This window comes from Sphingobacterium endophyticum, from assembly GCF_009733535.1.
In the GTDB taxonomy this organism is placed as follows: Bacteria; Bacteroidota; Bacteroidia; order Sphingobacteriales; family Sphingobacteriaceae; genus Sphingobacterium; species Sphingobacterium endophyticum.
In genome coordinates this window covers 115,344-173,014 of sequence record NZ_SMMI01000009.1, presented here as the reverse complement: position 1 = coordinate 173,014, position 57,671 = coordinate 115,344, and the positions used below count along the sequence as shown (strand labels likewise).

The 57,671-nt window shown below is 33.5% G+C and carries 42 protein-coding genes (2 of these 42 cut by a window edge); 13 read left to right on the top strand and 29 right to left on the bottom strand.

The window, feature by feature from the left end:
• The 19 genes from E0Y80_RS12880 to E0Y80_RS12795 all read right to left on the bottom strand — a co-directional run.
• Positions 1 to 103: the 5' portion of an ATP-binding protein gene (locus E0Y80_RS12880; RefSeq protein WP_156308084.1), read on the bottom strand. Its footprint begins 1,286 nt before the window's first position; 103 of the gene's 1,389 nt are visible here — the first part of the coding sequence; it begins with the start codon at positions 101 to 103; the stop codon falls past the left edge of the window.
• Positions 93 to 1,442 carry a vanadium-dependent haloperoxidase gene (locus E0Y80_RS12875; protein WP_156308083.1) on the bottom strand — a complete coding sequence of 450 codons (1,350 nt, stop codon included), beginning with the start codon at positions 1,440 to 1,442 and terminating at the stop codon, positions 93 to 95. The genes E0Y80_RS12880 and E0Y80_RS12875 overlap by 11 nt, the downstream gene beginning before the upstream one ends.
• Positions 1,443 to 1,466: 24 nt before the next feature.
• Positions 1,467 to 4,781, bottom strand: a complete 3,315-nt coding sequence (locus tag E0Y80_RS20635) for an eCIS core domain-containing protein (RefSeq protein WP_197091592.1) — start codon at positions 4,779 to 4,781, stop codon at positions 1,467 to 1,469.
• Positions 4,782 to 4,813: 32 nt separating this feature from the next.
• Complete coding sequence (locus E0Y80_RS12865) at positions 4,814 to 6,133, bottom strand: contractile injection system tape measure protein (RefSeq protein ID WP_156308082.1); 1,320 nt, start codon at positions 6,131 to 6,133, stop codon at positions 4,814 to 4,816.
• 1 nt (position 6,134) lies between these two features.
• Positions 6,135 to 12,527, bottom strand: coding sequence for a hypothetical protein (locus tag E0Y80_RS12860; protein ID WP_156308081.1), 6,393 nt, complete (start codon positions 12,525 to 12,527; stop codon positions 6,135 to 6,137).
• A 15-nt stretch (positions 12,528 to 12,542) separates the two neighbouring features.
• On the bottom strand, positions 12,543 to 17,015 hold the full coding sequence (locus tag E0Y80_RS12855) for a baseplate J/gp47 family protein (protein ID WP_156308080.1): 4,473 nt from the start codon (positions 17,013 to 17,015) through the stop codon (positions 12,543 to 12,545).
• 27 nt (positions 17,016 to 17,042) lie between these two features.
• Entirely contained in the window at positions 17,043 to 17,468 is a 426-nt protein-coding gene (locus E0Y80_RS12850; RefSeq protein ID WP_156308079.1) for a GPW/gp25 family protein, read from the bottom strand.
• A 15-nt stretch (positions 17,469 to 17,483) separates the two neighbouring features.
• Positions 17,484 to 17,777, bottom strand: coding sequence for a PAAR domain-containing protein (locus E0Y80_RS12845; protein WP_156308078.1), 294 nt, complete (start codon positions 17,775 to 17,777; stop codon positions 17,484 to 17,486).
• A gap of 17 nt (positions 17,778 to 17,794) precedes the next feature.
• Positions 17,795 to 19,570, bottom strand: a complete 1,776-nt coding sequence (vgrG, locus tag E0Y80_RS12840; RefSeq protein ID WP_156308077.1) for a type VI secretion system tip protein VgrG — start codon at positions 19,568 to 19,570, stop codon at positions 17,795 to 17,797.
• Positions 19,570 to 20,292 (bottom strand): CIS tube protein, encoded by a 723-nt coding sequence (locus E0Y80_RS12835; RefSeq protein WP_156308076.1) that lies wholly within the window; start codon positions 20,290 to 20,292, stop codon positions 19,570 to 19,572. Before E0Y80_RS12835 ends, vgrG begins: the two co-directional genes overlap by 1 nt.
• The gene (locus E0Y80_RS20630) at positions 20,282 to 20,455 is read right to left on the bottom strand and encodes a DUF5908 family protein (RefSeq protein ID WP_197091591.1); all 174 of its coding nucleotides are present in this window, start codon (positions 20,453 to 20,455) and stop codon (positions 20,282 to 20,284) included. Before E0Y80_RS20630 ends, E0Y80_RS12835 begins: the two co-directional genes overlap by 11 nt.
• Positions 20,456 to 20,457: 2 nt before the next feature.
• Complete coding sequence (locus E0Y80_RS12830; protein WP_156308075.1) at positions 20,458 to 20,916, bottom strand: phage tail protein; 459 nt, start codon at positions 20,914 to 20,916, stop codon at positions 20,458 to 20,460.
• A gap of 9 nt (positions 20,917 to 20,925) precedes the next feature.
• Entirely contained in the window at positions 20,926 to 21,390 is a 465-nt protein-coding gene (locus E0Y80_RS12825) for a phage tail protein (RefSeq protein WP_093096915.1), read from the bottom strand.
• A 20-nt stretch (positions 21,391 to 21,410) separates the two neighbouring features.
• Complete coding sequence (locus E0Y80_RS12820) at positions 21,411 to 22,337, bottom strand: hypothetical protein (protein WP_156308074.1); 927 nt, start codon at positions 22,335 to 22,337, stop codon at positions 21,411 to 21,413.
• 41 nt (positions 22,338 to 22,378) lie between these two features.
• Complete coding sequence (locus E0Y80_RS12815; protein ID WP_156308073.1) at positions 22,379 to 23,407, bottom strand: hypothetical protein; 1,029 nt, start codon at positions 23,405 to 23,407, stop codon at positions 22,379 to 22,381.
• A gap of 34 nt (positions 23,408 to 23,441) precedes the next feature.
• A complete protein-coding gene (locus E0Y80_RS12810) occupies positions 23,442 to 24,860 on the bottom strand; it encodes a phage tail sheath family protein (protein ID WP_156308072.1) in 1,419 nt (472 codons plus the stop codon).
• Positions 24,861 to 24,895: 35 nt separating this feature from the next.
• Entirely contained in the window at positions 24,896 to 26,218 is a 1,323-nt protein-coding gene (locus E0Y80_RS12805) for a hypothetical protein (protein WP_156308071.1), read from the bottom strand.
• Positions 26,215 to 26,814 (bottom strand): Pvc16 family protein, encoded by a 600-nt coding sequence (locus tag E0Y80_RS12800; RefSeq protein ID WP_156308070.1) that lies wholly within the window; start codon positions 26,812 to 26,814, stop codon positions 26,215 to 26,217. The genes E0Y80_RS12805 and E0Y80_RS12800 overlap by 4 nt, the downstream gene beginning before the upstream one ends.
• 151 nt (positions 26,815 to 26,965) lie before the next feature.
• Positions 26,966 to 27,679, bottom strand: a complete 714-nt coding sequence (locus E0Y80_RS12795; RefSeq protein WP_156308069.1) for a response regulator transcription factor — start codon at positions 27,677 to 27,679, stop codon at positions 26,966 to 26,968.
• A gap of 434 nt (positions 27,680 to 28,113) precedes the next feature.
• On the opposite strand from E0Y80_RS12795, the gene E0Y80_RS12790 reads away from it, so the two are divergent.
• The gene (locus tag E0Y80_RS12790) at positions 28,114 to 28,662 is read left to right on the top strand and encodes a hypothetical protein (RefSeq protein ID WP_156308068.1); all 549 of its coding nucleotides are present in this window, start codon (positions 28,114 to 28,116) and stop codon (positions 28,660 to 28,662) included.
• A 71-nt stretch (positions 28,663 to 28,733) separates the two neighbouring features.
• Here the strand turns inward: E0Y80_RS12790 and E0Y80_RS12785 are convergent, their stop codons facing one another.
• The gene (locus E0Y80_RS12785) at positions 28,734 to 30,245 is read right to left on the bottom strand and encodes a RagB/SusD family nutrient uptake outer membrane protein (RefSeq protein WP_156308067.1); all 1,512 of its coding nucleotides are present in this window, start codon (positions 30,243 to 30,245) and stop codon (positions 28,734 to 28,736) included.
• 15 nt (positions 30,246 to 30,260) lie between these two features.
• Positions 30,261 to 33,335 (bottom strand): SusC/RagA family TonB-linked outer membrane protein, encoded by a 3,075-nt coding sequence (locus tag E0Y80_RS12780; RefSeq protein WP_156308066.1) that lies wholly within the window; start codon positions 33,333 to 33,335, stop codon positions 30,261 to 30,263.
• Between the two features lie 373 nt (positions 33,336 to 33,708).
• Here E0Y80_RS12780 and E0Y80_RS12775 point away from each other — a divergent pair, with 373 nt between their 5' ends.
• Positions 33,709 to 35,883, top strand: a complete 2,175-nt coding sequence (locus E0Y80_RS12775) for a S9 family peptidase (RefSeq protein WP_156308065.1) — start codon at positions 33,709 to 33,711, stop codon at positions 35,881 to 35,883.
• A 149-nt stretch (positions 35,884 to 36,032) separates the two neighbouring features.
• Positions 36,033 to 38,477, top strand: a complete 2,445-nt coding sequence (locus E0Y80_RS12770; RefSeq protein ID WP_156308064.1) for a TonB-dependent receptor — start codon at positions 36,033 to 36,035, stop codon at positions 38,475 to 38,477.
• Here E0Y80_RS12770 and E0Y80_RS12765 read toward each other — a convergent pair.
• Positions 38,446 to 39,291, bottom strand: a complete 846-nt coding sequence (locus E0Y80_RS12765) for an AraC family transcriptional regulator (RefSeq protein WP_156308063.1) — start codon at positions 39,289 to 39,291, stop codon at positions 38,446 to 38,448. The two genes, E0Y80_RS12770 and E0Y80_RS12765, sit on opposite strands and share 32 nt — an antisense overlap.
• A gap of 216 nt (positions 39,292 to 39,507) precedes the next feature.
• Between E0Y80_RS12765 and E0Y80_RS12760 the strand changes: the two genes are divergently transcribed.
• Complete coding sequence (locus E0Y80_RS12760; protein WP_156308062.1) at positions 39,508 to 41,337, top strand: alpha-L-fucosidase; 1,830 nt, start codon at positions 39,508 to 39,510, stop codon at positions 41,335 to 41,337.
• Between the two features lie 16 nt (positions 41,338 to 41,353).
• Here E0Y80_RS12760 and E0Y80_RS12755 read toward each other — a convergent pair whose 3' ends face one another.
• The 5 genes from E0Y80_RS12755 to E0Y80_RS12735 form a co-directional block, all read right to left on the bottom strand.
• Complete coding sequence (locus tag E0Y80_RS12755; protein WP_156308061.1) at positions 41,354 to 42,028, bottom strand: ankyrin repeat domain-containing protein; 675 nt, start codon at positions 42,026 to 42,028, stop codon at positions 41,354 to 41,356.
• Between the two features lie 2 nt (positions 42,029 to 42,030).
• Positions 42,031 to 43,368 (bottom strand): amidohydrolase, encoded by a 1,338-nt coding sequence (locus tag E0Y80_RS12750; protein WP_156308060.1) that lies wholly within the window; start codon positions 43,366 to 43,368, stop codon positions 42,031 to 42,033.
• Positions 43,369 to 43,473: 105 nt separating this feature from the next.
• Positions 43,474 to 44,337 (bottom strand): AraC family transcriptional regulator, encoded by an 864-nt coding sequence (locus E0Y80_RS12745; RefSeq protein WP_156308059.1) that lies wholly within the window; start codon positions 44,335 to 44,337, stop codon positions 43,474 to 43,476.
• A 93-nt stretch (positions 44,338 to 44,430) separates the two neighbouring features.
• Positions 44,431 to 45,546, bottom strand: coding sequence for an acyltransferase family protein (locus E0Y80_RS12740; RefSeq protein ID WP_156308058.1), 1,116 nt, complete (start codon positions 45,544 to 45,546; stop codon positions 44,431 to 44,433).
• A gap of 18 nt (positions 45,547 to 45,564) precedes the next feature.
• A complete protein-coding gene (locus E0Y80_RS12735) occupies positions 45,565 to 47,589 on the bottom strand; it encodes a beta-L-arabinofuranosidase domain-containing protein (protein ID WP_156308057.1) in 2,025 nt (674 codons plus the stop codon).
• A gap of 163 nt (positions 47,590 to 47,752) precedes the next feature.
• Here E0Y80_RS12735 and E0Y80_RS12730 point away from each other — a divergent pair, with 163 nt between their 5' ends.
• From E0Y80_RS12730 to E0Y80_RS12700, 7 genes are all read left to right on the top strand, one after another.
• Entirely contained in the window at positions 47,753 to 48,454 is a 702-nt protein-coding gene (locus tag E0Y80_RS12730) for an ABC transporter ATP-binding protein (protein ID WP_156308056.1), read from the top strand.
• Positions 48,435 to 49,388: an HlyD family secretion protein gene (locus tag E0Y80_RS12725; protein ID WP_197091589.1), complete on the top strand. Its 954-nt coding sequence runs from the start codon at positions 48,435 to 48,437 to the stop codon at positions 49,386 to 49,388. The genes E0Y80_RS12730 and E0Y80_RS12725 overlap by 20 nt, the downstream gene beginning before the upstream one ends.
• Before the next feature lie 121 nt (positions 49,389 to 49,509).
• Positions 49,510 to 50,523, top strand: a complete 1,014-nt coding sequence (locus E0Y80_RS12720) for an ABC transporter permease (RefSeq protein WP_231596044.1) — start codon at positions 49,510 to 49,512, stop codon at positions 50,521 to 50,523.
• Between the two features lies 1 nt (position 50,524).
• Entirely contained in the window at positions 50,525 to 51,799 is a 1,275-nt protein-coding gene (locus E0Y80_RS12715) for a TolC family protein (protein WP_156308053.1), read from the top strand.
• Between the two features lie 114 nt (positions 51,800 to 51,913).
• Positions 51,914 to 52,543, top strand: coding sequence for a hypothetical protein (locus E0Y80_RS12710; protein WP_156308052.1), 630 nt, complete (start codon positions 51,914 to 51,916; stop codon positions 52,541 to 52,543).
• Positions 52,544 to 52,948: 405 nt separating this feature from the next.
• On the top strand, positions 52,949 to 53,515 hold the full coding sequence (locus E0Y80_RS12705; RefSeq protein WP_197091587.1) for a hypothetical protein: 567 nt from the start codon (positions 52,949 to 52,951) through the stop codon (positions 53,513 to 53,515).
• 161 nt (positions 53,516 to 53,676) lie between these two features.
• Positions 53,677 to 54,375: a hypothetical protein gene (locus E0Y80_RS12700; RefSeq protein ID WP_197091586.1), complete on the top strand. Its 699-nt coding sequence runs from the start codon at positions 53,677 to 53,679 to the stop codon at positions 54,373 to 54,375.
• On the opposite strand, the gene E0Y80_RS12695 is transcribed toward E0Y80_RS12700, so the two are convergent.
• On the bottom strand, positions 54,372 to 54,908 hold the full coding sequence (locus E0Y80_RS12695; RefSeq protein ID WP_156308049.1) for a hypothetical protein: 537 nt from the start codon (positions 54,906 to 54,908) through the stop codon (positions 54,372 to 54,374). The genes E0Y80_RS12700 and E0Y80_RS12695 overlap by 4 nt on opposite strands.
• A gap of 417 nt (positions 54,909 to 55,325) precedes the next feature.
• A complete protein-coding gene (locus tag E0Y80_RS12690; RefSeq protein WP_156308048.1) occupies positions 55,326 to 56,204 on the bottom strand; it encodes a ChbG/HpnK family deacetylase in 879 nt (292 codons plus the stop codon).
• Between the two features lie 227 nt (positions 56,205 to 56,431).
• Between E0Y80_RS12690 and E0Y80_RS12685 the strand changes: the two genes are divergently transcribed.
• Entirely contained in the window at positions 56,432 to 57,277 is an 846-nt protein-coding gene (locus E0Y80_RS12685) for an alpha/beta fold hydrolase (protein WP_156308047.1), read from the top strand.
• Positions 57,277 to 57,671 carry the 5' portion of an RNA polymerase sigma factor gene (locus tag E0Y80_RS12680; protein ID WP_156308046.1) on the top strand. Its footprint extends 76 nt past the window's final position, so the window shows 395 of its 471 coding nt (coding positions 1-395); the start codon lies at positions 57,277 to 57,279; the stop codon falls past the right edge of the window. Before E0Y80_RS12685 ends, E0Y80_RS12680 begins: the two co-directional genes overlap by 1 nt.

Here is a 57,671-nt window from a genome sequence, read left to right as displayed (position 1 = left end):
CGAGTCTATGCAAGATCAAACGTTCCAAATATTTATATTCTTCTGGAGCATTTCTATCAACGAAGCTGATATGAGATTCTTTTATTTCCTTTTTACTTTTCATTGAAATAGAACTTAGCTTTTTCCCATGCAGTCACTGCTATTTTGACCCCTACATGGTGCCCTTCCTGGGTTGCTTTGGAAAAATGGATTCCAGCAAATAAACAGGATTGTCCGGCTTGTTCTGCGGCAAAGGAATAAGTTGGCCAATCCAATACGATATCCATGCAGGGAGTATTTCCCGATTCAATTTTTGAAGTACCCATTTTTATTACTGTTCTGCCCCCGAACACATCATTACCGGTAAAAGTTTTAAGTATAACCGCGGCTGTACGGCTTATACAGCTATGGAATGAAATATATTCGGGAGAAGCAGGAGTTTTCAGGTATGGGGTCCAATTTTCACCATTCATCGTTTCGGTCCCTTTACAAGGACCAGCCCATGCCTGTATTGTTGTTGCATTAAAGAGAGCTCGGATTGCTGTAATAGGTCGAACAGAATCGTAATAGTGTTTACATTCCCAAACAGCAATTGAAGAATCCAACATTGCATTGGTTAAAACAAAGAACAGTTTAATGCATTGAGAATTTCTATAATATTCTTTTTGAGCTACAAATTGGGCAATTTCGCACCAGTGTCCAGCCGTTGTAAAAGTTCCCCTAGCATCTTCCCAATAACTTGCGATGACCTTTTGTTCATCAGTAAGACCGGCATTGATATCTAATATTTCCCTAGCCTGCATTTTAAATTCAGCTTGTTCCTTAGTATATGGAGGGTTGGGTCTAAACTGCCAATTGTAGGTAAGGGCAAAAGGCTTAATCAAACCCCAGTGCGGCAATAAGAATTTTTGAGATTTTTTATTTTCGATGGACTTATATTGCGGTTGCCAATGACTCATGTCATATATTATCTCAGGCGTATTTTTAGGTTTATAGCCAGTATAATCCGAGAGTTGAGGCATATGTACTGTTCCCAAGGAATTGGCGCCATCAGCATGCCGCAATTCCAGGTTTAATTTAGCCATGATATTTCCAATACCTTCAGGTTTGCAGATATCTAATGTTTTAATTGCAGGATCAAATCCCTCTTGGCACATTAAATCAATAAATATTCCTTTAGATTCTGCCGGTAACTTTAGCCAAAACAGGTCCATTAATACTTGGAAAGCAGCATAAGAGAATGATTTCCGAATATTTTCTTTGGCACATTGCTGTTTAGGAATTTTAATATACTTGGCGGTAGTTGTACTTATCGCACAAGTTTCATAAACAGACCAAGCGTCATACATTGCCGTATGTAAGATGGCTAATGCCCTAGCAGCAAATGGACCGGACGATTTGGTCAACTTAATGGCTTCAAGACATAGCTGATTCCATTTTATAACAAGTGGTTTATCTGACATGACAATCTTTATTAATTTTCAATTTTAAAATACGGGGATAATATCCGTAATAATATAAAATCTATCATCCATCCAATATCTGCCTCTAGCTGTTTGTATTGTCATTAATACGACAGCACAAGGGCTTTCCCTCCGCGGTCTAAACGTAATACGTTGATGTTGATTTTGCACTCTTCCAGCTTCTCTATTAAACACTCTTTCCAAAGGCCAAAGGTTTTCAAAACGATCCGGACCGGACCACATAACATCCTGAACATGGTCAGGAGAAAATGCTTGTCCATTAAAATCATCCCAATCAAATCCATGCCTTTCCAATACTGCTCTAAATGCGGCTTCATTACCTCGGTCCTCTTCAAAACGTAATTGCATAATTTTTCCAACAAAAGGAAAGAAACTACGACTTACTCCGATTGGTTCACCAAAAGGCAATCTTGATCTTTCTCCCATAAAATAGGTGTTCTCACCTACGACAATTGGATCTGGATAGCTAGAAATAGGTTTATACCAGGTAATAGGAATTGGATCCCTTCTAGAAAAACCAGTTGGTGCTGAGGGCATAAGAACTTCATCGTCTGGACAGTCCGGTTCATCAGTATCAGGATCTGGTACAGGCACTGGAATTGGAACTGGAACCGGTATAGGATCGGGATCAGGGTCTGGATCAGGTTCTGGGTCCGGCACAGGTTCGGGAACAGGAATTGGCAATGGTGCAGGAATTGGCAATGGGGATGGTTTCAATAATTCCTTAAGCAATAGATATAAGAAATAAGCAATCAGGGCAATTATTATTAAAATCACAATGACCAAAACTACAATAAGGACAATCTCCCAAGCTGCCAGCCCTGCCCCAACCGCTGCTTCAGAAACTACTGCAGTTTCAGCAACTATAGCTGTTGCGGTCACAATCTCTATCTCCACTATAACAATTTCAATAACAATCGGAGTTACTTCAACAAGTACTGGAGCAAGTGCAGGAGCAAGTGCTGGTCCCGCAAAATTTATAACAGGTGGTGTTGAACCAAAAGAAACAAAGTTTGAAATTGCTGAACGAATAGACTGTCCAACACTGCTTGCAATATCAGAAAATATATTGATTACTACACGTTGGATATTTGCTATTAACGAAACGATCTTCGTAATTATACTTACAATATGTCGAACTATAGAAACAATCAATCTTACGAAAGCCATAATTGCATCCATAATAAAACCTACAACTGCGGTAATGATGCTGTTTATTAAATTGCTAATGGAAGTAATAAATTCCTGAACTGCTCTTTGAATAGCTTCATGTATTCGTTCAATAATAAGTTGAAGCCTTGCAATTAAAAGATTGAAAATTGAATTTGTTTCTAAAAAGAAGTTCATTACAATTTCCCTATTCCTATAGATTAATAGCTCTGTAGCTTCTTTAATAAATAGTGCATTTCTCAATAAGCCGATTGACCTCGATCGCCTATTCCTTCTATTTCTCTGATTAGGAATAACTACCCTTCCAAGCAAACCTAGATATTGTAATCTATTTGCTTTAATTTCTTGAATTCTTCTTCGTTTAAGAGTAAGAATTTGACTGATCAATAGGGCTTCCCCTCTAGCCAATGTTGGGAATATATAATTATTCAGCAAACCATTGATTTTACGGATGATCTTATTACCAATCGTCAAGACAATCCTTATAAATTTAGTTTGTATTCTAAAAAGGAATTGAAAGACTTTATTTAGAATAGCATTTACGGCATTATTGATTCCATTTATAATTCGGATTATGAAAGTTTGCGCCACTACAATAACTTGTTGAATTACTCCCGTAATTACAGACAATCCTCCTTGAACGGTATTTGAAACCCTGGTTACTCCAGAATGAATCAGATTACGTAAATATTCTACGCCAGTAATATCGGGAAGAGGGATTGAATTGATCAGGTTTAAGATTTGATTTTTGATTCCATTCAACAAATTCGAGATGAAAGAACTTGCAGCTAGAACCAGTGAATTTATTCTAGCAAAAAATGCAGCAGTCATTGCAATTCCCTGCTGGGTAATCATGTTGGCATGTTGGGTTATTAAATTAGCGTATGTGTTTGTCAATAAAATAAGCTGCATCTGTTTTTCAAGGATCTTCCTCATGATTGCGTTAATCCTTAGCAGGAAGAAATTTCTAACATTTGTTCTTATGTTTTTAAAATATTGATGAACTTGAAGCAATCTCAATGCTGCGATCTGTTCTATCATCATTTTTGATTTATCGACACTGGAATCAAATTTGTTCAATTCCTGCAGAGCAATTCTTTTCAAATATCCTTCACGAGCAGTTCTAATTTTTTGGTCAAGGGTTTGGGGGTTTGTTTGATTTTTTGCTATTCCTCCTACCGGAGAAGCATTTTTTGTATTTGATTCAGGAGTTTCTTGCTCTAGATTATTTTTATTTTCTGTATGATCATTGTTTTGATTAGAGCCGTTTGAATCTTCAATTGTTGCAATTGCGCCTTGATTTTGATTCTTTGCAGGAGCGTCTGTTTCTTTACCGGCATTCGATGTTTCCAGATTTGATCTGTTTTCTGCATTTTCTAGTTTAGAAGGATTTTGATTTCCGTCAGTTTCAGGATTCAATCGATTATTTGCGTTAGAAATAGGATTGTTATCCGTCTTTTGGTTGGAAGCAGCAGGTTTATCTTTCTCTGTATTATTAGTTAGTGCATTGGGTTCTTGTTTTACGGCCCCTTGCTGGATTACATGCGTTAGTTCGTGGGCTAGTAAATGTTTTCCTTGTCTACTCTCAGGATCAAATTTGCCCTGATTAAAATAGATATCATTTTTGTGCGTAAATGCCTGGGCATTTATAGAATTATTCATTTGTACGGCATCAGAATGGTCATGAATTCGGACATTTGAAAAATCTGCATTAAAAGAGCGGGACATTTCCATTTGTGTTTGCGCCGGTAAGGTTTTACCCTGTCCTTTTGTACGCATGAGGGTACTTTGAATTGAATTTACATTTACTTTAGCACCAGAAAATGATATTTTCCTTTGTATTTTCTTTTCATCCTCTTCACAGCATTTACATTTCCGTTGAACCATTGGTACAACAGGATTAATATGAGCAGCACTTTGTTTCTGCAGCACCCGGTCAGCCATAAAATCAGCTTCCTGTTCAAAGGCATCATTCGACCTACCTAAATTTAATTTAGTTTGAATGAAAAATGAATTGCCATCCCCTTTATTAAAAAAATTTGATGCCGATTGATGATCTTTTTGCAAAACAGCATCTTGCCCCTTATTGAAAAAAGGAGCGGCAGTTTTGGCATTTTGTGCCACTGGTTTAATTTCAGCAGCTTTCATTTTATTTATCTTAAGGGTTTACAATTCCATTATTATCTCCAATCAACTTGGATTAACTGTTTAAGCCAAGGAAGTTTAATTATATTCAATGACCAAGGAAGATAGTCCAATAACATATCAATAGGCCCTTTTTCGACTAGGATTTTTATCTTATCATCTACCCAATCTATCTTTCCACGTCTAATAAGAAAACCTTCACGTAGCCCATCTATGGAGGTGTTTTTCAAAATATCCCAGTTAGCAATTACAGCCTCCAACATTGTGTCAGCCTCAGCCCTATCCGCTACTGACAACATGATGTCAGTAGAGATAGCGGCTTTAATAGGATATCCACATATTATTTTTGGTACTACTAGTTCAAATTCTTTAGGATTTAATTTTCCAGTAAGCAGGTAGTATAGGACATATATCGCTTTTTCTCTTGATATCAGATTTATAAAGGTTTGGTCATGGATTAAATCCAGTTTCTTAAATAGTGAATGTAAAAAAGGATGTAATAAAATAATCCCTACATAATCTACAAACAGAGAATCAGTAAACGGAGTCTCCTTAAAATCAGCTGTTGAGTATTCGGGTTCAATTATTTCATTAGAAGAACTTTCTTGCACATCAAAACTTATATGATCGAATGGATTATAGGATTCCTTTCTTATATTTTCATGTCTAATTACAATACAGGTTTGAAACATTTCTTTCCAAAATATTTCGAAGCCTCTATTAAATTCTATTGAATTCAACTTAAATAATTGATTATTATAGTTATATTCTTTCTCTATCGAGGAGATTTCTTCAATAAAATCAGGAGCTAAGATTTTTGTCAGTTTTGATAAAAATTGTATTTCATGCTGCCGAATCAATCTTAATAATGAATTAGGGTTAGTTTTAATTTCTTCAATAAAAACTTCCAATAAGTCCGTATCTGTTGCTAAAGCTTCTAATACATGATTATACCAGTCTGTATTTAATGTGTTTACATTCCAATCAAAAAACCCATTTTTCACATAAAATATCCATTGATCAAAATCTTTAATGCTTATCGACTTCCTCGTAATATTTTTATTTAAAAATTCATCATTGTTTACTTGAGATTGAATCTGATTTTTAATATTCAAAATCAGATTTTCGTTCTGATTTATTCTATCTAAATCTTTTAGTTCAATGGTCCCTAAGTTGATGCTTAAGGAGTCTATTAAGATTGCCTCATCAATTGGTTGGAGTTGATCAAACACCTCTTCCATCAAAGGGATAAGAAAACGCCAATATTGTTCACTTAGTTTTTGCTGAATGCTAAAACTATCCATCCCTGAATTTAATTGGATGTCAATAAGCTGTTTTCTTATAAGATGTTCCATTTTATTTATTAATTCCCAAAAGGAGATTTTTTATTTCTAATACATCCATGGAAGGTTGATATTTTTTCAATTCAGTTCCATCCCAATGGTTATAAATTGCGGCCACATCAATTTTGGATTTCCTTAATTTTTCAAATACAGGATTTAATATGGATAGATCCGATTTGTTTTTCTTTTTAAAATTGAGATGATCCAATGCAAAGCATATGATTGATTCGATTATTCGTTTCCGTTGCGGTTGATTTAATACAGCAACGTTTTTGGATGAAGTTTTTTTATTTTCAATAACTTTATTAACCAAAGTTTCCAATTCGTTAAATACGGCATTAGAATCTCTCAAGTATTTTTGGACACTTAGTACAGTACCATTCTTATTAAATTTTTCAGCAATTAAATCAACAGTATTGCGGTAGGAAAGAATTCTTTTTTCAATCAACAAATTATATTCTTTAGGATTATTGCGTTTTTTCACTAAAGGTGATGAAACTAATTCTTTAGAGACTTCTTCATTTTTTACGATCGTTTTATTTTCTTCCTTCCTTTTTAAGATATAATTATTCTCATTCTGGTCATTATTACAATTGATAAAATAGTATTCTAAAGGATCAGAAATATTCCAACAGAAAGTTTCATTTACCTGGTCAACAAATTCAATGCTTTTAACTTGAGAAATATCCTGACCTCTACGAATACAAGGATTTTCAATAATAACATCATTTTGACAAGGAAGGCAGGAATGACATTCATCGAGATTTTTAAAATTTCGATAAAATAAAAAGTTTAAGAAATCATCTATTGAGAAATCGTTTAGACAGGTATTTATCTTTGCAAGATACCTTCTCCATTGTTTATATTTATTTTCAAAGCAACAAAAATCATGAGGTGCTAACCATAGAATTCTCAGCATAACATGAGCAGGGGCAATATTATAAAGAATATCTTCCATTAAAAGCCTTCCGGATTCTGTCCGGAAGCGTTTTGGCCAGGCGGGTAATACCACTGTTGAAATAAAAGAATAAGGATCTGATTCAGGAATAAAGCAAACATCCATTGCTTCGGAGCAAGGGTCTTCATTCATTTCATCCCATACTAATTGATTTTCTCGCATATTACCATAACATTGGTAATTTTTCCTTGATAGACAATCCTCTTCACATCTAGGGCGTAATAAGATATGTTCAATGGCATGTAGACCTTCCGAATTACTTAATCCAATGGTACGTTCGATTGCGGCGCATAATTCTTGCGACGAATCGTAACATTGTGGATTTTTTGCAATTGGTCTACCAGCATATTTTATATTATCTTGATTATTATAATAGGTATACCGTTCATTGCTTGATTTAAAGTCAAAATTCAAGGAAATTCCGAAGCTATTACATTCACAATCTATTTCTGGATTATAATTATTGAAATCATTTAATATCTGGATAGCAATCGCATACATTCGTATTGCCTCCTCACATGTTTGGTAGCTGCAAGATGATTTCCAAGCCACAAAACAAGTCTCATCCTGAGCTATTGGATTTTCATTACAGGAACAAGGATTCGCAATAACTTTATTACAACTATTGAATCCAGGTAATTTAATTTCAATATCATATTGATATAAATCGCTGTTATTCAGCCTTGTTCTTTTCACCGGGAAATAACATAAAAACAACTCTACTTGCTTCTTAAAGGAATCGATAGACCAACCTTTATTGTAGGAACTAAGTATGATTTGACCATTCTTATTTTTAAGAACAATTAACTCCTCATGGTAATCATAGAAATTATCATGATTTGAAAGTTCTTCAAGAATATCAAAAAACATATTACAGGGTTCTTGATTATCCGTACTTTCAATAGTTTTTATAGCAAATTCTTGACCTTTTTCATCTTTGAGAATAAGGTTATTATTTAAAATTTCAGAGGTAAATGCTTTATTTTCGATCCATAATTTAAATTGATTATACAAATCTAACATCACTTGATTCCGTTTTTTAGCGGTATCATATTTACAAGGATGATTTATGAGGTCTGGACCACAATTCAGATAAAAAGAATGGCAACAGGAATCTTTAATTTGATATTTATGAAAACCAAGATTTGATTGAATGGCACAAATAAAATTTTCCACGCCGTTTTCTCCCCAAGCCGCTTCTTCATTCGAATATCTTTCGGTGCTTTCTGCTAAAACTTCTCTGATATAAATTTTATAACCATTATTTTCTAGATCACAATCAACAAATAAGTTTCCTGAATATTTAAGTAGCATCAAGAAGAAGTTAAATTCTTGCATTGCCTCGGCAGGATTTGAATATGTTTTCATGCTCTGCCATATTTCAGGGTTTTTTGAATTATTGAAAGTAGAGAAGTAAAAGACCCCATCCTTTTCCTTGATTGGATAGGAGTTCACCCATTCAATCAATAATTCTTGAACAGGACCATCTCCGTAAGATTCTAATTCTAACTGTGTCGCTATTGGAATATAGACAACTGCTAGATTATTATTGGATTGGTTTTCATCAAAAGATATTGAATTGCCATAGCTATTTAGTTGAGCTGCTAATTTGAGGATATTGAAGTAATTTTCCTCAAATGCATGCAAAGCTAGATCTTGGGAATCATATAGATTCATAGATTCAAACAATACAATTTCCTGATTTTTTGGTTCCGTATTTTTATAATATAGATTATGAGCTTTTAATTGATAACGAAATTTCTTGGTTTTGCCTTTTCCAATAATTACTTCTTTAATAATAGATCCCCCTAAACAAATTTGGAGATGTTTTAATTTTCTACGAAATAACTTTGCAACCTTTCGTTTTCCGTATTCCGCATCGGTTTTATTCTCAAAATTCTGTTGAAAGGAGGCCAAAACTCGATCTTTATCTACCAGTTTATATATAAATCGTGCAGTATTTTCATTTTCTTCTTTGCGAACTGCAGTTTTAAAGTTTTGGGTTTTCGATGTTTTAGAATATTGTAAAATATTCTTTTGGGCAGATAATGCATTCAAAAGCAAATCCTCAGATGAATTAGATTCAGGGGGAAGATTTACTGAAGGCAGTTTGCTATTTTTATTCTGCTGGGTTAATATTAGTCCGTTTTTACTATTTCCAACTTTTAAAGTTGGGATAGCAGATTGGAATACTTGGGATGCTTTTACGGCATCTTGCTCGCTTAAATATTCTTTCGTACTGGAGAATTTAAAATTTGAATTGGGTTCATACCCCAAATAATAATCAAACTTCCATCCTTTTGGAAATTTCTCAGCTATCAATTTATATTCAAATTTAATTAGCGTTGAAATGATTTTATTTTGCATTTCAAGGGCATCCATTTCAGTATTAAATTCTGAATAACAAGTTGCTTCAACTTGATCTTTATTGAGAATATGGAGCTTATACGCTGAATCTAAAGAATCCCGTTTTATTAGATAATTATCAGGATTAGTTGCGAGGATAAGCACTAAAGTTGCATTTTCCTTTGCTAATTTATTGGATGAAAAATCATGAACAGCGTAAAACTTAAAGGTATTTAGGCTATCGAGAATATCGTAAGTAAATTGTTCAGGTTTTCCTACAATATTGTTATTGACATTAATCTTAAAAGCCTTAATATCCAAATATCTTTTAACATCGTCATCAGAAGATGTAAAAATAAGCTGTGAAATTTTCTTGTTATTATTTGAATCTGAGGTCCATTCAGAAGGATCGTTGATTTTTGAAATTGTTTTTTCAGCATGCTCCAAAGCGGCCTTATCCTCAGGATAGTTTTGAGTAGATTTGCGAATAATTTCTCCGAGCTCATCTACTAATTGAGCTTGATATTCATAACTACTGATATGAATTTCATCTTTAAATTCTTTACTGAACATTCTGTTCAATCCCAGCCTTACAGCATCAGCATCTTGCGATGTAGGATATTGCTTATAAAAGGATACAGACTTACTTTCATTATAATGTAGTTCTACGGCATATGATTTATTATGTGGAATATACTTGGTTGTTAATTTTTCTGGATTTGATATGGATTCATAAACTACCTGGGCTACTTCTTCGGCTTCAGCTTCTGAGTCAAATCTTTCATTCAATGAAAAATAGGGTTCACCATCAATCTTTAACTCAACTAAATAATAATCATCTAAAGGTTCCACAATAAAATTGCATAAACTATGGATTTCTTTGTTTTCAATTCCTGCCAGGTATTTCGCTTCATTTTCAAAGCCAGAAATATTGCTATTATTCAAATTATTCTGCAAATAATCATAGGCTTTTCCGCGGTTTTCACTAATGGAGTCGTAGTTTGATAGGAAATCTTCTTTAGCGGAAATTAGGCGTTTAGAATAGTCAATTCTTGAATCGTAATTAAATTGATCAATTATATGATCTGTAAATTTTTCAGCAAAACGTGACAATAAATGGTCAAGGAAACCATTTCTTCTTTCACTATATAAATCTTCATCTTCAATAATTTTTGATAAATAGGATTTAAATGATGAAATGTTCAACTCAAGGTTAAAGGAGACATTATTCTCATCCACAATAAAGCTACTGTAATTCTCCTCGAAAGAACCAACATAAACTACAGAATTAGCATGTAGAGAGGCGGCAGAAACTGAGGGAAAACCTATCTTACTTAATAAAGCAAAATCCGTAGATGTCCCAATGATATAATAATGAATTTCCTGAGAATCAGCATTTAATAGCCCTATTTGATAATTAGAACTTATAAAATCTTCTTTAAATTGATTTATAACAACATTTAGCTTATTTAGATTAGGAGAATAATATTGGATTAAATGATCTGGATTCACATTACTGGATTTATTCAATTCGATTAAATCCAATAAATCTGGGTAACTAACCGATCTTACCAAGATATTTCCTGTTTCACCAAGGTTAGTTGAATATTCATCACCTACTGCAAAACGAAGCAATTTAGATAGTTCAGGTTTATCAACTAACTTATTTAGAAAATAAGTTCTTTTAAAATTTGGATCCGTTGCACTATTCATTGCGAATAGTGTTCTAATGTTTTTTAATTGAGATAAATACCCTGCAAGGACTTGATCAAAGAATAGCAAATATCCTTTAAGTTGTAGTGCCTGAGCTTTTCTAAGCTTAGTAGCATCATCAGAAAGTCCACCATCAGCAATTCCATATACTCTTGGAAAATCATCTTGTAAAAGGTAGTATTCATCCAAATCTTGATAATAGTTACCTTGAGGAATGCTTCGATCTAAATATTCGGAAGGGCTTTGAAACAACACTTTACCAGAATTGGCGAATTGTATATGGAACAATCCTTCAAATTTCTTTGCATCGAATTGTATCGGAATATCATTTTTTGAAAATTTAATTTGGGTACATGCTAATGAAAAATTAGCTGTATAATTTTTTGGTAATTTAAATTTCCAAACGGTTGAACTATCGAAAAATCCTGCCTGACAATTTTTTATTAATAAATTATTTACAGATTTAACACCTTCAACATTTAATATTATTTGATATAAATCTGATAGATGGATTTCTTTTCTGAGATTAATTTGTTCCAGTTCATCAGAATCAATGAATCCATGACTTTCTGCGAGATTATAAGGTCTACCTGAAAAAATTTCTTCAATGGTTCTGTCTTTATCCAATAATTGCTGAAGGGTATAGAATTTTGGACTAGGAGAAATAAAATCTCTTAATCCTTGAATTATTTCGGTATAAATTTTATCAATATTGGCATCGGTATTCAATTCGATATCGGCACAAATACCTACATCTATTTTACATAAATAGGTGATATCCACAAAATCTTCACAAAAATTTCTGTGAGTCATCAGCCTATTTCGGATAGACTTTGTCAATTCGTCAAAATATTCAGAAGCAAGGTTTTCATTAGGAAAATCAGAATTGATATCCTTTTCGGGTTCTATAAATACATGATATAATCCATTCAAAAATTGGTTACAGGCTAAATTTTGAGATGCTTGTATATTAAATTCTGACCTATCTGAACAGAAATCAAGTTGGTCGGATGCGATCTCAATCCAAGCATTTTTCACTCCTTCGATATCAATTAGGAGTTTACGGTAATCCATTAAATTAAGTGGATTACAGCTTAGAATTTGAGCCGCCGTAAAGAAATTATTTTCTTTGCTGTTATCGTTTGGGTCTTTGGATAGCAAATCCAATTCTGGCAGATTTGTACGATATCCTAAATCCAATAATGCATAACAAAGAATTTCTAGAATTGTTATTCCAGGATCATGAATATTATGGTCCGTCCAAATTTTTCCAGAGAGTTTTCCAAGATAAGCAATACCATCCGTCCTTAATTTTTGAAAATCAAGATATGAAGGGAAATTAGGATTTACCTTGCTAATAGCTTTAATATGGTCTCTTTCGGTTTTCATGACTATTCATTCTACCTACACTTTATAATTTTTACAATAATTCTCTATTGGAATTGGGACATTAGAACATGGTATCTGTATTTTAGGAGATTCCCATCGTTCACAATCCTGCTGTTCAATAAGAACATCTATGTTCGAGGCTATCAATATTGAGCGCGGAGTTATTGGACAGACTACTTTTTGTGAGTTTGTTATAATATTTTGCTCATCATCTTCATGTTGCATCCTGAGGTCAATGATATAATTGATATAATCTCTAGATTCAATAAATCCAACGATATCAGATTGATATATACACTGTCCGAAAGATAATTTATCAAATTTACCGACTGCCCAAGGAGCCAAGAACTCTCTGAGATCTTGTTTTAATTTATCCTTATAGAATTGTTCATCTTTACCTGGATGAAGTTTTACTTTAATACATATATTAACTCCTTCATATCTAGGATTCATGACTCTCAAACGGACAAAAGGAGAACATCTTTCTTTGATAAATTTTTGGATATTTTCCAATAAACTCACTGGCACTCTTGGTTCAAAAACTTCGGAAGCTTTCAAGATATTTAAATCAGGAATTACGGCCAAAATGATATAACCTGGAGCCATTGGGAAATCATTGATATATTGATGAGCATCTAATGCGAAGCTATGATTTATACATTTTACCTTATATAATTGAGGAAAAGCCTCTAATGTTAACCTTTCATAATCAAATTTTTGGATTGCCCTATTTTTATGTTTAAGTAGCTCACTTACACGGATATAAAAATGACCTTGGGATTCAGGAATTCTTCCATTAAATGATTCATAAGGTTGATCAACTTTTTTGATATAAGAATCTGATTCCTTAAGTTTTGAAATAGAACCTGCAGGCAATGGTGTATTTAATCTAAGCTTATCATTTAATATTTCATTGGTAAAAGTTGCTTTAATAGCTTGAGTATGGATTCCAATAATTTCACTTACAGACTTACTATTTTTAGGGATACTTGCTTTTAACCAATACATTCCATTAGGCAAAATGGTATTGTCTTTTGTGATGCTACCGGGAATAGCAAATTTAATGATACCTGAAGTTGTTAATCCATGGGTATCATCATCCAATACTTCAAATCCAGTTCGCATATTTTTCCAACTATTATTTTCTAGATAATACCAATTAACGGGTTCTCTAAGAGATTCGGAGTCAGAAGTTGCTTCTGCCATTTGAAAGAGGATATTGACATTAGTACCAGGTTCCATTTCCTGAAGGGCAATGAAAAGATTACCTTCATCGCAAAAAGTTGGCAACATGGATGGATTATGATTTAGTTCCTCTTTTTTAAAAGTTTGTGGATAAGGATAAAGATGAATGATTTCAACATCCTTTATTTCAGCAGTGGCGGAATAATCTAAACATAAATTTTTTATGATAGGAGTCCAAGGTTCATTGGGAATTACCGCTTGATACTTGACATTATTATCTAATAAAGAATAGACAGTATTTAAAGTGTTATTTAAATTTGAAGCATCATTAGCGAGGTTGTTTAATGTGCTGGGATTTAAAGGATCATAAGGTAGCACAATTCTTCTGATTCTATTTGCATTGGATACATTAATTGATGTATTACCAATATTTCCCATTCTAGCTTTGATTCCATCAGGCGAAGCATTTACATCTTGATTAACCCGAAGGGATATATTTTTAGCATTATTGATATCATCAATAATGTTTTTGGACCTGAAAACTACTAAATTTCCGCTGGCATCATAATAAATAGCATCCTCCAATTTACTGTCGGGGAGTTTTCCTAATGCCATCATTTGCCTTGCCAATACATAAGAATAGACTTTATGGCAGAAATCTTGAAACTGCAGATTAATCTTTAAAAATCCATGAGTTGAGTTCACTTCATATTTTTCAAGATTTTCATCAGAATGAATAAATTTCTGATTGAGTGTAAAGTGCGATTTATTTAATTTTATAGTCTGTTCATAAGGATTTTTATGATTGCATTCTGAATTACCGTTTGATTCAAATAACCGGCGGTTATTATATACTTTTCCCAGTATATTTACTGAACTGGTATTTGGGCTTGAATGATTATTTTCACCTTTCCATTTTCCATTTTCAAGGATGGAAAGATTGATAAAGAATTTATTTTCGTCAAGACCGAAACCATCTTCATTCTGTAAATATCCTTTATAGTAATCTCGAAAATTGGTGGGTTTATCTTTCCAATTTAAATTGACTGTAATGTCATCCCATTTTTTTGAAAATACCTCTTGGCTACCAATATAAAAATCAGGGCCAATTAAATTAATATCAGTATCAACATTAAGTTTAGGCTGATTTTTTATATCAAAGTCAATGATTTCTGGTCTTGTTCCAAAAGGGTAAATTGGACCATTTACATTCTGAAGGCTTTCGGAATTCTGAACGATAAGATTCTTCAATCCACAGACTTTCACTTTAATATTGGTAGATTCGGTTTTATAAGTGGCTGCATTAAAATAGCTAGAAAATCTTACGTTTCTAAAAAATTGATAGGTTGAAACTTGTTGAAGATATTCCTTAGATTCTTTTTTACAGAAGAAGGAATCTTCATTTTTTGAAATATTTACGTCTAGTTTTATCCTGTCATCGAATTCTACTTTTAAGAGTGGAAATTTCGTATGAAATCCCTCTTTTAAAATTTCATCATCATAATAGGTTATTGATTCCTTCTCTTCAGATAATTCAACGCTAATAGTCATTTTAAATTTATTTCCATTATACAATTCGGAAATACTAATGGTAGGATTGTTATCTGGAATTATCCAATCTTTTTCACCGCTAAAAGCAATATTTATTGCTTTAATAGGTTTAAAAATAGCTAAGAAAGATAACTTTTCGGGGTCAGTTAGGTTCCATTCTTTAAATTCCTCATTAGTAAGAATGGTTTCAAATATTTCTTCTCTAATTTCACCGGAACAGCTTATCATATTTTCATTAGGAATAACTTTGGACAATTTTGATTCTAATTTTGCTCCTAATTCTTTACTTATACCATTTTTATAGGCCAGAGAGATTAAATCACGATTAATTGGATAAAACTCTTGATTCAAGATTTGTTTAAACTGATCGAATAAATCATTGATAATTAGAGATTCCGTGCAAAAATTATTGATTTCACAGACTACATTGATTTCGATATTTCGCTCAGCTTCTTTTAATAGTAGGACTTCGGAAGCCAATACGAATCCAATCCTTGCATGCGGAAAGGGTTTAGTGAATTTATGTTCCGGATCTTTGTATTTACTAAGTTCGGCACCTAGCGTAGACCAACTGGGGTTAGAAATATCCTTAAATGGTTTATCCACACCGTCAGCCATATTTGCTTTATTTGCAATATGAAGTCCTTTGAGATATGTGGATTTCCCATGAATCTCATTATTTAGAAATAAGGTTTTTACTTCTGCAATTTTGGTTTTATTAACGACGATTTGATCATCTAAAGAAAAGAGTATTTCCCTTTTATTTGCATCCTTAGCATCTTTAACTAAAATACCTTCCTTCAACAAATATTTCTGGATTTGATTTTGAATTTCAAAAACGACATGTACTTTATCAGGGAAGGCATCTTTAGGTTTTAAAAACAAGACTTCTTTATAGAAAAAATCAATATGTTTTTTAGTAAAAGTATTTAAGTCATTTTGAACATATTTAAACAGTTTAAGGAAAGTAAATAACAAAGCTAAATGTGGACTTACTTTTTCTTTAAATTCATCTGTTAAGGGTTCAAAACTAAGTTCTAAGCTATTCTCTGCTATTTTAGAAATAGCATCAATATTGTCTAAAAAAGAATCCGAAAAGATTTTTATCTGGTTTTTTGTGTAAATAATTCGATCCCGATCATTCAGCCCAGAAGCGTAAAATGCGTCATCAGATTTTATGCTATATAAGTCTGTAATATCTAAGTTCCAGTCCTCATCATTTAAGAAATCCGAAAAGTTCAAGGTTTTAATTTGAAACCATTTTACTGCCGTATTAAGTTCGAGAATGAACAATTTCAGAGAGTCGGATAAGTTATCTTTTATAAGCTTTGCTAAGAATAGTGATATTGGTAATTCAGAGTTTTTTAATTTAATGTTCCAGCCAAGAATTGGTTTTATAATAGCGTAATAAACAAAGTTGACCAATAACTGCAGGCTAGCTTTAGATGGGTTTTTATCGAATAGATGCAAATATTTTTGCAATTTATCATTGATTTTTCGCTGGTCAAATTTTATGATCGCAGCAATTGTAAAAGGCAGGCTATTTTGAAAAAACGGTTGCCAGTTTGAAACATTAAGATCAGAATCATAATAATTGATATGTTTAGCTAATTTTTGAAAATAATCTAACATATCTGCTAAATTCCTAGCATCAATCAAAGCTGAGCTATTCAATAGGTCATCCATCATCCGCTGACGTTGGCTAACTCCAGAATCGTTTTGAAAAGGATGTATGAGCTCTTTACATTTCATGGCTAGTGATTTTTGGTAATGCTATTGCTAAATAGATTTCAATGCTTCATTCAAATAATAATCATACACATAATTGAATCTTGAATTCGTTCCTGGGATAGTATATTGAACGCTGATTGTAAAACGACCTTCAATAAGATCAAAGGAACCAGTTGGCGTAATATCAATCATTTCCACTCGAATTCTGGGTTCATAAAAAAGAATTGAATTACCTACTCTATCTTTTAGATACCCAATTACTGAACTATTCATTGTTTCAAAGACGTAATCCGTTAAATCACATCCGAATTGAGGTTGCATGACCCTTTCACCCAATGAAGTTGAGAGGAGGATATTTAGACTTTGCTCGATATCTTCCAGCCCAGAAACCATTTCTACTTCATTTGAAATGATATTGAACTCTGGTGGGAAAGCCCATCCTGTACCTAAAAATGAATTGAATGTATTATCCATGATTTCTAAATTATTTTAACCTCCAATCTGAACGGTTGGCAGCCCCATCGAAATTGAGCCACCGTGCGCTGTTAAATCACCTTGTCTGGCTGCAGGTTTTCCAGCAATCATTACGGACATTGATCCTTGTACGATAGAATCAGGAGGTCCAGTACAAAGCAGTAAGTCTCCAACAACAGCAGCAGGCATTCCACCAACCAATACAGTTGGTGCCCCTGGTCCTAATATAGGTCCACCAACATGTGGGACGGGTCCAGGATTTATCATAGGACAAATATGCATATCGCTTATTCTTGCTGCTGAAGGCATAATCTTTTAGATTTTAATTAATTTATCTTGACTAATGAACCGCTGATTTCCGTCACACCAAATGATGAAATTTTGGTGATTGCAGATTCTAAATTAATACTAGCTGTCCCATTTACTTTCATAGAATTACCGGTAATTTCTATAGCTGATCCGGCACTAATCTTTAAATTTAATCCAGCTTTTATTTCCACATCTCTTGGACTATCCAGTTTAATACCAGAACTATCCATTGTTATTTTATTAGCATTTTGATCTTTAATTTCGATTTTAGAACCGTCTTCATCCAAGACAATACTATTTCCAGCTGGGGTATCAATAGTTATAATTTTCTTTGCATCATTAAAATGCACTCTCATATTACTACGGGTAAAAAATCCCTTTTCGTCATTTGCATCGGTAGCACTTAACGGTGCCGGCTTAGCACTACTATTCAACATACCGAGCATAATGGCATGTCTTGGGTCATTATTGATAAAACCAACAATCACTTCATCGTCAATTTCCGGTCTGAAAAATGAGCCTCTATCTTTTCCTGCATCTAGGCATGCAATCCTAACCCAAGTACCATTTGAGCTGTTATCAATAACAGGGATCTTAACGAGGATCCGGTCTTCCCCCTCAGGATCATTTTCAAGCTGGAGGACTTTTGCAATTTGCAGACCTTTAATAGCACCTAACAGTCCAGCGGAAGGTGACTCATTCAAATCAGGATGTACAGATGAATATTGTTCAGGACTCAGCCCAAACTGAATATTCGTATACCATGTTCCATCACCAACATCTTGCCTAACAGCTGTAACGAATGAGTTGCCATTAAATCGTTCTCCAATTCCGGCAATTTTCACCATATCTCCAGGTTTTATATCAGAGAATCCTGTAAAACGTGCTCTACCTCTAATTTTTGCCAATCGACTTCGCATCATTGTTCCATCCACCCATGACTGTAATTCCTGTTCCAATAGATGGCCACTATGATGAAGCTGGTATTGGTCTAACTTATTTGAAGCACCTAAGGTGGCTCCAGAAACATTTCCAGCTTGGGAAAAAGAATTCGCTTCATCAATTTCAGCAGTAAATAATGCCTGATTTTTATAATCCCAAGAACTAGCCTGAACTTTTGTCCACTGGCTTCTTGCATCCATTTCGGCTTCAAATTCCAAAATGGAAGATCCATACGTAATTTGAAGAACTGGATCCGTTGAAGTATCGGGTTTTTTCACAGAAATATCGCCATCATTGACGTTGACCAACATTCCATTAGATTCAGCACGGAGAATGACATAATCCCAATCCGTTACATGATGTTGAATGAGTTCATTATGCCTAAGTTGAGTCTCTTCAACATCAGCAGTTAAATTCTCATAATTTGAAATTATAGTATCGATAACATCACTATCCTTAGTTTCTAAAAAATATTTACTTTGCCTTCCTAAAGTCATTCTCATTGCATAATCTTTGCATTCAATCATCAATTGGGTATTTCCATTTTCCTTAACCCGAACCTGATGTTTGGTAATAATTCCTTTGAATGCTTGTTTATTAGTGCTATCAAAGCCAATTTTTATGATAATTTCTTTACCGGGGATAAAATCATTTTTGTTACTAATTTCAAATTGCGCCAATGAGGCGTCACCGTCTTTAATTAGAATTTTAGCAGTCGGTATTCTATTAATTTCTTTATCAATAGAAATACTTAAGATCTCATAGGATGCATCCATATCAGTACCATCCAATAAGATATTATAGGATACAACATCATGTTGTGAAGGATTAGGTATGATTAGTTCTTCCATTAGTTTTCATTTTTATCAAAAGGCGGAAAATAGATTTCATTGCCAGGTTTCAATTTTTTTATGGAGGTTAGTCCATTATATTTAGCGACTTGCATAAAATATTTGGAGTCGTTATAAATCGAGAAGGTCATTAAATCGAGTCGATCACCTTGTTTTATTACCCTATGGTGGGTCAAATCGGGTGATGAAGGATTATCTTCAGCCATTCTTTGTTCACGAGATTGATAATCGAGAAAAGAGGCCGTTAACCTAGCTCTTAAAGGAGTTCCATCAGGTTTAAATAAGGTGTAATTGACATCTAAATTTGCCAGAACACATCGGAACCTAATTTCAGATCCCCAAATAATGAGTAAAAAGTTTGGTCTATGGATATCGCCTTTATAATTATAAGCGCAGTCCATAAATATTTTTAATTGTTCATTGACGGGTTTACTTTTGTATTCCTCCCAGTAACCTTCCATGGTTCCAGTACCATCAAGAATAAAATCTAGCTTTAATTCTTCAGGTGCTGTAGATTTAAACTTTACTTCAGCAGAACCAGTTCCATGAGGTCTTTGTACGTCATGTTCAATCTTATAGTTCTTAGAGAAAGACTCAGGATTAATAGGAGCTACGAATGCTGGTTTGTTTTTTTGTTCGGCATCCTTAACTTGAAACTGTCTATCGGTGAAAGAATAAATCAACAGTTTTTCCAATTTTCCAGAACTATAATTAGCGCTCATTTTTTTCTTTTAAGATTTCTAAGACTTTATCAACACACACTTTTACAATTTCTTCGGAAGCATTAATTCCATTGTTTTGGCTAGAAGCAGCAGAATTTGGCGTTGAGCCTAATTCTTGGACAATGGTTGCTTTTATTATCAATTCTCTGACTTCAACTGGCATGATTATGATTTTTGAAAAATTAATCGGTTAAAATTCAATTCAAGAGTTTCAATCAAAACTTCTGCCCTACCGGCATTGAGTTCGGATAGTTTCCAGCTTCTTGGCCATACATTATTGATTTTCCAATTCATCAATGATTGATGTTGTTCATCAAGTAAATTAATCACCACGGTATCTAGGGTTTCATATTCTTGATCATCAAAAGCTTTTTTAAGCCAGTCGGTAACAGCTGAGTCCCCGGGCGCAATTAAACCTCTTTTAAGTACCAGTGGGCCATATTTATGTCTAGAAGGAACAACGTGTTCAAATCTATTTTCCCCACCTTCCTTAATGGTTTCACTATCTATAGTTGCATCCAAACCATTGACAGATTGAAATTTTATATCAATCGATTTATTTCCCTTCAAGTTAAAGTTGACTGAAAAATGAAAGTTTACGGTTTGATAAAGAGCATCTGCCATGGTTTTATATTATTTTTTAGCTTCTACGATTGAAAGACCTTCATGGACAAGCTCCATCGTTTCAATTGCGACTTCATTAGCATCCGCTTTCAGGTTTGTTGACTGTACCTTTGAAGGCCATGCTCTAGAGAGAGTCCAAGAAATAATGGGTTGATGTTCTTCATCCAATAGTCTAATGGTGACATCGCGTCGGAATTTTTCCTTTCCTTCCTGGAACATCATGGTTTTTTTCCATTGTTCGAAATACTCAAAATCACCGAAGAACGTACCACGTTTTAAGGTAACATTAGGATATTTGGTTAACCCAGGCTGTTTAGTTTTATTATAAGTGGGACTGCTACCTTCACGATATTCAATAACTTCAGTTTCAAAATCAAGCCCACTAACTTCTGTAAAACCAATTCTAGTTCCACCCCAATCCAATTGAAAATGAAATTTAGGTAGTGGATAGTTTTTTTTAGGATCGTTTGACATAACAAATGATATTATAATGGTTATTTACACTTATTTGCAGGATTCACTTCATTAATAGCATTTTCAAGACTTTGTTTACATGCTAATAAAGCGTCCCTTTTTTCTTTTGCCTGATCTAAATCTTTTTTCAATTGATCGACTTTTTGTTTCGTATTTAAATAGTCATTTTCCAATTGTCGATAATATTCATCTGCATCGATTGGCAAACTAATACGAGGTTCAATACAGCAGCATTCATTTGAAGCATTACTGTTTTGAATTTTAGAATCTGAAAAGGATGCTGTACTTTGATCTGTTGTTGATTGATTACAATTGAATTTGCCCTTCCAATAGCGGATGGTTTCTTTCAATCCATATTGATCACAGATGTTTGTATGTATACCAATTGCAATTTCCAATGCTGAAATAACTTGAGGGACTATAATATCTCGAGTAAGAATAACAGCATCCAGTTTTTGACCATAATCTTCGAGGAATTTCATAATTCCTACCCCCGAAGCCAGTTCAGGACGTTTTAAGCAATTGATGCAGGCCATCAATTTGTCGTATTGGGTTTTGAGCTTATCCACACGGATGTACAGGTCTTCCAACATGCAAAAGAGGATTTCTATTGCTTTATTGGTTTTATCGGTTACAGTACAAACCTTTTGAAGAAGGAGGACAAATAGCTCTAATTGCCTACAAAGAGCATCAGCATTTTCATCAGTAGCTTCCCAGTCTGCATACCAGGCTTTCAGTCTGTCACGTTCTTCAACAGTGAGATTGTATTCTAATTCCTTATTCATTGCATAAGCATTTGCAGCTTTCCAATCAGCAGTTACTTGAACCAAATCTCCCGTCCATGTCTCATAGCAGCAGTCTCCAATAGGTTCATTATTATTAGGTTTCTGATCGCAACAATCAAAAATATCTCTATCAGAATTGCTTATTTCATTATAGCTTAACATAATAGTAAGTTTTAATATTCAACCATTGAGTATGTAGGGTATCAGTCGCAATTTGCGCCGCCTTCATTATCTCGAATACAATAGATTTCAGTTACCTCCTTACAGATATCACAGATATCACATTTACATTTTTTGAATCTGTTATTTTCATCTGGATTACTTTCATTACATCCGCAGTCAGCATCAATACAATTGCATTTATGGCAGCATAAATAGTCTTTGACTTCTACCAATGCTTCTAATTCATTACGTTTATTGTATAAGAGATGTTCTGATTGCATTTTTATTTTTGTTGCCAAAGTCAGTTCCTCTTGAGCTTTTTTCAACCCAGCAGTTGCATTAGTAACTTGAGTCAAAATGAGATCGTCAAAAGTTTTGGCATTCGAGGAAAAGTCCTGTTGGAATTTTTCCAGAGATTTAATGTTGGAGAAGGAATGAATTCCGATGATATCAGCTGCTGAGTTACCAATAATATCAATCTCAAGACAGAAATCTACAGGTTTCTCTACTAATTTTGCTAATATTCTACAGGCATCTTGGCATTCTCCGGGGAGTTGAAGATTATCTTTTTGATTCTCGGATTCATTACAATTATCGTTGGAACATCCTAGAATTTTCAATTGACCGGAACTGCAACTGTCATTCATCCCTGCTTCTAATTTATTGGCAGAATCTCGAAGATTTGCGAATGCAGCTTTGGCATCTTTAGCGGATTTTAGAACAGCTTTTAAGGAAGATACGAGCGATTCATTTTGGGAAATAGCAAGGGTTACATTTTTTTTAATTTCTTCAGTAGATTGTATAAGCCCCACTCCTACCTTTAGTTCTAAATTTCTTATTAGGTGGAAGTTTTTTTCGGTTTTAACGAAGACACATTTCTTTTTTTCAAACTTCATTAATGTGCCATCACGAGAAACTTCGCTTTCGCTCAATTCACCAAGTTTAGACTTTAATTTTAGGCAATAATCTTCTTTAATTTGATAAATATTTTTTTGAGTGATGGTCTTGACATCCTTATCATTACAATTCCCATTCCTAGGGTTTTGTATATTAGAGCTTTCTATGGTCATAACAATAATTTTTAATGATTACATAATTCTGTTATTATGATTCAGCAAGCATTTTATGCATAAACCGAAGGATGATAAATTCTGCAGGACGTACGACCGCCATTCCAATTTCTACGATCATTCTTCCCTCCCATATATCGAGTTCGGTCATTGTTTCGCCGAGCCCAATATGGACAAAGAATGCTTCTTTAGTAGAAGCGCCCATTAATGCACCTGCCTTCCATTGTTGAGTGAGGTAATTTTCAATCATTGATTTCACACGGACCCAGGTATTGCGGTCATTAGGTTCAAATACAAATTGTTCAGTAGCATTTTTCACAGATTCTTCAACCATGCTAAAAAATCTTCTTACAGGCACATAGCGCCATTCATTGTCATTACCGGCTAATGTTCTTGCGCCCCATACAATAGCAGGTCCTCGACCTGGAAATGTTCGGATAACATTGACGGATTTTCCGGCCAGCGAATCGACATTCAAATCCATTTGTTGGGCATGATTTATTAAGAATTCAGGACGTATTGCATTGCTAATATTCACATTAGCTGGCGCTTTCCATACTCCACGGGCATTATCTACCTGAGCATAGATACCAGCAATTGAACCAGATACTGGCAATAACATTTGAATATTTGAAATGGCACTTTTTGCTTGGAAATATTTAGCATTGTTAACGGCCAATAATTCAGTAAGATTAGTTGCCCCCGGAACTCCAGTAACCTGGACGAGATCATCATTATCTTTCGTTTGATCAGCATTTAACTTGTAATTATAATCCACACCTGTATAGATCTTTGGAAAATAAACAGCTGCATATTTTAAGAAATCTGTGGTCCCTGATAAGGTGTTTCTAAGTAAATCAATGTCAAGGTTCCATTCTAATAAATTTGCCGGGTCATGGTAAACATCCAAAATGGTAAAGCGATCTTGTAGATTAACACATTGATTTATTGCTTCGGTATGGACGTTATAATAATCTGTAGCTGAGCTTAAATTCGTAGAATCAGGGAATAATAAAAGTGTGACTTCATTGATTTTTGCGATTTCTGCTAATCCAGCGATTAGATCCGTTGCAAGGATTTCCCCTCCTGTATCGGTATAATTACCCACAGAAGTTATCCAACAAGGTCCGCCGCCATTGGCAAAAAATAGTTGCATAGTATAATGCATGAGGTACTTAGACCTTTTAGTTTCATCCACCTTTCCATTCACAGCATTTAATCCAAAATTAACGGAAAGGCTGTCCGTTTCTGGATCGGGATATCCAAAAAATTGTTCATACTGAAGCATAGATTCAATTCGCCAAGGTTTATTTCTTAGGTCATTATCTTCTTTCCATTTTGCTATTTGAGTATATCCAGTAAATGCTGGTATTGCAGTTTCTACCGAAGCAATTGAAGGTGGAAGATGTGGAATCTCTTCTATATATACTCCGGGGGTTTTGTAATCTTGCATAACAAAATAATTTAGTTTAAAATCTAATTGTTTATTCAGGGTGCTATAGGAAACAGCGTTGATTCTGGAACCTTTATATCACTATATATTTTATTGTTTTCTATTCTTAGGGAATTGGAATCACTTGGACAAGGCAGGAAGAATAAGGTATTATCAGGTTTGCGGTAGAAAGTAGCATTTGAAGTCAATGGTTTTGGTTCCTTACTTACTAAATACCCGCTGATAGAGTCTAGAAAATCGGTATATAATCCCCCTAACAAATCCTTTCCTTTGTCATTAGAATACCTCCAGAATGAGGATCTGCTATTAAAGTTGAGTTCAAAGACAGGTGCAGGAGGATCCATTCTATTTTCACTATTTTTTCTAGTGATTAATTTTCCAGAATTATCTAAAAGTTTATAATTATTGATCGAACTTTTAACCTTGATAAGCACTAAGCCCAAACTCGATTTGATCTCTTGATCATCCTCATAAAATACGATTTTATAATTTTTCGAGTATCCAGAAGTAGCGGTTACCATTAAAGAATAAATATGTTTTTCTTCCGGTTCATTAGAGGCGATAGTTTTTATTTTCAATGGGTCAAAAGAAAGATTGACTTTCTGAAAAGGAGTAGAATTCTTAAAATGAAACTCCTGAACTATAGCTCCATTATTATCTTTTAATAAGAAATCTGCTTTTACAATATTTAAAGATTTAGGGAAAGTATAATTTGCATTTCTGGGAATCAAAGCTTTATCATTTTCATTTGCAAATGCAATTCCTGAAACTGCCTTCCATTGAATAGTATCGGTATGATCGCGGAAAAATGATTTATAATCATTTACTGCAAATTTTGCTATCTCGCCTTGTTCATAAGAATTTGAAGCATCATAAGCTTGAATATCAGCAGTTAAAAATGGAAAAAATCTAGCTCCTGTAATTGTACTATCATTTGAAAACAATGGATAAGAACTAAGTTCAACATCCATTTTTTTATTAGTTACAGAATTAATTTTAGAGCCTTTTAATGAAAGTAATACGGGGATTAACAATTCGTTCGGTAGTTTATTAAAAGGCTCATAAGTTGTTACTGCACTCGGTAATTTTTTAGCTTTAACGGCAATTAAAATTTTAAATCCAGAATATGTTGGAATTAATTTTAAGCCGAAGTTCTCCATTTGATTTATAAAGAATTTTGGAGTTATAAATTCTATATCTTGATTTACATAATCATCATTTTCCTGAAATTTATTCTTTAAGAATTCTAATCGGTCAATTTGATTTGCCAACTCAAAAACGTTCTTTCCATTCCTATCAGTTTGATAGAATTCATGGAAGAGTTTTACTTCATACAACGTTTTAAAGTTCGTTTTCATGGCATTTTATTGGTTGCGAATAAATTAGTTTCAATTTCTTCGATAAGAGGAACTTCTCTTACAATAGCATTTTCAGAGATAGAGATCAATCTCAATTTATACATAGCGAATGGGACCTGTCTTCCCCCTAATGATCCCCAGAGGTAATTTATTTGTTCGAACGACAGGGTAAATAATTCCATTATAAATTTGAGTTCAACACTTTCTTCGTTTAAATCATTTGACGAAGAGTTTGAACTATTAAAAACATTTTTACTTTGTAAGAATTGGATAACCATTGATAGCCTGTCTAATGCAAGAACATATCCATCACCAGCATAATTACAAGTTATTAGAACAAAGAGGTTTATATTAACTGGAGGGTTTTCATAATATGCATTTCCATTTGGTGATTTACGCACTGAATTTTGGTTTTTTAAAGTGCTTTCTTCTTCAATATTGACTAATGTAATTACGATATTATCAGTTAAAGAATTACCCGAGGATGTTTCAGCCAAGCCAATATTGTCAATAATCACATTCGCAGCATAATCACCTTTTGATTTGAGGTATTCATGTAGCTCATTTTTTAGCAATATTAGGGCATTTTTTATCATGACAGGTTTTCTTATAATTCTTTGGTGAATTGAGGTAATATTCTTTTACTTAGATTAGGATAAATTTCCAAAAGATTGTAATTAAACTCAATAGCTAGTTGTAGTCATTTATTTAAAAAAGGATTTTTTGATACAAACTAGGATTTGAGAATTACACCATCTCAAATAGCATGGCGAATTTTGTTAGATGACAGAGATTACTGATTTCCAATTTATTGATAATGCTCTTACGATGATTATTTACTGTATGAATGGAAATAAAGAGTTGGTCAGAGATTTCATGACTTGATTTGCCTTCTACAATTAATTTTACAATTTCCTTTTCCCTTTTACTTAATAGCAATACTCTATTGCAATATTTTTGGAAATAACTTTCTTCTTCTTCAGTCCTCTTTTTTATTTGGGAGTTTGGAATTTCTACAGCGTATCTAAATAAGATGGAATCAAATGATTTACTTCCTTGTAATATTAATTTTGTGGTTCCAAAATGCCATTTACATGGTCTGTTGTTTTGATCTTTGACTCTCTGAAAGAAAAAGTGTACTTTATTAAATTTCTTGTTTTTTAAGAAATGGAAAAGTTCAGGATGGATAAAGACATTTTCATCTGTAGGGAAGAAAAAGTCAAAATATGCGAGCCATATTAGTTCAGCATCTTCATTAACTTGGTTTAAAGAGTCTGTACTACATTTATAATAAAATGCATTGCTAAGGTCTTTCTGATTTTCGACAAAGAGATTTCCTAAATCAAACTCACCAATTTCATTTTCTTGGAACTTCTGTTGTATAATCAGCCCTACCATATCAATTAAATAACTATTGTAGTTATTTAATTGCCTTGTTCGATTTTCAGGTAATAGGTTCATGAGTCTGATTGAATAATAGTTAGCAAAAAACAATAAAATGATTGATCCTTAACCAATTTTGATTGAGTTTTCACATAAATTTAAAGAGGATGAGCAATTAATAAATTACGGATGAGTATGCAATTAATCTTAATGAGCAGAACTGTAGAAATAGTTAGTAAAGAGTATTCAAGGAGTTGGCAGAATAAATTGGAAGCGCTTGAAACTTAGGTAGGTACTTGAAATAATATTCAAATATAGAAAATTATTATGATGAATATTTTTGTTGGTTTATTTTTTAATTGAATCAGTTTTTACAAAAAACGTGAATTAAAGCATATATCTGTAACACAATAAATTAAGATAGTTAATTGATGTTAATTTAATTTTATTATCCAAAACAACGTGTACATTTACAGTGTAGAAAATATTTTACTAACTCAAATCTTTCAATTATGATTATTCGATTATTTTTAAGCACTGTTGTTTTGATAAGTATAGGGCAAATATCCAAAGCACAAAATTCAACTAGCCCACAAGTTAATAATTTAAGTATTGGATCATTATTTGGGTACGATTATTCCATTCAAGGTCTATCCTATGGAGTTGGTCTTATGTATGAGTATAGGCCACTTAAGTCATTAGGTTTATTTACATCTTTAAATTATGAACAGACGCGAAGAAAAATTTTGGAACGACCTGAAAATAATTTAGAGGATATTTGGAAGCATGAGATTTACTCTTTGAGTGGGGGTTCACGATACTATCTAAACAAATATTATCTTTCCGCTGCCCTGGGTATTGCCTATGAAGGAACCAGCATAAAACTTAAAAATGGGGCAAACTCAAAGCCTGATTTTAATTTTAATTTATATAAATCAGTAGGCATGGGAGTACAAAACACCTTAAGAAATTCAGATATCATAGAAGTTGAAGCCACAACCTATGGAACAGATAAGTCGATGAAAGCTGGCCTTTCGGCAAAATATAGATTTGGTAAATAAAAAAAGAAACAGTTTAGAAGTTTATCCAAAGGATAATTTCTAAACTGCTTCTATAGTTTACAAGGTTAAAATTAATAACCTTTGTTCTGTACTAATTTGGTATTGTTTCGAATTTCAGCGGTTGGTTTCGGGAATAACAACTCTCGTTCAGTAACCACTGGACCGTATGAGAATTTATGGCCGACATAATTTTCAAATTTTTTGGTCGTCACATTGAAGGCCTTTCTCAATCTCACCATATCGAACCAAGTTATATTTTCATAGCATAGCTCATGCCAGCGCTCTTTCCAAATTGCCTCCCTTAATTGATCTTTAGACAGACCAGACAAAGGAGTTAGTTCAGCTCTTTTTCTTATGGCATTTACAGCATCATAAACCTTGGCATTCGGTCCAGCTACTTCATTTGCCGCTTCAGCATACATAAGAAGAACATCAGCATATCGAATAATAGACCAGTTTAAGTCACTATTTGTCGTATTTGTTTGAGCTTCGTAATCAAAGTGTTTATAGATGAAATATGCTCCAAGGTTTACTTCTTTAGTTCGATCAGCTTCATGGGTAAACTTGGTAAAGAAAAACTGCTTTTCAGCTCTTCTCAGATCTTTGGCATCATAAGACTCCACGAAATCTTTAGTTGCATAGATTCCTCCAGTTTCATCAGAATAGGCCGAGATATTTTTGTTATAAGGAATAATTGCGACCTGCCAGTTAGAAGGAATTACCTGAGTTTTATATTGAATGCTAAATATATTCTCGGAACCATTTTTCTTTTTAGGATCATGGAGGTCAGCATAAGAAGGAAACAGTTGATATTGTTTTGAGTTAATAACCTCTTCAGAAGCTTTGGCTGAGAGATCAAAATATGCAGCTCCTTTGTTCAGGGGGTATCCGGCCATTGTCAAATACACTTTTGCCATTAGGGATTTAATAATCCCCATATTGACTTTTCCACTCTGATCATTCCATGGCAATCCTGAAGCTTCGGCAACTTTAAGATCATTAACAATTAATTCATACACCTGTTCAACTTTTGCCTGTTCAGGATAGAGCTGTTCAGAAGTTAAATTAACAGCTTCCGTAACAATAGGAATTTCTCCAAACATTTGGACAAGATTGAAGTAGTAAAACGCTCTTAAAAAGTGGGCTTCACCTAGTATTCTTTTCTTTTCCGTCTCGTCCATTGGAATCTTCGGGATATTAGTAATTGATAAATTGGCATTACCTATACCACGATAATAAGTTGTCCAATAATCTAATCCATAACCATTATCCGATGTATTCCTTAGGTCTTTGACATAATAACTATTTACTGCTTGTCCAAGATCAGTTGCGGCCAAGCCAGTTGCAAATTCCAGCATCATCCAAGTTCCACCACCAAATCCACTTCCCATGGGGTTTCTAAGGTTGGAATAAATAGCACTTACGGAACTTCGAGCATGTTCAGGCTTTGTAAAGTAGTTTTCTACTGTAAAATTACTTGGATCAGATTCATCTAAGAATCCAGAGCATCCCGCCATAGTTCCCAAAGCGAGAATACTAGCCGTAATTTTTATTGTTGTTTTTATATTTCTTAAGTATTTCATGATGTTCCAATTAAATTATAAACCGATACTGAGTCCGAAAGTGAATACTCGAGGTCTAGGGTAATCATACAATCCAAAACCCTGGTCGAAAGGAGATCCTGAGTTGGAAACTTCAGGGTCATAACCTGGATATTTTGTCACGACAAAGAAGTTTTGAACAGAAGCATAAAATCTCAACTTATCTAAATGCATACGAGTTAACATATCCGAAGTGACATTATAGGATAGCATTAAATTCCTACCTCTGATAAATGATGCATCAGAAACTTTATGACTATCGTTATTAGTAGTATAATAAGCATTGATTGGTCTAACTTGAGCAATTGGCGTATTCTGATTGGTTTCAGTCCAAGCATTCAAGACAGTTTTATAACTGTTTGCTATACCTTGTCTATCTTCCGCAGAATGTATACTTCGATCTATGACATCATTTCCAAACATATATTGAAGATCAACCAATAAAGAGAAGTTTTTATATTTAAATGTATTGGAGAATGTACCGAATCCATCAGGAATACCGCGACCAATGATTGTTTTATCATTATCGTTGATTACGCCATCGCCATTGATATCTTGATATTTAACATCCCCAGGAAGCATGTTGTATTTCTTAGCTTCGGCTTCTTCCGCAGTTGACCAGGTACCTAAATGCTGGAATCCCCAGAATGCACCTACGGCTTCACCTTCACGGATGATGGTGTTTCCACTATATATATCGGCTCCACCAATCAGTCTAAGTACCTTATTTCTATTGTAGGAAATATTGAACATTCCAGACCAGGAGAATACATCGTTTCCGATATTTGCGACATTCACTCCGAATTCAATACCATCGTTTTTCATACTTCCGATATTTCTAAAGATGGTACCATAACCACTCGATAATGGAATTGGAGCGTCTAACAGCATGTCATTAACTTGACGGTGATATACATCAAGTTCGAAATTCAGTTTATTGCGGAATAATCCTAATTCAAGACCTAAATCTACCTGTTCAGTTCTTTCCCATTTCAATGTTGGATTGGCAATTCTACCTGTACCTACACCAACCAAACGGTCACCACCTTGGATAATTTCGTAATTTCCCATACCCGCTAAAGCACGGTAAGCAGGGATTTCAGAGTTACCGGTTGCCCCATAGCTCATTCTAAGCTTTAGATTAGAAACAGTTTCGGAATCTTTTAAGAAGTTTTCTTCGTTAATTTTCCAAGCAACAGCTGCAGAAGGGAAAAAAGCATATTGATTATCCTGACCGAATTTGGATGAACCATCCATACGTCCTGTGAAAGTAAATAGATATTTATTCAACAATGTATAATTGATCCTTGTGAAGTAGGAGTTCAATCCATTCGCATTGGCACCAGAAGACGGAGCATTCATGGTCGCTCCAGCTCCTAAATTGTTAAATTGATAATAGAAGTCAGCATATTTACTTGAACTAGCATACGATCCGAAATAATCGGTATGCTGCCATGAAAATCCTAACATGGCATTGATAGAATGTATACCACCAAAGTCCTTCATATATGTAAAGTAATTTTCAAACTGCCAAGATTTAAATGTTTTATTATCAACATTTGCAGTTCCATCACTAGAAATATATTGCAGACCAGCAGCGGCGGCATAATCTCTGCGTTGATTAATAATATTTGTACCAATTGAAGTTCTGAATTCCAATCCTTCCATCAATTTAATGTTAGCATACATATTTCCGATAAAAGGCTGAGTCGAAAGATAGTATAAGCGTTCATCAGCAACACGTATCGGGTTGTCTCCACCTTCCATACCTGGATAATCTCGGTTACTAGCCCACGCACCATTTTCATAGCGAACAGGAATTAACGGTAATGCTTCAAGTACTTGACGCATCATTGTAATACCACCACCACCTAACTCATCAACTTGTTTGTCTTTTTGATCGGTATAACTCAATACCCCACCAACCTTTAACCAATCACGTATTTCAGTATCAAAAACAAATCTTGCTGAGTATCTTTTTTGCCATGATCCATAAGCTATCCCTTGTTCATTTCTGTAATTGACAAAACCACCGTATGAACCTTTTTCATTACCGTTAGTAAAGCTCAATTGATGATTTTGTGTAATAGCATTTCTAAATGCTTCTTTTTGCCAATCGGTATTGTATAATGGATTACCATTTGAATCAAAAAGTAAAGGATTTGTTCTTTTTGTCTTTGGATCAGTGTATTTCGTACCAGTTGCCCACCCTACAGGGTCAAATTTTTGAGCATTTTTATACGCTTGCTCTTCGACAGCCAAGAATTCTTGAGAAGATAGTACTGGTAATAATTTGGGAGCATAGCCCACACCAAGATCGGCATCATAACTAGCTCTTCCACCCCCTGAAGTACCTCTTTTTGTAGTCACGATAACAACGCCGTTAGCACCTCTAGCACCATAAATTGCTGTTGATGATGCATCTTTTAAGACTTCGACAGAAGCAATGTCATTTGGATTGATATAATCAATTGGGGAACTTCCATTTTGCAGACCATCGCGGCTCATAATAACTCCATCGATAACATAAAGCGGATTATTTGTAGTAGAAATTGAGCTTGAACCACGAATTCTCATGTTTGTTCTGCCACCAGGTCTACCAGAGCTGGTGGAAACATTCACTCCCGTTATTTTTCCACCTAAGGATTGGTTTAAGTTTGCCGACGGTCTATCGTGTAAAGCTTCACCGGATACTGTTCCGACGGCTCCAGTTAAATCACTTTTTTTGACCACACCATAACCAACTGCAACCACTACTTCCTCAATGTTTTCTGATGAAGCTGTCATCTGAACATCGATTTTCGTTTGATTGTTTACGGCTACAGTTTGGGTATTATACCCAATAAAAGTAAAGACTAAATTAGCATTTCCTGCTGCCTTAATTTCATAAGCACCATCTGAATTGGTACTTGTACTTGCATTAGCCGCGCTACTTTTAATTGAAACACCTGCCAGGGGTTCATTTGTCGCTGAGGTTACCCGCCCAGTAATTGTAATTTCTTGGGCATACGTTATTTTTGCCAGGAGGAAAAATAACAAGAAGGGAACGCATCGAATGTAGGTTCTCATCATAGTTTAAAGTTTATAGGTTTTTAAATCGAATAATTTTCATATTCAGAATAGAACATTCAATTCACCTTAAAATCTTAGACCAAAAAAACATACCTCCAATTAAGGATCTCAGCGGATTCAAATTGAAATCGACAACTCAAGAAATTGAATTATTATATTAAAAAGAATAAAGAGTCTAATAAGGCTCATTAACTTAAAGTTTTTATAGGTATCAGGTTTATTAGGTTGAACAAAATTTGGTTAATTCCATTCTATTTCCTCGAATATAGGTCTAAGGATTAAGAATGGTATCCTGTACTATCCTGACATTTAATATTTTCCCAACGACTTTCCATACAATTCATTAATTTCGTCGGATAAAAAATAATGATTGATGAAAAAACTTCTTGTAATATTATTTTTAGGAACTTCTATTGCCTATGGTCAAAGAAATTTCAGCATTGAGGAAACTATTTATGGTCCAAGTAAGTTTGCACCTAAGACCATTTCTGGGACGAAATGGATCCATAGAGAAAATGCCTTTTCTAGCTTAGATAGTACCCTCAAAAATTTAATGGTTCATGATGTAAAAACCAATTGGAAAGCCAAAGAAATAGTTTCCATAACGGATCTTCAAAATGCTATTAATGCCGTGGTTAAGGATGATAAAATTGACTTAAAGAGATTTCCATCAGGCTATTCGTGGATAGATGGAAAAACTATTGGTTTACAAATTGATGGAGAAAAAAATAGTTATATGATTTCTTATCAAGTTGATAAAAATACGGCAACAATTCAAAGCATTCTGCCTGTAAACAGAGACGGAGAAGAATATAGTGGAAATCATTCACAAACCGCAATCCTCAACGGCAATAACATTGAAATAATCAAAGCCGATGGTTCCAAAATCCAAGTCACAAGAGATACCGTGGATGGGATAGTAAATGGAGGATCAGCAGTTCATCGAAATGAATTTGGCATCAATAAAGGTATGTGGTGGTCTCCAGATGACACAAAATTGCTTTATTATCGAAAAGACGAGCGCATGGTTACTAAATATCCTTTACCACAATGGGATAGCCGAGTAGCTAGTATTAAAGATATTCGATACCCCATGGCTGGTATGAAGAGTGAAGAAGTTACGCTCCAAATCTACAATACGATTACTGGAGAAACTATACAGCTTCTAACCGGAGAACCTAAGGAGCAATATCTTACCATTGTAACCTGGGATCCGAATGGAGAGTTTGTTTACGTAGGTGTTTTAAATCGAGGTCAAGATCATTTAAAATTAAATAAGTATAATGCATCTACAGGATCTTTGGTTAGCACCTTATTTGAAGAAAAATCGACAAGCTGGGTAGAGCCTCAAGAGGCCTTAGTTTTTTTACCCAACAATCCTAAGGAATTTTTATATCAAACAGATAAAGAAGGATTTAATCAGCTTTATTTATATGATGTTAATGGGAAATTGGTTCGTAAGCTAGGTTTCAATGATGTCATTGTAACGAATTTTCAGGGCTTTGATGAAAAAGGAACAAAGGGATATTATATTGGTGCGACGAACCAGGGTATGGAGCGACACTTATTTGAAGTTGATCTAAAAAATGGAAAAACAATTCAATTGACGAAGATGAATGGGACGCATACTGCTTCAGTTAATGGTTCTGGCAAATATCTTTTAGATCAGTATAGCAATTTAGAGGTTCCAAATAGCATAAGTGTAATAGATTTAAAGTCCAACAAAGTTGAAAATCTAATTACGTCTAACAATCCATTTTCAGGAGAAATAAGCTTACCGAAAATTGAGTTTAAGAAATTTACCTCAGCTGATGGTAAAACCGCATTGAACGCAAGGATTACGTATCCAATCAATTTTGATCCAACTAAAAAATATCCTGTAATGGTTTACTTATATGGCGGTTCACATGCACAACTGGTTACCGACCGATGGTTGGGTGGTGTAGGGTATTTTGATATGTATATGGCCCAGAATGGATATTTAGTATTCACTTTAGACAATAGAGGTTCTGATGCACGAGGTCGAGATTTCACAAGGGTAACACATCGAAACCTGGGAGAAGCTGAAATGGCAGATCAATTGGTAGGAATAAATTACTTGAAGTCACTTCCTTACGTTGATACGGAAAATATGGGGATATTTGGGTGGAGTTTTGGGGGATTCATGACAAGTTCCATGATGACCAAACATAATGATATTTTTAAAGCTGCCGTTGCTGGTGGTCCAGTAATGGATTGGAAATATTATGAAATCATGTATGGCGAGCGTTATATGGATACTCCAGAAGAAAATCCAGAGGGATACGAAAAAACTACCCTGTTAAACAAGGCTGACCGACTTAGAGGTAATTTATTAATTATTCATGGAGCTCAAGACCCAGTTGTTGTTCAACAACACAGTATGCAATTTATACAAAAATGTATAGAAGCTGGTAAACAAGTGGATTACTTTTTATACCCTACCCATGAACACAATGTATTGGGTAAAGATAGAATTCATATGTATGATAAAATTGCGAAATACTTTGATTTACATTTAAAAAAATAAATCGGTAAAAACATAGAATAAATGCCATTGAATAAATTTCAGTGGCATTTTTCTATTATCTGAGGTTCATTTGAAAAAAGGATGGTATAATTTTATATTTCTTTAAGATAAGCCAAGTACTTTTCTATTTTTGGCAAAAACTTAAACCCGTGAAGAGATTTTTATATTTATTCTGCCTTTTAAATACCTTTCAATTTGGTTTTTCTCAAAACTCCAAAATTACAGGATCAATTAAGGATTCCGTTAGCCAGTCTCCTATTCCCTACGCAAGCGTTGGTTTATTGGATGCTAACAATCAGGTTATTGACGGCATGGTAACTGATACATTGGGGAATTTTAATTTTAGTCGATTAAAAAATGGAAAATATGCATTAACCATTAAGTTCATAGGATATAATCAGAAAAGAAAAGAATTTGCAATAGTTGACGGAAAGGACTTTTCTTTGGGAACGATTTTTCTTTCCAATGGGGGAAATCAATTAGAGGAAGTAACGGTTACAGGAAATATTTCGGCCCAAAAACACACGAGTGATAGACAAACCTATTCAGCAAGTCAATATAAAAATGCTGTAGGAGGAACAGCTTTAGATATTGTCAAGAATTTACCTTCAGCTTCGGTTGATGTAAATGGAAATATAAGTATTCGAGGCAATTCGGGGATTATAGTATTAATAAATGGCAAACCTTCGTTTCTTGATCCGGCGACGATTTTAAATCAGATTGCTGCTAATGATGTTTCCGAAGTAGAATATATAACAAGTCCAACTGCACAATTTGATCCAGATGGAAAAGGTGGAATTATAAACTTAAAAACAAAGAAGTCAAGTACAAACGGTTTTGCCTGGGTTCTCAATTTACAAGCTGGCCTACCAAGTACTGATGATTATGATAATCAAAAGGTTCAACAGCGATACGGTGGAGATATTGCCTTTCAATTAAAGAAGAATAAATTAGAATTGAATGGATCGGCCAACTATTTAAGAAATGATAATGCAGGCTTTCGTGAAGGAGATGTCAATACCATTATTGGGGATCGTCAGACATATTTTCCATCAAGCGGAGAACGTAGTTTTAATAAATATAATTATGGTTTAAGGCTAAATGGTTCGTACGAAATTTCAGAAAGCCAAAATCTCAATATCGGATTACTGGCGTCTAGAAAGTATCAGGATCGAGTGGCAGATATTTATTATCATAATAAGACAATTAAACCATCCACGGGTGAAGAATTATCCAGGACAAATTATTTCAATCCGAATCTACAAAATAAACAAGGCGAGTTTTATTTAATGGATATCAATTATCAATTAAAAATCAATAAAACAAATTCCTTACAATTCGGAGCTATATATGAATTTGCAAACATCTATGGATCAACAAAAAATAGCAATATTGAAAACAATATTGACACTATTCAGTTTACTCACAATACCTATCAAAATCCATTACATGGATTAAGGCTTTCTTTACAACATACTTTAAAATTTAATAATGCTGAATTGATTAGTGGTTATCAATTTAGAAATGACAGCCAAAAGGGAAATTTTGAATATTATTCAACTGAAAACGGTAGAGAACATTTAGAATTAATTCCAGAATTCACTGGAAAAATGAATGCTACGAATAGAATACATGCATTTTTTTCTCAATATGACAGAAAAGTTAACAACACCCAATTTTCGATTGGATTAAGGTATGAATATTATCAAAGGGACCTACTCTTATTAAATACCGGTAAGGAATATCCATACACTTTACATCAGCTCTATCCTACCTTTAATTTAATGCATGACCTATCTGGAGGCTGGTCTTGGAAAATTGCTGCAGCAAGACGAGTTCAGCGCAACAATAATTTTGAATTGAATCCAATTCCTGAACGCGAACATTCGGAAACACTTGAACAGGGAGATCCAGAGCTATTGCCTGAATTAACAAGTAATGTAGAAACTGGACTGGTTAAAAAGTTAAGTACAGGAAGTCTATTTATAAATGCCTATTATCAACATACTAAAAATCCAATTCAACGTGTAAATTCTGTTTATGCAGATACCATTTTACACCGAGTATTTACAAATGCAGATTATGCTTCCAGATATGGAATGGAATTAGGTGGAGAAGGAAAAATTCTATCATGGTTAAAAGTAAATGGCGGATTGAATTTATATAATTATAAAATATCTGGGCAAGTTTTGGATTATTCGGAGCGTAGATCCAATCAAGATTGGGTTTATTCACTAAATGGGGGATTACAGGCAAATCTTCCAAAAAATTGGAGTACAGGCTTACAGGTTAATTATTTATCGGAACGTCCAACAGTTCAAGGGCGGGATTCAAGATTTCTAACCCCACATTTCAATTTAAGTAAAGGATTTATGCAAGGAGCAATCACTGCGCAATTACAATGGCAGTTTATTGAATTGGGGAATTGGGGTGTCAACGAGCAGCGAATTACTACAGAAGCCAAGGATTTTTATACTACAACAAATTATATTTACGAGAAAAACGTGTTATTATTGAACTTGAATTTCAATCTTCATAAATTAAATCAAATATTAAAACTTCCTAAGAGTGAGTTTGGGGAAAAAGAGTTTTAATTTCCATGTTTTTAAATTCTGAAGGTGTTACGCCAGTATAACGTTTAAAATATTTGGAGAAATTAGACTTATCAGAGAAGCCTAGTTCAAAAGCAATTTCTGAGATGCTGCTGGTTGTATAGATCAATAAACGTTTAGCTTCTTTTATTATATGAGCTGCCAATATTTCCGAGGCCGTTAATTTAACATATTTCTTACAGGCGGCATTCAAATTTTGAGGACTGGTGTTTAATAATGATGCATAATGTGCTACATGGTTAATTACCTTTGTATCATTATTCAATAATTCACAGAAACTAAGGTACAAATGGTTTTGCTTGGCCATTGATGGCTTCAACTGAGTCGTAAAGGATAATGCCTTTGCTAATATGGATTTAAATAATCCCTCTTGAGAAATTTTATCCTCATCATATGCCAATACCTCCAATATTTTATCTATTCCAGCTAATTCATTTAAATAAATGGTATCATAGTTTATTATTTCCTCTACTAATCTGCTTATTTCGAAATCTAAAGATTGCTCAACAAAGAGTTTTTTTAATAATAAGACATGACCATTGACGGGATTTTTCAAATCCCAATGATGTACATTGTCTTTTCTAATTATTAAGATACAAGGTGAATTTACAGTAGCTTCTCTCCCATCAATCACATGTTTGCCAGAGGCTTCATACAAAAAAACTAATTCTAAATACCCATTGTGCTTATGGGGTTTGGTTTTATTTTTATTTTGGTCAAAAACAGCAACTTTTATTAGTTTTTGCGATTCAAGTTTGTCTTTGACTTCAATTGTTTTGCTATTCAATTTCTTCATTCTACTACATTTTCAACGATACTGTATTTTTTCTTTTAGCTGTTTAAGAAGAATTTTTCTTTTTAGAATTTAAACCTTTTTAGTCATAATATTTGAATAAAGGTTTAAATTTATCGATTAATATAAGCTTAGTTTCTGTTAATAAAAATTAAGTTCAAAAAATTGTAAATCCCTAATATTACTTTCTATTAGATTAGTCCAATATTAAATTCATTTATGCGCAAATCGATTTTCACTTTAATTTTAGCATTATTTTTAAATAATACGTTCGGTCAAGAGATCAAGAAAGAAACTGAAGAACCAAAGATGGCTTGGTTTGATGATGCAAAACTAGGAATATTTATACACTGGGGCATTTATTCAGTTGATGGTATTTCCGAATCATGGGCTTTTTTCAACAATTATTTAAGTCATGAAAACTATATGAAGCAACTGCAGGGTTTTAATGCAAGTGCATATAATCCGAAGGAATGGGTTGAGTTAATCAAAGATTCGGGAGCTAAATATTCAGTAATTACAACGAAACATCATGATGGAGTTTCGCTTTGGGATAGCAAAATGGACCAGGCAACAACGACTTCAAAAGATGCTGCTGCAAAAAAGGATGTCCTAACTCCATTTGTTAAAGAACTTAAAGAGTCTGGCTTAAAAACTGGCTTATATTTTTCATTACCAGACTGGAGTCATCCCAATTATGATGTCATTACTAGAACACAGAAAAGATATGACATTAAACAAGAGGCAAACCGTTGGGTTAAATTTCAAAATTACTATCAAGGTCAGTTAAAGGAACTATCCCAAGCTTATAAACCGGATTTAATTTGGTTTGATGGAGATTGGGAACATACATCAGAAGAATGGAAAGCCCAAGAAACCCTTAATTTATTAAGAAGCTATAATAAGGATATCATCATCAATTCAAGGTTAAACAATCACGGTGACTATGCTACCCCTGAGCAAGGGATTCCAGTTGGAAAACCACATCATCGCTATTGGGAACTCTGTTATACCATGAACGACTCATGGGGCTATCAGCATTTCGACCGTCACTATAAGACTCCGAATATGATTGTAAGAACATTAATTGAAACCATTTCAATGGGTGGCAATCTATTACTTGATATTGGGCCAAAAGCTGATGGTACAATTCCGGAGGAACAAGTGGCAATCCTTAAGGAATTGGGTAGATGGACAAAGAAATATTCAGAAGCAATTTATGGTACTCGTGCAGGTTTAGCACAAGTTTACCTGAATGAAAAAAATAGCTTTTCAAAGGATGGCAAAACCATTTTTATCTATTTAGACCAGGTAAAGGATTTTGTAAAAATTTCGGGATTAGAAACGAAACCTACAGAAGTCAAGATGTTGGGAACTAATGCGAATGTACCTTTTACCCATTCTAATTTGGATTTAGAATTGCAAATTCCTGTTGAGGATTTTGATCCTACAGCTTCTGTAGTTGCTGTAAGATTCAGCGAAAAGCCAAAAATTTCTGAAATCATCATTCCAGAAGCCGGTAATCTTGAGAAAATAATATCGGATTCTGATTCAAAAAAAGCAATAAGAAATATTATAAAGTTCACATCAGAAGGCCAAAACATGTTTAAGGGTCTAATGAATGAGGATGGAAGTAAATTAAGCCCGACTCTTACTTTCAATTCAAATGAGGTTGAAACTTGGGTTAAAAAACATGCAGAATTATTACAAGACGCGGGTAAAGGAATTCCAGCAAATCACTTTAATGGAAGGACTGCCCTATCACCAGATAAACAAACTCTATACCTATTCGTAGAAGGTAAACCTACTGGGTCTGTTGCAATCAAAGGTCTTAAAAACAGTATTGCCAGAATTCGGATTGTTGGTGAAGGCTCCATGATAGGTCATGAAATCTATAATAAACTATATTGGAGTGCGACCCCTGGAATTGTTTATATCGATATTCCAAAAGATAGACTTGATAAGAACAGTACGGTTATAGCAGTTTTGCTTGACAAGCCAATTGAATTGTTTTCGGAAGAGGTCGGAGCTATTGAAAGTAATTTGTAGGCTCATCTCTATTGCTTTAGGTTGCCTCAATAATCTTCGCGATTTCAATAAATCCTCTATTTTTAGCGTGTTGTAATGGTGTTATTCTATCTTTATCAGGAATATCCATTTTTGAACCGGCATCTTTGAGGATTTGAACTATCTCTTGATATTTTTTTGTACCGTCTCCTAGAACAATTGCTTCCATTAAGGCTGTCCATCCTAACTTATTTATATGGTTAATGGGATAACCTTTAGTATTTGCTAACAAACGAACGGTTTCAACATGCCCTCTTTCGCATGCAGGGATTAAAGCTGAACCATTATAACGGTTAAACAGGTCGAATCTAGCACCGTTTGCTAAAAAGAGCTTGACCATTTCTGTTTGTCCAGTTGCTCCAGCATATAGAAATGGACTATCTAAATTATCTGCCTGTTGATTAACATCAGCTTTATACTTCAGCAATAATTTAACCATTTCAAAATCTCTATTATTCGTTGCGATTAGTAGTAAGTTTCTATTTGATGCATCTGCAGAATTAACATTAATGCCAGCTTTCAATGCATCTTCAACCGCTTTTAAATTCCTTTTCTCTACTAATTTCACTACATCTGTCTGATCATTCTGTTCTATTTCAGGCGCATCCGAGGAAGAAGAATGACATGCCGAAAAAGAACAAATCATAATAATTGCTATTGCTAATGTTTTCATAACTAATAAACTACGTTTCCATTCACTATTAATGATTTTACATCTGAAATCCTAGATACAGCTTCTGCAGAACAACTGGCATCTAGAAAAACCACATTTGCCTCATCTCCTATTTTCGGCCATTGCTGTGTTCCTTTTTCATCCAATGGAACTATACCTGCGGTAGCAAGTTTCAACATTCTCGATAAGGCCAATTCTGTTGAATAACCGTAAAGTTGAGCAGCAAGATTAGCTTTTTGGAGAACACTTCCCGAACCGAAAGTATTCCAATGATCGATGATACTATCATTTCCTACCAATACTTCTACTCCTTTATTCATCAATGTAGGGATTGGCATAATTAATCCTCCAAATGGTACAGTGGAAATAATTCCCACTTTCGAAGCCGCTAATTTTTCTGCCAACTCTTCTTGCTTTGCTTTTTCTACTTTTCCAAGAGCAAAACAATGACTTAAATAAGTCTTACCTTTTAAAGTAGGGTTTTCATTTACTTTATCAATAAGATATTCAATTGTTTTAACGCCAGAATCACCTGATTCATGTAAATGAATATCAATACCTTTATTATTATCCAATGCCAATTGAACGGTAAAATCAATTGTTTTTTCAATTGCTCCATCAATACTGAAAGGATCTAAACCACCAATAAAGTCAATATCCATTGTTGCAGCCTCTTTTAGGTAAGGAACAGAGTCTGTATAATAAACACCATGCTGAGGAAATGCTACCAATTCAGCATTGAATCCATTTTTTTTGTTTTCCAGAGCCTTTTGAAGGTTGGTTAAGGATTTCAACTTGGAGGTAGGTTCGATATTTACATGACTTCTTGCAAATCCAGAGCCATGAGATTGTAGAAGTTCTATGAGTTTTTCAGCCTTAAAAGTTGAATTTTTTAACAATTCAGGCATTACTTCCTGTTCTAAAGCAATCATGCCCTTAACGCCCCCCGTCCTTCTTTTAACTGCCTGCCATTTATCACCAAAATAAGTCTTGTCCAAATGTATATGCATGTCTTTAAAGGATGGCAACATTAAATACCCTTTCGCGTCAATAGCATCAGCATCTGTTGAATTTGGCTTGATACTTTTTATTTTTCCATTTTCTATTTCAATGGTAAAAAGATCAGTTTTAGTCGATTGAACTTCGTTGTCAAGAAATTCAAATCCAGTTTCTAACCTTACATTTTTGAGTTTCAACAAGTTCGAATTCTTTTTATAATCTATAGCGTCTTCCATTCCTTTATTTGTATGAGTAACCGCGATACTTGCTGATGGAGCCAATGCTACTCCAGCAATACCTAAAGCTGTGTTTTTCAAAAAATCCTTTCTTGATATATTCATAGTGATGTAATTGTGGTTCATGAATTAACCTATTTATGCATAGGACAAATTTAATGAGCAAAATTTGGATTACTATTGGGATATTAATTCAAATCCTTGTAAATTTTATAACTGATCACGAAATTGGCTTGGAGTCAATTCTGTTTGATATTTAAAGAAATTTGAGAAATAAGCATGGTCAGAAAATCCAAGGTCAAAGGCTATTTCTTTAATGCTTTTATCAGTAGATTGAAGTAATCTCTTAGCTTCAATAACGATACGTTGATGTATTAACTTACTTGCTGATATTTTGAGGTTCTGTTTACAAAGAATATTCAGGTAGTTGGAAGTAATGTTTAATTTCTCAGCATAGAAGTTGATGCCCTTCTCCTCCTTGTAGAATTTATCAATTAACCAATTAAATTTTGCGAGTTTGGGGTTAGTTTGGTAGACTTTGAACTCTTCAATATGAGATTCGGCTTGTTTGCTCACTATCGCAGCAATTACAGCTGCACGAGCAGATATTAGTTGTGTTATTGGGTTGCTCTCCAATAACTCTGATCGAATTGCGTTAAACTCATATAATAGTTGCTTGAAAGCATCATCCATCAAAGGGATAATAGGATGATTTTGATAGTTGGTAAATGAAAATCGAAATGCGGGTGCAAATTGCTCCAAGAAGTGTTTTTCAATCATTAACTGATAACCAATAGTACCTTTATTGATCTGCCATTTATGCATTTGATCCGGGAACAAAACATGAACTTCCCGATTCCCGATCGGATAATCCACAGAGTCAATATTATGAATTCCAGAAGCTTGATCGAATAGAATAATTATGAAAAAATCATGTTTATGCGGTTTTTCAATTAGCTTTTCACCAATAATCTCATTAAACAACAACTCTTCTTTACCTGCATACTGCCCTTCTCGAAAACCCTGAAGGTTTAAAACCGGTATTGCCTTATGTTCATCCTGTTGCTTTGACATCTTGATTATTATCAAAAATAAGATTATCCGTTCGAATTATCATTATTTCCTACATTGGTAAAAGCAAATTTTCAAGCGGTTATGTTGGATGTATTAAATTTTCACAAAAACACTTTTTTTATACATTAAGATTAATATTCCCAATACGATAGAATAATTACCAACAGTAAGTATTAAATGCTCTAATTCAGGAAAATGTTCCTCTATACCAAAAGTAAATGAATGGACGACGCTTTTAAAATTAATAACCTCTGCAAGACCATAGGCCACTATAGAGTTCATTCCATAAACTTTTAACCATCTGAAGGGTTTTGCAACATGTTTAACATCAATAATATAATAGAAAATGGCCATTAACAGCATACAGATTCCACCGGAGAATAATGTCATACTGCCTGTCCACAATTTTTTAATGATAGGTTGTTGAAATTGCCATATCAAACTGACTACAATACATAGTACAGCTGCTATAATTAGTTTGATGGTAGTTCCATTCGGATCTTTATCTTTCCCGTCTTTAATAACTTTTCCTGTCAGACAGCCCATTAAAACTGTTACTGCAAACGTTAAAGAACTCCATATCCATGTATACTGATAATTTTCTGAAAACACCCATTCATCACCTTGCCAGCTAACTCCATCCATAAAATTCTGAAGGAACATCTTGTCCAAATAGATAGCGAAATTATAATTTGGTTCATAGCCACCCCAGGTTGACATTGGGATTGAATAAATGATCAGTAAAGTTAAACCAAGGCCGATTAACTTTTTAAAATCTAAGTGTAAATAGGCAATTGAGATGATTAAATAACCGGTAGCAATTGCTTGGAGTGTATTTGAATACAATCTAAAAACATGCCAATCAAATGCAAGTAAATTTCCTTGAACGACCATTCCTATAATCCAAAGAATTAAAAATCTTCTCACAATATGACGATATACCTCCGGAGAGTCATTTCCAATTTTCTTATCTAATGAAAAAGGTATTGTTATACCTGTCATAAACAAGAAAAGAGGCATGATTAAATCCCACAGTCTAAATCCTTCCCAAGCTTCATGTTCAAATTGGTTGAGCAAAGCATGGTAGGCTTGGTTATCCCAAATTTGACCAATAGACATTAATATGGGTTGAAGAAATACTAATAAGAACAAATCTAATCCTCTAAGAATATCTAACGATTCAAGGCGTTGTGAAGGGTTTATTTTCATGACTATTGTTTGATGGGATTATTTTCGAAGCATAGGAAATTGAGCTATTCTTAGCGTTGTACATCCATAAGGGATAAGACGAATCTCAACTTCTTTCAATTCATTCATATTAAGGCCGTACATATCAGCAGATGGCATAGGTCCAGCCATTCCATTATATAACTTCCAAAAAGGTAGTTGTTTAGCCTTAACTGTTATTTCCAAAGGTGTATTTTCTCTATTCCAGGGATTTAATCGACTTGTATTTTGATTTTCTTTGATTTGAAACATATCAGACATTTCTTTTTTATTAAAAAGTGGCAGTCCGTAATTCCAATCTGCAGTAGGTCTAACTTCAATGAATGAATCACCATAAGCAATTTTTTCTTTATCTTCTAAAAAGACCTCCTTTTCTTCTCCTGGAATATCTAATGCATATACCAAGGGTCCTCTCTCAATTGAACGGGAACCTTCATGATAAGTTTCATAATTAAATTCCATTGGAAATTCTAGAGTTAGGACATCATTATTCTTCCAGTTTCTTTTGATTTCAAGGACCTTTCCAGGTTTGGCATCTAATGTTAATTTTTCTCCGTTCACACGAATTGTAGGATTTATCGTCCATGAAGGGATTCTTACTTGATAAGGAAAATCAATTGCTTTTTCTTTGTGGCTTATTTTTAAATTAATGGTATGTTCAAATGGATAGAAGGTTTCCTGTTCTATATGAACCATTTGTCCTCGTTCACCTACTTTTACATCTACGGAAGAAGGAGCATAAACCATTGATCCCACCCCTTTATTTGCTGTTGCATAGTAGAGATTCTGAGTAAATTTTGGCCAGCCCTGGTGCATGTTTGAGGTACAGCAAGGATAGCCTGTCAATAATCCAAAAACAACATCTGTTCCTTGGTGGTTTACATCAAAATTATACATCTGCCTTGTTATCTGAACCTGATTTGCTTGTTGGAAATATTGCCTCCGCATAAAGTCATCAGAGATTTGCGTAGGCAGGGCATTAAAAGCTACCTTTTCTAAATGCTCAGCAAATCCTACATCTCCTGTTATTTCTATCATTTTCTCTAAAGAAAACATGAGTTCAACAGCTGAACATAATTCTGATCCTTGAGTAGGATTGTTACCGTGAAGACCTTCATCACCACCATACATTCCTTGAGCTTGCCCATTGAATAACTTAATGTCTGATAAGCCTTGTTTTACTGCAGCTAAATATTTTGGGTCCTTGCTTTGTTGGAAATAAATTACAGGTTCCTTAAGGCCTTGCGCCAAATTCACACAATGAATACTACGATGTGTTGCTAACATATCGCGTTGTAAAAACTTTTGGGTAAAATCAAATCCTTGAGCATGAAGGATCTCCGCAAGCTCTAATAATTTAGGATCATCTGTGATATTATAAAGCCAATAAACCGCCTGTAGATTATCAGCAGATCGATATTCAGCCCAAAAGGTCCAATGACCAAGTGGTTTTTCTTCTAAAGTTTTTAATTGATAATGAAAGTACTTGGAAAATAGATTGACGACTCTTTGATCCTGAGTTGCTGCATAATATTGTTGTAGGATTTTAAGCATAACCATTTTTGGCCACCAATCATGGGAGTTATTTCTTTGAATTCCTGGTTCATGATCATAGTCTATTGCTGGCCCAAAATATCCGTCTTCAGACTGACTTTGAATAGCCCATTCCACCCATTGTTGTGCTTTTTGTTGTAAAGCTTTATCATCTAAAAGGTAAGCCAATGGTAATAGTCCATCAACCCAATATGGCCCTCGCTCCCATTGATCACCATCTCCACCTAACCATCCGTTTCTCTCCCCCATAACCAATGGATATAATTTATCTAATTGACCGGTAGCACCATTTTTTTGGCTTAGGAGCATCTCTTTTAGCCATCCTTTGGGCTTGATTGCTCCCAAGGGAAGTTCCATAAATGGTTTTTGTTGTAATGGAGCTTTATTTTGAATGTATGGTTGAGCAAATAATGACGATGAAGTAAGGCTCAACAGCATACAGATTAACGAACTTAGGAAACGTTTATTCATGGAATTAGGTTTTTGTTGTAGAGAAATGGTTAGATATTTTCCTACGAAGAGTCAAGATAAGATTTTTTGATTAAGCTTTAGGTATAAAAAATCAAGAAAATGGCATGTAGGGTTTGTCATTGGGCATTTTCTTGGTTAACTTTAAAGCTTAAGCTTGAAAAGCATGCCTGAAGAAATTGTCCGCTTGGAAGATGTCGATAAAATTTATAAAACCGGTGATACCAGTATCACAGCATTGGAAAAAACTTCGATAAGTTTTGAAACTAATAAGCTAACCTTAATCATGGGACCTTCAGGATCCGGAAAAACCACTTTATTATCAATTATAGGCTGCATTATCTATCCAACCCATGGAAAAGTTTTTTATAAAGATCAAGAAGTAACAAAACTTTCCGAAAACAAATTAGCTGAAATAAGACTTCATGAAATAGGTTTTGTGTTTCAGCAATTTAATTTATTGGAGCCATTAACTGCCTTGGAAAATGTTATGCAACCTTTATTGTTGCAAACCATACCACATAAAGAAGCTAAAGAAAAATCTGCCTCAGCACTTGAAGCCGTTAGTATGTCAGATCGATTGAATAATTTACCAAAAAAATTAAGTGGAGGACAAAAACAAAGAGTCGCAATTGCCAGAGCATTAGTAACAAATCCGAAAATGATACTTTGTGATGAACCTACAGCTTCCTTGGATGCTAAAAGCGCTGCAGTTATTATGGATGAATTAAAGCAATTGGCAAATGATGGAAAAGCGGTTATCATCGTTACCCATGATTTAAGATTAAGAAAATTTGCGGATGAGATTATATATGTTGAAGAAGGAAAAGTTTCAAATACCATTCAGAATGAAGAAGATTATAAATAATATCTCCATTAGCTTACTATTACTGGCGTCATTCTGTTTTTTGGGCTGTACCAATAAAGAGAAACAAAATCAGGATAAATCGACTTCAGACACGGCCTTAAAGGTTCAAGAAGTAGTAGCAATCGGCAAAGTAGCACCAGCAGAAGGATGGATTCAGATTAGCAGTCCTAGCAATGGTTTAATTGAAGAAATTTTAGTTAAAGAAGGTGACCAAGTAGAGAAAGGTCAAACGCTTCTTAAACTCAAACAAAGTATTGCAAGTTTGGATGTAGAACAAGCGAGAGCGGAATTAGAAAGCCTAAAAGCAAATAATCAGGTAAATCGGCAAGACCTGGAAAAGGAAAAAATTTTATTGGCTGAACTCAAGTCAAAATATGAAACCTCAAAGAATCTTTATAGTAAAAATGCAGAAACTAGAGAGAATGTCGAATCAGATCTATCTAATTACAAACAACAGCAAGAGAAAATAAATAGTATAAATAAACAAATACAATCTAACAGATTTATAGAGAAAGAGCAACGAATTCAAATTGAAAAATCTCAGCAAACCCTGAATGACTTAAAGGTTGTCGCGGTTAAGAATGGAATTATTTCTGAATTGAATGCTGAAGTAGGGCAATCAGTAATAAGCAACGATAATTTAGGAACCATGGTTGAAAATCACCATTATCTTATTGAAGCAGAAGTTGATGAATTATTTGCAGATAGTGTTCAAGTTGGTCAAATTGTAGAAATGAATATGGTTGGAAAAACAGCAGTTATTTCAAAAGGAAAAATCATTTATGTTAGTCCGACATTGGTAAATAAATCTATATTATTTGAAACAGCAAATGAAGCAGAAGACCGCCGTGTTCGAAGGATAAAAATTGAACCTGACAATTCTTCTAATTTATTAATCAACGCTAAAGTTGAGTGTAGGATCAAAATAAAATAATATGTTGGGGTTAGCTTGGAAATTCATAAAATTTGATCGAGCAAAAAGCTTTGGGATTGTTACTGCAATAGTAATAAGTGTATTTCTGATTGGCCAGCAACTGAGCCTATTATTCTTTTTGATGGGATTGATGGGGAATTTGGTTAATAATGCGGATATTCATGACAATGACCTTTGGATTATAGAGTCACAGAGTAAAAACATCAATTCAATTAACAGTATAGACCAACGATCAGTTCAAGAGATAGCGAGTTTGTCTGGGATTGAGCGAGCAGTACCAGTCGTATTATCAAATGCACAAGCCACATTTCTTGATGGTAAAACCGCTGCTGTAACCCTTGTTGGAGCAGCAGCTCCCGAGTTTATTATGGGGCCGATTCAGAGTCGGATTGATAGCGGAAGCATTCAAAATTTACTTCAACCCATTTCAGTGAGTGCAGAATATTTTAATGAAAGAACTTGGGAAACCTCTTTATATCTAAACAAGCCTATTGAAATTAACGGAAAAAGTGCAAAAGTTAGCGTAATTACGAAAAATGCTCAAGCATTTGGAGCAAGTTATATGTACACAAGTTTGGAGAATGCCAGATATTTTGGAAATATTCCAAATGACAAAGTCAGCCTTATCATTGCAAGATTAAAACCCAACCAAAATAAAGAACAAATTATGCAGGTCATTAATCATAATTTTTCACAACTGAAGGCTTGGGATGCTAAAAAATTAAGGAGTTCCACAGTTAAAGAAATTTTAATTTCGTCAAATATGGGTATGAGCTTTGGAACACTGGTCGTTTTTGCCATGATATCAGGCTTTTTCATCATTGGTCTTACACTATACTCCTCAGCCCTGGATCGAATAAAGGATTATGGAACCTTAAAAGCCATTGGAGCTAAAAATAGATTTGTAAACCGACTAATTGTCGCTCAAGCTTTTTTATATGCTAGTATTGGTTATATAATTGCAATGTTCATGATTTATGGTTTTAAATTCGGTGTTGCTCAAAGCGGATTGAATATTAATGTTTCTCTTCCATTTGCATTGTTTTTACTATTGGTTACAATGATAATATCAATTGGTGGTTCTCTATTCGCAGTCCGTAAAATATCTAAGTTAGAACCCGCATCTGTTTTTTAATATGAAGGAATTTATCAGCTGCATACTATTATTAATTCTCTGTTCCCAGAGTTCAACAGCTCAATCTTTGAGTATAGAAGAATTATGGAAGCAAAAAGATAAATCAAGCTCAATCCAACAAAAAAGACTTAATGTGGATGCTCAGATAGAGCAGTTAAATATCCGTAAATCAGAGCGTATTCCAATTATCTATGGAGATGCGAATTTACAGAGAAATTTAATTATACCTATTACACCAGTTCCCGCTATTGCATTCGACCCAAATGCTGCTGAAGGAGCCATCCTACCCTTAAAATTCTCAACAAAATGGAACTCAAAGGCAGGGCTACAACTCGAATGGAATCTTTTTAATCCGAACGCTAAATCTCAAAAAGAGGAGGATGTCCTTGCCTTTGAAAAAGCTAAAATTGAAGAGTTAAAAGAGATTGACAATTGGAAATTGAATGCCACTTTAGCATATGCATCAATTGTGTTAGCAACAAAGCAATATCAGGTAGCTCTTGAGGATAGCATTTTATATTCAGAAATTAATCAAGTTAATCTGGATCGGTATAGTGCAGGTCGTGGAAGTTCGGAGGAATTAATTCTTTCCCAGCAAGAATTGGAAAGAAAAAGAATTAGGCTTTATGAATCATTTTCGATATTACAAGAAGCAAATTTAGAACTAAATAGGTATTACTATAATGAGGATGTAAATTTCTTAAGTAGTGATATGGATGAAATTATTAATTCTGCTGAAAATCAGGAGTTCAACAAATTTGACTATGAACTAATTGAATTGGACCAAAGATTATCAAATATTCAATTAAGAGGAATTAAAAGACAGGTTCTTCCCTCCTTCACTTTTAATGCCTATTTTGGTTCTCAATTTTTCAATAATGAATTAAACCTTTTAGATAAAAGTAATTGGTATGGGTACAGTTATGCAAATATTGGATTAAAGATTCCGATATCAGCTTATTTTACCAATTCTTCATCCGTTAAAAAGTCCTTAATAAATGAAAAGATATATGCTGCTCAGCTTGAAGAGATTAAGATTAATGATGAAATCGATAATAAACAAAAATTAAGTAAGATTAATTTTGCTAAGCAGAAACTGGAAGGGTTAAGCAAAATCTTCATCCTTGCAGAACGTCAGAAAAAAGAAAAACTTGATGTTTACCAATCAGGAAGAATATTGTTAAGTGAATTCAATAAAGTAAATAGCGATTATTTGAAAGCTCAACAAGATGTTTGGCAAGCAGAGTTTGACTTGTTAAATACTATCTTAGAGTAAGTTATATCTTATTTATTCTCCAATTTATTTTCTAAATGCAAATAAATAGCTACATTTAGTTATATTTTGTAGCCACATCTACAGACGAAACTAACCAGTATTAATTTATTAACCATGAGTACGATTATAACCATTATTATTGTCGCTATTGTCATTGTTGTGCTCGCTCAAACTTTGTTTAAAGGAAATTCTTCTAATAACATTGCAAAGCTTCAATTTTCAGAAAATGATTTTGAGATTATCCGAAATGATAAGATCATTTTAATAGAGGGGCCAATTTACAATGAAGTAAAATCTGCATGTATGGATTTTTGCGAACAATACAATAAAGAGAACTTTAATGTTATCATAAAAATTATCCGATTAGATCCCACGACTTGCTTATTGGTTTTTCCCTATGAAATAGATTTTAGTACATATTGCTACTTAGTAAATTATTTAGAATATCCAATTAACCAAAAATACAATGCCAAAGTGACAGGTTGGCTTACCTCCAAAAGGATCGATGTATGGATAGAAAGCCGATCAGTAAATAAAAAAATTATGGTATATAATTCTTATGATTTAGAATTGTCTGATTGTGTTTTATATACAACAATGGATCAAATTGGATATAAAATTGCTTTTAGTAGCGAAAAAAATCCATCAGAAATGGAAAATCCAGAAAGAATGTATGAGCCGTGCAATAAAATTATCGAGGACCCAGACTTTATAAAGGGAGAAACAATTACAGGATTAGAGTAGGTAGAAACCTGCCATTTTATCCTTTCTTCTTTATTTAATATGATCGGAAAGTTTTTAACCAGGAAATTTTGTTTGATTTAATCATAAAATATTGAATTACAATAATAAAATGTTAAAATTCGTTAAAGGAAATCAAAATTCTATTTTCGGCACGGACATTGAAATAAACTAATCAAATTTCATAATTTAGGTTAATAATTGGTTAGTTAAAACTCCTTAGGCTCCCCGCCTTAGGAGTTTTTTTTAATAACTTAAAATTAAGTTAACATAATAACCTCGATAATTTTTTTATATTTACAATATAAATCACATAATTATCCTTCATATATAAGTAATAGTATGAAAAAACCAAATTCAAATCACTTATTTATATTTCAATGCCTAATATTTCTTTTCACCATTTTCATGGTTCAATCATGTGGCCCAAAGGAAAAGGACGATATAAAACCAACACCTGTAAATCCCAAGCCTGACCCAGAACCAGAAATAGAACAAAAGGAATTCTCTTACAAGATATCAAAGGATTTTAATATTGAATTTTCTGAATACTTAAAAGGAATAAAGGTTAAAGATTTACAAGAAAATGATGTTGTCAAACATTTTGGGAATCGATTAACGTATATTAAACCAGACTCTTTATATATCAAAGAAGATTCTCTATCTGTATTTAGCCATAAAATGCCCAAACAATCATTTAAGATTAAATGGGAGAATGATTTTCTTCAAATATTCGATCAAAAAAATAATCAATGGAAAAATTGGGCGAAAAGAGACCCTAAAGATTCTGTAATAACGATCAATATCAGCTTCTATAAAAAAACAATTTTAAATGAGGAAAGAAGTAACCTTACACTCGGTCAAGTTTACGGTTTTATGGATAAAAAAACTATGCTTGACTCAGATGCTAAGAATAATTCAGAATTAATTTGGATGTCCAGAAATTATATTTTTAACCTAATAAAAAAGAAATAATGAAATTTTATTTTCCCTTGATATTATGTAGTTTATTTTTTGTTTCTACAATCCATTCTCAGACCAAAAACACATCCACAAAGTTTTTCAGTAAATCACCTAATAAGATGTATCTGGGGGCAGTATTAAGTAAAAAATCCATCAATACAGAAAAACATGAATTGATTGATTTTAAATCTAATATAAAACTTGACCTCCTTGCATCTAATACTAAATATGAGTTTCCAGCATATAATCCCTCTCTGGAAAATATGAGTAAAATAATTAAAGAGCAGATAAAGAAATATGGCCTTCCTGTTACAGGAACTGGGGCAGCTGTGGGGTCCGTAGCTAAAACATCCAATATACAATCAATTAATAACTATTTCGGTGAAACGATGGATTTATCAAAATGGTTGAATATTGATGCAGAAAACGTGGGTAATAGAAATATAATGGCTGTAAGTTTTGAAGTTCCCCTTTTTGATCTTTTTCTGGATGTTTCTTCTCAAGAACTTCAAGATTATCAAGAGGAGATTAAAAAACTAAAAAATGAAGATCTTTTTTATATATGGGGTATTAATTGGGGAAGAAAAGCATTAGTTATTATTCAATCTGATTTTGATGAATCCAAAATGACTCCTGTAATTAACAAACTAATCGCTGGAGAAACTTTAACGGAAAATGAAAAAATAATTTTTGAGACCTCAACAATTTCATACAATATATTTCAAGATTATCCTTTAAAATTAGATAGTGAAAATCCTTTTAAGGCTATTGTCGATTATTTGAATGCACCAATAACAGCAAACAACTATGGGAGTGTTATTCAAATTTTCGGAAATAATTTAGATGGTACTACCTTTGAAAACAGTTTTTAAGATTGAATTTTTGTCGTTTTATTAGATCCAATCCTTTTAATTATAGGATAACCAAAAAATCCAGTTGATAAATGAATTTCTATAGAATCCGGATGTTTAATTTGATGTCTGAATTCTTTAGATAAATTTATCCTTTTATAAAATCCATCATTAAATTCAGCTTTTACTACAGTTGTCTTATCAGTTTGTTCATTTAAAGTAAAAACTTTATTTACTTTACATTTAACCCTATAATTTGAAATATCAACCTGTTCTGATGATAACAAATAATTAATTCCTAAGAACGAAAAGGTTAAATATGTTCCAATGATGATGGAAAAGTAAAACATAGATTCTATTAATCCTAACTCTTTAAATTTCTTCAATTTTCTAAATGGTATAAAAACCAATACTCCGAAAATAAAAATACCTAGGATAATTGTTAAGTTAATTAGCGTCTTCTCAAACAGAAAATAACTGAAAACATTCAGTATTATAGCAGATAGGAATAACTTATCAAAAAGATGGAGGTTAAATGATTTAAGAATTTTCATATTATAGCTATATGTACAACTTAAAAAAGGTGCTTGCAAATATACAAAATTCCTTTACATTAATTTAAATTAACAATAATGAAAATTTAATGATTATATTTGGATTTACGATAATAAAACAATAAACAAAATATTTACATTTGAAACATATTATCTTAATAAGAATATTTTAAATAACTTTACTTTTGAACCAGGGGAGATAAAAAATATTCTTTAGGATAAAAAAATAATAATATTTAATTCCTTAATATGCTTCATATTGTTTTTACTGGATCAATTCTGATTATTTTTAGTGCGGTAATATTTACTAATTGGATTGTTACCAAAGACACGCTATTAATTAAATATCTTTCATGGATATGGTTATCGGTTATTGCAATGCTTTCCTTTTATATTTTATTTATTTATTCTCCCAACTCATTTATTTAGTTTCTTATTTAGCGTTTGAAAATCTATTAGCTCAATCCCCAATAACTTTACTTTATCTATAACTTTTTGGGATGTTAGAATTTTCGAGACATCACTCCTATCCATTTTAACGTTCCTGTAGCCCTCATGACCAACATTTTCCATTTCACTCACATTCAAACCAGGATGTTCAATGAATAAATAGGATTTTCCATGTTGCAATTGTTCAAGGCTATTAATAAAAGTGGAAATTTTATCATTTAAACTAGCATCCTTAGAAATGCCTAATTTTGGAAATGCTTCTAGGTTATATTCTTCTTCCAATGGAAGGTTATATTCTTTTGAAAGTCTGACTAGCATTTTATGTACCTCAGGATTCCAATTACCACAACCCATATGTGTTGAAATATGTGATATACGGGGCAACATTTTTTTAGCGAGTTCAATTTGAGCTCTAAATTCCATTTCGATATCATCAATTTCCCAATCATGCTCTTGAATCGAGGCTCCAGGAACATCTTTATTGGGATATATGAAAGAATAAAAATAGCCATATTCATCTACTAGACTTCTAGCTGGGGTCAACGGCCTCCATTTACAATTTTCCCATTCACTGGTTATCATGAGATGCACTCCTACGTCTAAAGTCGGATTCTCTTTTAATAATTTAACTGCTTCTGGGGCCCATGGACAATTAATCATGAGTTCTGTAGAGGTAGTAATTCCATGCTTAAATGTTTCAATGATTGCTTGATTTGTCGAACTGAAGGAACCTATATCATCAGACCTAACAATAAGTTGAATTGAATTCTGTGAATATGCTGAAGAATTGATAATTGCTAAACAAATGAAAAAATACGTTTTTAAAATGCTGGAATAACTAATCATAGAAATGTAGGCTAGGTTTAACTATTAAATTTAATCAATGTAAGTGAATTATATTTTATTATTCCAACCTATATCGTTCTTAATCGTAAAATAAAATCAAATCGACAATTTTTAGCAATTGATTTACAAGTCTTTAAGATCTAATAACATCAAACAATTTATTTATTTAAAATAATCTGTAACATTTTATCCAAGATTATATCTAAAGGGAAACAAAAGGAATTATTATGAACTTAAAAAACATCACACTAACATTAGTTGCAATCATCGCATCCTTTTCAATTGCTTTTTCCCAATCAGCGGAAGTTCTATTTAAAGTTGAAAAAAATGGAAATGGTAAAGAAAATATAATTTTCATTCCAGGGTTTGCATCCTCTGGCGATGTATGGAAAGAAACTGTAGAAAAATTAGGAGATAAATATACTTCCTATATATTAACAATGCCGGGATTTGCTGGTGTTCCAGCTCAATCTGATCCAACATTTAATGATTGGAGGAATCAAATAATCAATTATATCAAAGAGCAAAAAATTGAGAATCCAATCCTAATTGGACATAGTATGGGTGGGGTTATGGCTATGGATATTGCTTCAAATGAGCCTAAACTTATTGCAAAGATTATCGTCGTAGATGCTCTACCTTGTCTTGCCGCTTTATCCGATCCTAACTTTAAATCAAATCCAAACTTAGATTGTTCTACAATGGTGCAACAGTTTAATACAATTACAGAAGAACAATTTACAGCAATGCAAAAACAAACTATGGCAACTTTAGTGACTGATCCAAATGATCAAAAACTACTCCTTGATTGGTCTTTAAAATCCGACCGTCCAACATTCGCTAAAATGTTCTGTGATTTTACAAATGTTGATTTACGTGAGTCTGTTAAAACAATAAATTGCCCATCTTTGGTTTTATTAAACAGTCAATTTACCCAAATAAAACCAGCAATTGAACAGCAATATGCAAACTTAAAAAATGCAGATATTGAATATGCTGATAACAGCCTACATTTTATCATGCTTGATGCAAAAGATTGGTATTTTGAAAAAATCCAAAATTTCCTAAAATAATGGAATTTGATAAAATATATGTGAGTCACTGGGATAAGATCTATCGCCTATGCATGGGTTATGTGAATGATCCGGATCAGGCGAAAGATCTTACACAAGAAACCTTTATAACTGTATGGGAGAAGCTTTCTACATTTAGAAATGAATCAAGCATTGGAACTTGGATATATAGGATAGCCACGAATACATGTTTAAGTCAGATTAAAAAAAGGGATAAAGTAGATAAAGCAATTGAAATCGATAATATGGATCTTCCTGAACCCCCTGATATGGATGATGAAATTAAATTATTGTATCAATTTATATCGGAATTACCAGAATTGGACAGAATTATTATCTCACTTGAGCTGGAAGAAATTAAACAAAATGAGATATCGAAAATCGTAGGGTTATC

Excerpts from the sequence above, each read along its gene's own strand:
- E0Y80_RS12855 (WP_156308080.1), bottom strand. The coding sequence starts at position 17,015 with ATGAAATGTAAAGAGCTCATACATCCTTTTCAAAACGATTCTGGAGTT.
- E0Y80_RS12815 (WP_156308073.1), bottom strand. The coding sequence starts at position 23,407 with ATGACCATAGAAAGCTCTAATATACAAAACCCTAGGAATGGGAATTGT.
- E0Y80_RS12875 (WP_156308083.1), bottom strand. The coding sequence starts at position 1,442 with ATGTCAGATAAACCACTTGTTATAAAATGGAATCAGCTATGTCTTGAA.
- E0Y80_RS12720 (WP_231596044.1), top strand. The coding sequence starts at position 49,510 with ATGGGATTGATGGGGAATTTGGTTAATAATGCGGATATTCATGACAAT.
- E0Y80_RS12825 (WP_093096915.1), bottom strand. The coding sequence starts at position 21,390 with ATGTCAAACGATCCTAAAAAAAACTATCCACTACCTAAATTTCATTTT.
- E0Y80_RS12810 (WP_156308072.1), bottom strand. The coding sequence starts at position 24,860 with ATGCAAGATTACAAAACCCCCGGAGTATATATAGAAGAGATTCCACAT.
- E0Y80_RS12730 (WP_156308056.1), top strand. The coding sequence starts at position 47,753 with ATGCCTGAAGAAATTGTCCGCTTGGAAGATGTCGATAAAATTTATAAA.
- E0Y80_RS12715 (WP_156308053.1), top strand. The coding sequence starts at position 50,525 with ATGAAGGAATTTATCAGCTGCATACTATTATTAATTCTCTGTTCCCAG.
- E0Y80_RS12685 (WP_156308047.1), top strand. The coding sequence starts at position 56,432 with ATGAACTTAAAAAACATCACACTAACATTAGTTGCAATCATCGCATCC.
- E0Y80_RS12780 (WP_156308066.1), bottom strand. The coding sequence starts at position 33,335 with ATGATGAGAACCTACATTCGATGCGTTCCCTTCTTGTTATTTTTCCTC.
- E0Y80_RS12760 (WP_156308062.1), top strand. The coding sequence starts at position 39,508 with ATGCGCAAATCGATTTTCACTTTAATTTTAGCATTATTTTTAAATAAT.
- E0Y80_RS12795 (WP_156308069.1), bottom strand. The coding sequence starts at position 27,679 with ATGAACCTATTACCTGAAAATCGAACAAGGCAATTAAATAACTACAAT.
- E0Y80_RS12800 (WP_156308070.1), bottom strand. The coding sequence starts at position 26,814 with ATGATAAAAAATGCCCTAATATTGCTAAAAAATGAGCTACATGAATAC.
- E0Y80_RS20630 (WP_197091591.1), bottom strand. The coding sequence starts at position 20,455 with ATGCCAGTTGAAGTCAGAGAATTGATAATAAAAGCAACCATTGTCCAA.
- E0Y80_RS12725 (WP_197091589.1), top strand. The coding sequence starts at position 48,435 with ATGAAGAAGATTATAAATAATATCTCCATTAGCTTACTATTACTGGCG.
- E0Y80_RS20635 (WP_197091592.1), bottom strand. The coding sequence starts at position 4,781 with ATGAAAGCTGCTGAAATTAAACCAGTGGCACAAAATGCCAAAACTGCC.
- E0Y80_RS12690 (WP_156308048.1), bottom strand. The coding sequence starts at position 56,204 with ATGATTAGTTATTCCAGCATTTTAAAAACGTATTTTTTCATTTGTTTA.
- E0Y80_RS12805 (WP_156308071.1), bottom strand. The coding sequence starts at position 26,218 with ATGAAAACGAACTTTAAAACGTTGTATGAAGTAAAACTCTTCCATGAA.
- E0Y80_RS12705 (WP_197091587.1), top strand. The coding sequence starts at position 52,949 with ATGGTTCAATCATGTGGCCCAAAGGAAAAGGACGATATAAAACCAACA.
- E0Y80_RS12860 (WP_156308081.1), bottom strand. The coding sequence starts at position 12,527 with ATGAAAACCGAAAGAGACCATATTAAAGCTATTAGCAAGGTAAATCCT.
- E0Y80_RS12865 (WP_156308082.1), bottom strand. The coding sequence starts at position 6,133 with ATGGAACATCTTATAAGAAAACAGCTTATTGACATCCAATTAAATTCA.
- E0Y80_RS12850 (WP_156308079.1), bottom strand. The coding sequence starts at position 17,468 with ATGGATAATACATTCAATTCATTTTTAGGTACAGGATGGGCTTTCCCA.
- E0Y80_RS12830 (WP_156308075.1), bottom strand. The coding sequence starts at position 20,916 with ATGGCAGATGCTCTTTATCAAACCGTAAACTTTCATTTTTCAGTCAAC.
- E0Y80_RS12820 (WP_156308074.1), bottom strand. The coding sequence starts at position 22,337 with ATGTTAAGCTATAATGAAATAAGCAATTCTGATAGAGATATTTTTGAT.
- E0Y80_RS12750 (WP_156308060.1), bottom strand. The coding sequence starts at position 43,368 with ATGAATATATCAAGAAAGGATTTTTTGAAAAACACAGCTTTAGGTATT.
- vgrG (WP_156308077.1), bottom strand. The coding sequence starts at position 19,570 with ATGGAAGAACTAATCATACCTAATCCTTCACAACATGATGTTGTATCC.
- E0Y80_RS12790 (WP_156308068.1), top strand. The coding sequence starts at position 28,114 with ATGATTATTCGATTATTTTTAAGCACTGTTGTTTTGATAAGTATAGGG.
- E0Y80_RS12845 (WP_156308078.1), bottom strand. The coding sequence starts at position 17,777 with ATGCCTTCAGCAGCAAGAATAAGCGATATGCATATTTGTCCTATGATA.
- E0Y80_RS12735 (WP_156308057.1), bottom strand. The coding sequence starts at position 47,589 with ATGAATAAACGTTTCCTAAGTTCGTTAATCTGTATGCTGTTGAGCCTT.
- E0Y80_RS12765 (WP_156308063.1), bottom strand. The coding sequence starts at position 39,291 with ATGAAGAAATTGAATAGCAAAACAATTGAAGTCAAAGACAAACTTGAA.
- E0Y80_RS12755 (WP_156308061.1), bottom strand. The coding sequence starts at position 42,028 with ATGAAAACATTAGCAATAGCAATTATTATGATTTGTTCTTTTTCGGCA.
- E0Y80_RS12775 (WP_156308065.1), top strand. The coding sequence starts at position 33,709 with ATGAAAAAACTTCTTGTAATATTATTTTTAGGAACTTCTATTGCCTAT.
- E0Y80_RS12835 (WP_156308076.1), bottom strand. The coding sequence starts at position 20,292 with ATGAGCGCTAATTATAGTTCTGGAAAATTGGAAAAACTGTTGATTTAT.
- E0Y80_RS12745 (WP_156308059.1), bottom strand. The coding sequence starts at position 44,337 with ATGTCAAAGCAACAGGATGAACATAAGGCAATACCGGTTTTAAACCTT.
- E0Y80_RS12740 (WP_156308058.1), bottom strand. The coding sequence starts at position 45,546 with ATGAAAATAAACCCTTCACAACGCCTTGAATCGTTAGATATTCTTAGA.
- E0Y80_RS12710 (WP_156308052.1), top strand. The coding sequence starts at position 51,914 with ATGAGTACGATTATAACCATTATTATTGTCGCTATTGTCATTGTTGTG.
- E0Y80_RS12785 (WP_156308067.1), bottom strand. The coding sequence starts at position 30,245 with ATGAAATACTTAAGAAATATAAAAACAACAATAAAAATTACGGCTAGT.
- E0Y80_RS12695 (WP_156308049.1), bottom strand. The coding sequence starts at position 54,908 with ATGAAAATTCTTAAATCATTTAACCTCCATCTTTTTGATAAGTTATTC.